The sequence below is a fragment of the Rhizobium sp. NLR10b genome (assembly GCF_019685435.1).
Lineage (GTDB): Bacteria > Pseudomonadota > Alphaproteobacteria > Rhizobiales > Rhizobiaceae > Rhizobium.
Genome location: NZ_JABDWV010000025.1, coordinates 1 through 51,323 on the forward strand (window position 1 = coordinate 1; position 51,323 = coordinate 51,323).

Below are 51,323 nucleotides of genomic sequence, written 5' to 3' on the forward strand. Positions count from 1 at the left end.
CGGTGATGGTCGGCGATGCCGCCAAGTGCAAGTGGATCTCCGACCTGCTGCTCGACAATTGCGGCGTCTATGTCCAGCCGATCAACTATCCCACCGTGCCGAAGAAGACCGAGCGGCTGCGCATCACTCCGACACCGCTGCATTCCGACGCCGATATCGCCCATCTGGTCGACGCCCTGCATTCGCTTTGGTCGCGCTGCGCGCTGGCAAGGCACGTCGCCTGATCTAACGATCGCCTGGGTTCTCACGCGACGAATCAGAACCTCCCATCGGAGGTTCTGACGCCGATTGTTGTTCGTACTCATTAGCTGGATAAGATTATCAGCGCTGCCCTCTAGGGGCGAATGACGCAATGCGGTCCCATGGATTCGCATCGGCCGTTTCCACGCCTTCCTTCCTGCGATCCACGCCTCACTGCTCCGTCTCTCGAAATGCATGAGAAAACCTTTTCTCACTTGACAGAGGGATTGGTAAAAGCTTTTCTCAAACCAATTCAGAAGGAGGAAGGCCTGAACATATCGGGAGGAAAAAGGGGCAGGATCACCATCCATGAGGTGGCGTCGGCTGCCGGCGTGAGCATCTCGACGGCGTCGAAGGCGCTCAACGACACCGGTCGGATGGGAGCGGAAACACGCGAGCGGGTGAAGCGGATCGCCGGCGAAATCGGATATCGGCCGAATGCGCTGGCGAGAGGTCTTCTCAGCAAACGCAGTTTCACCATCGGGCTGCTGACGAACGACACTTACGGCCGTTTCACGCTGCCTGTGATGGCGGGCATTTCTGACGCTCTCGTCGATCATGGCGTTTCAGTTTTCCTGTGCGCCATCGAAGACGATCCGGCGCTCGCCCAGATCCATGTCGACGCGATGCTGGACAAGCAGGTCGACGGAATCATTGCAACCGGCAAGCGGCTGGACAGGCGTCTGCCTGTCGACCTGTCGAATTTGCATGTGCCTGTCGTCTACGCCTTCACGGAGGGGACGCAGAACAGCGTTACGTTTCGTTCGGATGATGAACAGGGTGCGAGGCTGGCGGTGGAATGGCTCGCGACGATCGGGCGGCGGCGGATTGCCCATATCACCGGGCCGGAAGAGTTCTTTTCGGTGCGGGAGCGGGCCGGCGCCTATCATCAGGTAGCGGGCCACCGCGAGCCGGTGCTCTATGGCGTTTGGTCGGAAAGCTGGGGCCATGAGGCGGTCGAACAGCTCTGGAAGAGGCCGGGAGAAAAACCGGATGCGCTCTTCTGCGGCAACGACCAGATCGCCCGGGGTGCGGTGGATGCGCTGCGCGAGCGCGGCGTCAAGGTGCCGCAGGACGTCTCGGTGATCGGCTTCGACAATTGGGAGATTGTCGCGGCCCAGACGCGGCCGCCGCTGACGACGGTGGATATGGAGTTGAAGGAGTTGGGGCGGCAGGCCGGATTGACGGTGCTGGCGCTTGCGGAAGGACGGCCTGTCGAGCCGGGAGTGAGGAAGTTGCCCTGCCGGCTCGTCGTCCGGCGGTCATGCGGAGGTAGGACCCCCGAGGAATGATAATCAGGGAAATGAACAAGGCGCGAGGAGATGCGCCATATTGGGAGGAGTGTCATGATCAAGCGTCTATTGGCGGCGACCGGCATCGCTACCTTGTGCCTGGTGTCGGCTGCATCGGCTGCCGAGAACGTCGAAATGTGGGTCCGATCGGGGATTGGCGATGCCTTTAAGAAGGTCGTCGAAGCCTATAATTCCAGCCATGAGAACAAGGTCGTGATGACCGAAGTGCCGTTCTCCGAGCTGGTGCAGAAATATGCGACGGCAATCGCCGGCGGACAGGCGCCAGATGCCCTGTCGATGGACCTCATCTACAATCCTGCCTTTGCCGCGGCCGGACAGCTGGAAGACCTGACGGATTGGGCGAAGTCGCTTCCCTATTTCAACTCGCTTTCGCCGTCGCATGTCCGCCTCGGCACCTATCAGGACAAGATTTACGGGCTGCCGCTTTCCGTCGAAACATCGGTCTTCGCCTGGAACAAGGATCTCTACAAGAAGGCCGGTCTCGACCCGGAAAAGGCGCCTGATAACTGGGACGAAATCACCGCCAATGGGGAGAAGATCCGGGCTCTCGGTGACGATACCTACGGCTTCTATTTCTCCGGCGGCGGCTGTGGCGGCTGCATGATCTTCACCTTCACCCCGCTCACCTGGGGTGCCGGCGCCGATATCCTGTCGGCCGACGGCAAGAAAGCGACGCTCGATACGCCTCAGATGCGCAAGGCCGTCGATATTTACCGCAACATGGTCAAGAAGGACCTGGTGCCGGCGGGTGCGGCCAGCGACAACGGTACGAACTTCCTGACCTTCACCAATGGCAAGATCGGCCAGCAAAGCCTCGGTGCCTTCGCTATCGGCACACTGGTGACCCAGCATCCCGAGATCAATTTCGGCGTGACCCTCATTCCCGGCGTCGACGGCAAGCCGTCGTCCTTTGCCGGCGGCGACAACTTCGTCATTACCAAGGGCACGAAGAAGATCGACGCGGTGAAGGAGTTCCTTGAATATATCTATTCGATGGACGGCCAGAAGATCATGGCGAAATATGGCAGCCTACCGACACGCGGCGACATCGCCGACAAGGTGCTTGAGGGCCTCGACCCGCGAATGCAAGTCGGCCTCAAGGCGATCAGTGTCGCCAAGACCCCTTATACGCTGCAGTTCAACGACCTCATCAACAGCGCCAATGGTCCGTGGGCAAGCTTCACCAACGCGGCGATCTTCGGCGACGACGTCGACGGTGCGTTCTCCAGCGCCCAGTCGGAAATGCAGTCGATCATCGATAGCGGCCAATAACTCTCCCAAGGCCGCGGCCGGGGAGCGGTGGCAGCTTCCCGGCCAATTTCCATAGACAGATGCGGAGCGATTGATGACCGGTTCCGGTTCAGAGACCCTATTGCCTCGGCGCAAGCGTCGGCGCAGATCCAACTGGCGCGGCCTTGCCTACATCGCGCCGGCGATGGCGCTGGTCATCGTCTTCTTCGTCATGCCGGTTCTCTTCACGGGGTGGATGAGCCTTCATAACTGGCCGCTGATGGGAGCGTCGCGCTGGATCGGCTTCAACAATTATTTCCGCATGTTCAACGATACTCGTTTCATGGCGGCACTGAATTTCACCGCCTATTACACCGTGATCGTCACCATCGCGATCTTCGCCATCGCCTTTCCGCTGGCCATCTTCGTCGAGAGGGATAGGCAGTTCGTCAGCGCCTACCGCACGATCATCTTCCTGCCTGTTGTGGTCGGCCTTGCCACAGCCTCGCTGCTCTGGGTCTGGCTTGCCAATGTCGATAGCGGTTTCATCGGCCCGGCCTTGAAGGCACTCGGTCTTCTGGAAAAGAGCCCCAATCTGCTTGCGACCTTCGACACAGCCTTCCTGACTGTTGTGGTGATGGTCGTCTGGAAGATCGCCGGCTTCACCATGATCATTCTGCTGACCGGGCTGCAGGCCATTCCGTCCGAGCTGACGGAGGCAGCCCGCATCGACGGCGCCGGCCGCTGGCAACGTTTCCGGCATCTGACGCTGCCGCTGATGCGTAAGACGATCGCGCTGGCGTTGATCGTCTCGGTCACCGGCTCGATCCTCGCCTTCGACCAGTTCTACATCATGACGGCCGGTGGACCGCAGAACAAGATGATCTCGGTGGTCTATTACATCTTCAACCAGTCCTTCGTTTCGTTCAATCTCGGTTACGGCGCAGCGCTTTCGATCGCGCTTCTCGCCATCCTGGTCGCCATCAGCATCGTGCAGCTCTGGCTGCTTCGCGTCGGGGAGGAGCGTCCATGACGACGTCAAGGCAACGCCGCGCCCGCAAGGCCATCCGTACGAAATCGGCCTATCATCTCACCGGCATCGCCATCTCGATCTTTTTCCTGGCGCCCTTCGCGATCACGCTGCTCGCCTCCTTCCGGCCGGGTACCGAAGCCAGCCTGCCGCCCTTGCCGCCGTGGCCGACATCCGGCGTCAGCTTCGATGCCTATGCGCTGCTCGATACGTTCGGGGCCGGCATCTGGCAGCACATGATCAATTCGCTGTTCGTTTCGGTGGCGACCGTCGTGCTGACCGTCGTCGTCAGCCTGCTCGCCGGCTACGGTTTCTCGCGTTACCGGTTTCCGATGAAGAATGCACTCTTTGTGCTGATCATCGCCACGCTGATGATCCCGTTCCAGTCGATCCTGACGCCGCTCTTCATCATCCTGGCAAAACTCGGCCTCAACAATTCGCTGCTCGGGCTGACGCTCGTCTATGTGACGCTGCAGCTGCCCTTCTCCGTCTTCATGATGCGCAACGCCTTTGACGCCGTGCCGAAGGAGATCGAAGAGGCCGCCCGCATCGACGGCGCCCGCGACCTCAGGCTGCTGGCGCGCGTTCTGTTGCCGCTGGTACTTCCAGGCGTCGCGACGGTGGCGATCTTTGCCTTCCTCAATGCGTGGAACGAGTTTCTCGCCGCGCTCGTGCTGCTTTCCAGCAATGAGAAATACACCCTGCCGGTGCTGATGACGGCGGTCCGCGCCGGGCGGCTCGGCGCCATCAACTGGGGAGCGGTGCAGGCCGGTGTCGTCGTCATGACGATCCCCTGCCTGATCGTCTTCCTGCTCCTGCAACGCTACTACATGCGCGGGCTGATGGCCGGCGCGGTGAAATGACCTCGAACAGGATGATTTAAGGCCGGGTCGGTCCTTAAATTCGAATCCTGTTCTAAATTAGAGAGTTAGAGCATGATGTCGTCCGGAAAAACCGCTCACACTTTTCGGCATCATGCTCTAGGGAAAGTGGAGCCCATGACCAAGTCAAGCAACGACCGCCAGTTTCGCCCCGTCGCCGTTCCCGATGTCGAGCTCGGCGGCTTCTGGGGCAAGTGGCAGGATGCCGTCTGCAATTCGACCGCCGAGACCCTGCTCGACCGCTGCGTCGAAGCCGGGATGTTGAAGGCGATCGACGTCAGCCAGCCGAGCCCGGGCGTCGTCATTCCCATCCAGCCCTGGGGCGGGACGACGCAGATGTTCTGGGATTCCGACCTCGGCAAGTCGATCGAGACGATCGCCTATTCGCTTTATCGCCGGCCGAACCCGAAGCTCGAGGCGCGGGCCGACGAGATCATCGACATGTATGAAAGGATGCAGGACAAGGACGGCTATCTGAACGCCTGGTTCCAGCGCGTCGAGCCATCCCGCCGCTGGACCAACCTGCGGGACCATCACGAGCTCTATTGCGCCGGCCATCTCATGGAAGCCGCGGTCGCCTATTATCAGGCGACCGGCAAGCGCAAGCTGCTCGATATCATGTGCCGCTACGCCGATTACATGATCAAGGTTTTCGGTCATGGCGAGGGGCAGATACCAGGCTATTGCGGCCATGAGGAAGTCGAGCTGGCATTGGTCAAACTTGCCCGCGTGACCGGCGAGAAGAAATATCTCGACCTCTCGAAATTCTTCATCGACGAACGCGGCACCGAGCCGCACTTCTTCACGGCCGAGGCTGCTCGCGATGGCCGCAGCGCTGCCGACTTCCATCAGAAGACCTATGAATATGGCCAGGCGCACCTGCCGGTACGCCAACAGACGAAGGTCGTCGGCCATGCTGTGCGCGCCATGTATCTCTATTCCGGCATGGCCGATATCGCCACCGAATACAAGGACGACAGCCTGACGACGGCGCTGGAAACGCTCTGGGACGATCTGACCACCAAGCAGATGTACATCACCGGGGGCATCGGCCCGGCCGCGTCCAATGAAGGCTTCACCGATTATTACGACCTGCCCAATGATACAGCTTATGCGGAAACCTGCGCCTCTGTCGGTCTGGTCTTCTGGGCAAGCCGCATGCTCGGGCGCGGGCCGGACCGGCGCTATGCCGACGTCATGGAGCAGGCGCTCTATAACGGCGCGCTGCCGGGTCTTTCCACAGACGGCAAGACCTTCTTCTATGACAACCCGCTGGAAAGTGCCGGCAAGCACCACCGCTGGAAATGGCACCATTGCCCCTGCTGCCCGCCGAACATCGCCCGTCTGGTGACGTCGATCGGCTCATACATGTATGCAGTTGCCGATGATGAGATCGCCGTGCATCTCTACGGCGAAAGCACCGCCCGGCTGAAGCTTGCCAACGGCGCCGAGGTGGAGTTGGAACAGGCTACCAACTATCCGTGGGACGGCGCCGTCGCCTTCACTGCCAGGCTGAGAAAGCCGGCCCGGTTTGCGCTGTCGCTGCGCATTCCGGACTGGGCGGAGGGCGCAACCCTCAGCGTCAACGCGGCGATGCTCGACCTCGGTGCCCATGTCCGCGATGGATATGCGCGGATCGACCGCGAATGGGCGGACGGTGATAAGGTGGCCCTCTACCTGCCGCTGGCGCTTCGCCCGCAATATGCCAATCCGAAAGTGCGCCAGGATGCCGGCCGCGTCGCCTTGATGCGCGGTCCGCTCGTCTATTGCGTGGAAACAACGGACAATGGCAAAGATCTCAACGCCATCGTTCTGCCCCGCGAACTCCCGGCTGCCGAAACCGTCGTGCTGAAGGACCTCAATGATGCCGTCGCCCTCGATCTCAAGGTCGAGCGTGAGGAAACATCGAATTGGGGCAATTCGCTCTACCGCAAGGCGCCGGCCGAAAGGCGGGTCGCCACCGCACGCTTCGTGCCCTATCATCTCTGGGACAACCGCGCGCCTGGAGAGATGCTTGTCTGGGTCCAGGCGGACAAGTAGGTCGTTTGGGGATGACGAACGGTATGGGCAACAAGAGCGTCGTCCTTCAGGACGTGCGAAAGAGCTATGGCAATCTGCAGGTGGTGCACGGCATAGACCTGACGATCGAGGAGGGCGAATTCGTCGTTTTCGTCGGTCCGTCCGGCTGCGGAAAATCGACGTTGCTTCGCATGATCGCTGGCTTGGAGGATGTGACCGATGGGGAGATCGAGATCAAGGGACGGCTCGTCACCGATCTCGATCCATCCGAGCGCGGCATCGCCATGGTGTTTCAATCCTACGCGCTCTATCCGCATATGAGCGTGCGCGAGAACCTCGCCTTCGGACTGAAGATGGCGCGCACCAGTCCCGCCGAGATCGAGATGCGCGTCAAGGCAGCCTCGGCGATCCTGAAGATCGACCATCTGCTCGACCGGCGCCCCGGCCAGCTTTCCGGCGGCCAGCGCCAGCGTGTGGCGATCGGCCGGGCGATCGTGCGCGAGCCGGATGTTTTCCTGTTCGACGAACCACTCTCCAATCTCGATGCGGAACTGCGTGTTTCCATGCGCATCGAGATCGCCCGCCTTCATCGCGAGCTCGGCAACACGATGATCTATGTCACGCATGACCAGACCGAGGCGATGACGCTCGCCGACAAGATCGTCGTGCTGCGCGACGGCCGCGTCGAGCAGGCCGGAACACCGCGGGAAATCTACGAAAATCCTTCGAATACATTCGTGGCGGGCTTCATCGGCTCGCCGAGGATGAATCTCCTGAATGCCCGATGGAGCGAAGACGGTCTGGTCGACGTTGCCGGCGGGCGCGTCGAAAGTGGCCTGCTGCCGAAAGAAAGGCCGGCCGGTGCAGCCGTGACGCTCGGTCTGCGGCCGGAGCATCTGAAGGTGGCGCCTGAGCTCACTGGCAGCCTGACGGCAAGGGTCGATTTTTCGGAATATCTCGGCGGAACGCAGTATCTCTACTGCCAGCTCAGCGATGGCCAGTCGCTCACCGTCGAGCACCGGTCGCCGACCAGCATTGCGGCCGGCGAAGAGGTCAGCCTGCAGTTCGAGCCGTCGAATTGCCGATTGTTCGATGAGGGCGGTAATCGGCTGCGATAGCTGTAGCCGCCCGGCCCCTCACCCGACGAGATCGAGTTTCATCAGCGCCGCCGCTCGCTGCCGGGCTTGCCGGTCGGCGTTGAAAACGTCGTCCATGCCGGCAGCCGGCGGCAGGCCGGCCAGGTCGTCCATGACCCTTTCGGTGACTTCGGCCATGGCGAGGAAGGAGAGGCGCCCATCGATGAAGGCCTCCAGCGCCACTTCCTTGGCGCCGTTCAGCACCGCGCCCTGAACGCCGCCGCGCGTCATCGCAAGACGCGCCAGCCGCAAGGCGGGGAACCGCACCTCATCCGGCGCCTCGAAATCAAGTCTCGCGAGCCTGGCGAAATCCAGCCGCTCGACCGGCAGGTTCGGCCGGCGCGGAAAAGACAGCGCATAGCCGATGGCGGTGCGCATGTCAGGTGCGCCGAGCTGGGCCAGCACCGAGCCGTCGGTATAACCGACCATGGAATGAATGATCGACTGCGGATGGAAGATCACCTCGATCTGCTCGGGCCTCAGCCCGAACAGATGGCGGGCCTCGATCATCTCCAGCGCCTTGTTGAACATCGAGGCGCTGTCGATCGAGATCTTCAAGCCCATCGACCAGTTCGGATGGGCGCGGGCGGTTTCCACCGTCACATCGGCCATCTCCTTCAAGGAGGCGGTACGGAAGGGGCCGCCCGAGGCGGTCAGGATGACACGCTCGACGGCATGGCGCTGGTTTTCTTCCAGCACCTGGAAAATCGCATTGTGCTCGCTGTCGACGGGAAGCAGCCTGCCGCCGCCGGCGCGGATCGCCCCGATGAAGAGATCGCCGGCCGAGACCAGACATTCCTTGTTGGCAAGGGCGATATCGGCGCCACGGCGTGCGGCTGCAAGCGTCGGCGCCAGACCTGCGGTGCCGACGATTGCGGCCATCACCCAGTCGGCTTCGCGGTCGGCTGCTTCCATGAGGCCGGATTTGCCCGACGCCACCGCGATGCCGCTGCCGGAAAGTTCGCTCTTCAGCGCTTCATAATGCCGGTCGTTTGCGGTCACCGCCAACCGCGCGCCGAAGGATCTGGCCTGCCGGGCGAGCAGCTGGACATTGCCGTTGCCTGTCAGAACGGAAATTTCGAAGTTCTCCCGCCCGCCCAGATGTTCGACAACATTGAGGGTATTACGGCCGATCGACCCGGTCGAGCCGAAGATGCTGAGGCGCCGCGGCGCGGTTTTGCCGGTCATCATTTGGAATTTCGCGAAAAATGTCTCTCGTGGGCTCAGGCTCTACTAGGGTTTGGAGGGTGCGGCAAGTGTGCGGTGCAGCAGATATCAGCCCTGTACGGGTTTACAGAGCGGCAGCGGGATGGGATCCTTATGACATTCCTGAAGGGATGTGATTCCCCTGCGGCCTCTCGTCGGCGCATGGGTAATCGGGGCGCTGCGGCGGCTATTGAAAAACGGGCACTTGGCTGCCCTCGGCTTTTTCGGCCAACATTAAATCGAGGATGACATCGGGATGAACGGCTTGGCCGTGCTGCCCGTTCGCGTTCGCTGCGAGCACTTTGGTGCGGTATCGTGCCATTCGATGAGCCGGCACGTGTCAGGGCAAACGATCGGATCACATGACGATATTCAGAATAGCCATCATTCTTCTTGCCACCGTGCCTTCGCTGAGCGTGGCTGCAAAGGCGGACGACCTGCTGATCTGGTCGCCTGCCAAAGTGTCGGATCGATCGTACAAGGCGACAATGGGTTTTCGTCTGCCGGCGGAATGGGAAACGAGCGCTGGTGCCGACGTCGCATTGGCAGCGACAAAAGCCGGTGCGCCGCTGCCCGATTCCGAACAGGCCATGCTCTGGGGCAGGATCACCAAGACGAGCGTCACGCCGGCAGGCCAATCGCAGCAGGGGGCCAGGGTCAGCGTCGATACGCTGCGCGGCAGCGGCGCGCTGACACTCAGCCGCTCGCGCAGCTGGATTCTCTCGGATTCGCTCGACATGCAATCGAGCCGCTCCGTCAGCGTCCGTTACGATCCGGTCGACGCCAGGGAGACTTCGGTGACGGCGTCACAGGCGCTGAAGCTGATCCATCCCTGGACTGGAACCTCGCTTTCGGCCGGCGCGGGCGTCAGCAATGCGAGCGGCGACTTCTCGAGCACGGTGGCGGTCAACCAGGCGATCCTGCCGAACCTCAACCTCGATGCCTCGGTCAGCAATCCGTTTTCTCCCGATGAGGCCGGCAGCGTCAATCTCCGTTATCGCGTCAGCTGGTAACGCAGGAAACCAAACGAGGCCGATGGCGTTTCTTCTTCAGGTCTTTCGGAGGAACGGAATATGGTTTTCAAAGAGCCGACATTTCACGGGCTTGCGCCCGAAGTGGAAGCGGAGATCGCCAATCGCGCATCTCTCGAGGCCGCCGTCGCCAATGCTTTGGCAATTGCCGGCGGCATCGATGCGTCGGATGTGGAAGTGACGATGGAGGAAGATCAGGTCGTGTTGACAGGCACCGTCGGTACTGTCGGGGAGATCGAGCGGGCAACCGCCGTCGCCAGGGCAGTCGAAGGCGTGACTGCGGTGCAGAACCGAATCCTGCTCGGCGGGTCTGCTGTGGGAGAGCCGCACTGACATTGTCGAAACTTGCCCGCGCTTGCGAGCGCCGGCCTTGCCGACGCTATCACGGCGTTACGCCGGCTTGGCCGGTTAACCGGCGAATCGCTCGACGAGGAGCCGGCCGAGCGATCGGTCTTCGCTGTTGTCACCGGTCCCTGCGGGTGATAGGCGATGGCGAGCAGCAGAGCGCTGACGGCGACATAGGCGATTGCCAAAAGAGTCATCTTGATACGCATGATGAGTTCTCCCGTTTTCGCGATAAACGCGGCCGATGTTGCGAAGTTCCTCTTGGCGAAATCAAAGGAAAAGCCCGACCCCAATGCCCGGGCTTTTCATGCATAGACACTGCCTTATCGGCAGATCTGGGTCTCCTTGATGATCGTATGGCCGTGACGGCGGATTCTTTCCGTCTTGGTGAAGCAATCCTCGGAGACGCGGCGCATCATGTGATGGCGGTAGTAGGGGCGGTAGCGATAATAGGGCCCTTCCGAATCGCTATAATAAGGACGCGGGTTATCCGTGGTGATAGTGACACTTGCCGCCTGGGACGGCATGGCGGAAAGGACGGACGCTGCAGCGAGCGTGCAAGCAAGAATGAGCTGTTTCATGACGAGCCTCTCTTTCTGAGTTGGTCATAGTTTCAACTCGCCGGAAGCGCCGCCGGTTCAATCACATAGCGTTACCGATTGTGTCGAAGGCAGAAACCTTTGCGGCCGCGGATCGTTAGCGCAGGGAACAGCCGGAGGCCACGATCGTGGGACAGATTGCAAGGATCATCGCCATTGCCGCCGGACTTGCCGGCGGCACGGTCTTTTCGCAGGCGCCGGAATTTGCGCAGCAATATCGCCAGCGGATCGGCGGGGCGATCGATGAACTGCGTATCATCGTCGAGGACTTCAACCGCCAAGCCGCTCAGCACCATCTCGACCGCCGGCAGGCGCTGAACGCCTATGCCCAATCCTCCGACGATTTCCTGCGCGACCGCGGCGTCTCGATGCAGAGCACGATTACCCGTTACGAAGCACTGCAGTCGCAGCAACTGAAACTCGGCACCGCCGCCCCGGTCGCCAAGCCCTTCGTGCTGCTGAGGAATGCGGATGATGTGGTTTTCGCCAATACCTGGCGCGACTTCGTGCCTGGAGTGCCGATGAGCTTTGCCGGCCTCGTCTGGGGCGTAATCGGTTTTGCCGGCGGATGGGTGGTGGCGGCGCTGCCGGGGCTAGGGGCACGGCGGATCATAAGGAGACGAGGAGCCTATCGTCAGGTACCGCGAGCTTAATACGGGGCAAAGCCGTTCGGCGGTGATCTACAAGACGAGATCAGTCATTCCACCCATTCCCGCAGTGGCCATATGGCTCAGCGCTTGAAAAATGGTGATCCCGGCGCGATTCGAACGCGCGACCCCCAGATTAGGAATCTGGTGCTCTATCCTGCTGAGCTACGGGACCACTTGGATGCCATGCATACAAAAGGCTTGGCGCGAAGCCAAGCCTTAATTCTTGTCAAAGGCCGAGGCGTTGTTCGGCGAGACGGACCCAGTAGGAGATGCCGTGGGCTATGGCTTCGTCGTTGAAGTCGTAGGCCGGGTTGTGGAGGCCGGCGCTGTCGCCGTTGCCGATGAAGATGAAGGCGCCAGGGCGGGCGTTCAGCATATAGGAAAAATCCTCGCCGCCCATCATCGGATCGATTTCGGCATTGACGTTCGCCTCACCGGCAATGGCGCTGGCGATGGCGACGGCATGCTCGGTCTCATCGGGATGGTTGATGGTGACGGGGTAGTTGCGATTGAAGCTGATCTCGGCCTCGGCGCCATGGGCTGCGACCAGGCCTTCGATAATCTGCCGGAAGCGCGTTTCGGCAAGTGTGCGCATGTCGGCGTCCAGCGTGCGGACTGTGCCGGCGAAGGTCGCGTCATTGGGGATGACGTTATGGGCAAAACCGGCATTGAACTTGGTCACCGAGACGACGACCGAGCTGATCGGATCGGCGGTGCGCGAGGCGATCATCTGCAGGTTGGCGACGATCTGGGCGGCGATGGCGATCGGGTCGATCGTCCGGTGCGGCTGGGCGGCGTGGCCGCCGCGGCCCTTGATGGTGACGGTGAATTCGTCGGTCGCCGCCATGATGGCGCCCTTGCGGATCGCAAACTGTCCCACAGGCAGGCCCGGCAGGTTGTGCATGCCGTAGACCTCTTCGATTTCGAAGCGCTCCATCATGCCATCCTTGACCATCAGATTGCCGCCGCCGCCGCCTTCTTCGGCGGGCTGGAAGATGACGGCGACATTGCCGTTGAAATTGCGGGTTTCGGCGAGATATTTCGCGGCGCCGAGCAACATGGCGGTATGGCCGTCATGGCCGCAGGCATGCATCTTGCCGGGTGTCTTCGAGGCCCAGGGCTTGCCGGTAACTTCGGTCAGCGGCAGGGCATCCATGTCGGCGCGCAGGCCGATCGTGCGGCGGCCTGCGCCGTTGCCTTTGATCAGGCCGACGACCCCGGTGCGGCCGATGCCGGTGACGATCTCGTCGACCCCGAATTCCTTGAGTTTTTCAGCGACGAAAGCGGCCGTGTTTTCCACTGCGAAAAGAAGCTCGGGCCGGGCGTGGATATGGCGGCGCCATTCGGCGACTTCGTCCTGCAATTCCGCGGCTCTGTTCAAAATCGGCATATTGGCGTTCCTGTTATCAAATCCCGACAATCACTCGTCGCTTCAAAAGGGCGTGAGGCCCATGCAAATACTTCGTCAATGACCTTTGCCATGTCATAGCCATATAGGCTAGATAGATGAAGGTTGCGAGATTTTCCGGACATCTGAAGGACGAACCGTGTCGACGAGCCACTTCCGTTTGTTTGCCGCCATGCGGCCGTTTCGTTTCATGATTGCCGCGACTGCCGCTTTTGTCGCCTCGGTTTCGCTCGTTCAGGCCAATCCGCATATTCTCGTCGACGTGCAGACAGGCCGCGTACTCGAACACGAAGAAGCCTTCCGCAAGTGGTATCCGGCCTCGCTCACCAAGCTGATGACCGTCTATACCGTCTTCGATGCGATCCGCGCCGGTCAAATCAGCCTCGATACGCCCATCGTCATGAGCAAACGCGCCGCCGCCCAACCGGCCGCCAAGATGTATTTCAAGCCGGGCCAGAAGCTGACGCTCGACAGTGCCTTGAAGATCCTGATGGTGAAGTCAGCCAACGACATTGCGGTTGCGGTCGCAGAAGCCATTGGCGGTACGCAGGAAGGTTTCGTGACCCGGATGAACGGCGAGGCACTGAAGCTCGGCATGACGGATTCGCACTTCGTCAATCCGAACGGTCTGCCCGGCAAAGGCCAGTACACCACGGCGCGCGACCTTGCGGTGCTGACGGTGGCGCTGCGCCGCGAGTTTCCGCAATATGCCAGCTATTTCGCGCTTGAAGGATTCACCACCGGCCAGCAGAACGTCCCGAACCTCAACATGCTGATCGGCCGTTTCGCTGGCGCCGACGGCATGAAGACCGGTTTCATCTGCGCCTCGGGCTTCAACCAGATTGGTTCGGCGACGCGCAACGGCCGCACGCTAGTTTCCGTCGTGCTCGGCACGGACAGTCTCGCGGCGCGTGCCGATGCGACGGCGAACCTGTTGCAGAAGGGCTTTACGACGCAGTTTCCCGGCAGCGACACGCTCGGTTCGTTGAAGCCCTACGGGCCGGGACAAGACCAAGTGACCGACATCACCGCCGATATCTGCAGCGCCAAGGGCGCCAAGATACGCAGCGAAACGCGCGACGAGGTCGGCCGCATGAAGGTGCACTCGCCCTATATTCTGGAAATGGACCACGACCCGCAATTCGTCTTCGCCGGGCTCATTCCGGGGCAGGACCCGCAGCCGCCGCAGCAGCCGGAAAAGGTGGCGACCGGCGATACGGCTGGCGGCATCGCCAACGTGCCGGTGCCGTTGCCGCGCCCGACCGCGTTCTAAGACAAGATGGCTCCAAGGTAAGGCAGATATGAGCGCGTTCAACGACAGGATTCCGGTCACCATTTTGACCGGCTTTCTCGGCGCCGGCAAATCGACGCTGCTGAACCGTATCCTCAAAGACCCCGACATGAAGGACGCGGCTGTCATCATCAATGAGTTCGGTGATGTCGGCATCGACCATCTGCTGGTCGAAAGTTCCGGCGATTCGATCATCGAATTGTCCGATGGCTGTCTCTGCTGCACCGTGCGCGGTGAGCTTGTCGATACACTGGCGAACCTGATGGACGCCGTGCAGACGGGCCGCGTCAAGCCGGTGAAGCGCGTCGTCATCGAAACGACCGGCCTTGCCGATCCGGCGCCCGTCATGCAGGCGATCATGGGCAATCCGGTCATTGCCACAAATTTCGAACTCGACGGCGTCGTGACGGTCGTCGATGCGGTCAACGGACTGCAGACGCTCGACAATCACGAGGAAGCACGCAAGCAGGCGGCCGTCGCAGACCGGCTGATCGTCTCGAAGACATCGATGGCCGGCGCAACGGCGGAGCTGGAACAGCGCTTGCGGACGCTCAATCCGCGCGCGGCGATGATGGATGCCGACGGCGCCGAGGCCGGCAGCGCCGCCGTGTTGGTGAACGGGCTCTATGATCCGGCGACGAAGATCGCCGATGTCGGCCGCTGGCTGCGGGATGAGGATGCGCATGAGGCGCATCACCACGCTCACGGCCACGGTCAGGCTCACGATGGCGATCACCGTCACCACCACCATGGCCGCCGCCATGATCACGGCCATGCGGGTCAGGATCCGCACGACGTCAATCGTCACGATGCTTCTATCCGGTCTTTCTCCATCGTCGAAGAGAGGCCGATCGATCCAATAGCGCTCGAAATGTTCGTCGATCTCTTGCGCTCGGCTCATGGCGAAAAGCTGCTGCGGATGAAGGCGATCGTCTCCGTCTCCGACCGGCCGGAACGGCCGTTGGTGCTGCACGGCGTCCAGAGTATCTTCCACCCGCCGGTGCGGCTGCCGGCGTGGCCGGATCCGCAAGACCGGCGCACCCGTATGGTGCTGATCACCAAGGACCTGTCTGAGGCCTTCGTGAAGGATCTCTTTGACGCCTTCCTCGGTAAGCCGCGGATCGACACACCGGATCGTCAGGCGCTGTCCGACAATCCACTCGCCATTCCGGGTTTGCGAATCTAATAGCGCGCCGCGTCGTTCCTATCGCGTCCGATTCTCAGGCCGATGCGCTGGCGACATGTTTTACCGCTTGCGGATCAGGAAGCGATGACCGCTCTCAGTCTTTTCCGTCTCGATCAGGTCGTGGCCGTCCTCATTGCAGAAATGCGGCATGTCGATCACCGCCAGCGGATCGCTGGTGTCGACGAGGATGAGCGTGCCGCTTGCCAGGGCGGCAAGCTTCTTGCGTGTCTTCATCACGGGCAATGGGCATTTCAGGCCGCGAAGATCATAGAGAACGGGGTTCAAGCCGTTCAGTTCCGCGCCCAGAATTTCCAGAACGGCTTCTTTGCCGCGGCTTCTGCCGTCTCCTGCGGTTCGGGCGCGGGCGCGGCATAAGCGAGCGGATTTTGCATCGGCACCGGCACGACCGCAGGTGTCGCGGCGGCGACGCTCGTTGCCTGCGGCTGGGCCGGCGTTGCGGGTGTGGCGCCGGCCGCGGAGTTGGCGGTGAGGCTCTGCGTCGTGCGCTTGGCCATCAGCTCTTCGAGTTCGGCGACCTTGACCATGCGGCCGGCTTCGAGCGAGGTGCCAGTCGGGGCATAAGCCAGTTCTCGGCCCTTGCGCGTCTTGGCGACCACGGCTTTGCGCTCGGCTTCGGACGGGTCGTACCAGGCCATGCCGTCATATTTGCTCATCGCCTTGGCATATTCGGCGTCATAGGTCTTGCCGTAGGAGGCAAGGGCTGCTGTCAGTGCCGGCGGCGTCGACATGGCAGGGCATTTGCCGGCGGCATTGAAGGCCCCGCCATCGGTTGCCTGCTGGTTGAAGACGTATTTCTTCTCGCAGACATTGACCTCGGGCGGGCGCTTCGTCACTTCGAAATTGTCGTAGCCGACCTTCAGCATCTTCCAGAAGTCATTGTTCGGGTCGAGACGATGCTTGACCATGTTTTCCGCCGTCATGCGGAACGGAAACGCCTGCAGCTGCACCGTCGACTGGCCGCCCTTGAAAGCGTCGCGGGCAAAGGCGTAGATCTCCAGCACCTGCTGGTCGGTCATCGAATAGCAGCCCGAGGACGAGCAGGCGCCATGGATCATCAGATCGGAGCCGGTGCGGCCGTTCACCGCGTCGTAGCGGTTCGGGAAGCCGGTGTTGATCGCCAGATAATATTTGGAATTCGGGTTCAGGTTGGCGCGTGTCAGCTCGTAGAAGCCTTCCGGCGCCTGCCGGTCGCCGGTCTTGACCTTCGGACCGAGGCGGCCGGACCAGGCGCAGATCTTGTAATCGGCGATCTTGTCGAAACGGTTGTCGGTCTTCGCTTTCCAGATCTCCATTGCACCTTCTTCCTTGAAGATGCGGATCATGATGGGCGAATTGCGGTCCATGCCCTTGGCGGCCATGGCGTTGAGGATATGGGGAGGAAGCGGCTGCTCGACCTTGTTCTTGACCTTGGAGAGATCGACCTGCGCGGTTTCCAACGCGTCATTGCAGCCGGTGAGAGCCAGCGCCATGAGGGAAACATAGGCAAAATGACGTATGCGCATCCAAACTAGCCCATAAAGATAGTGCGACCCGGTCCGCCTATGGAGTTCGGGCATTGGAAGGAATCATAGGCGGCTTATACTTTATAAAACCTTACCAGCCTATGACGTGCCTCGAACATCCCCGCAAGCGCGAATGCTACAGATAATATCAATGTGGCCAAGATTTGGCCCCAATCGCTGAAAAGCGCAACTTGTCTTAGAGGTTGCGCCCCATATTGAGGAATTTCTGACGCCGCTCATTGCGCAGCTGTTCGCCGGAACGCGATGCCATTTCGCCGAGCGCATTGGCAATCACGTCGCCGGTTGCGGCGATGACGCTGTCGGGGTCGCGATGGGCGCCGCCGAGCGGCTCGGAAATGATGCCGTCGATGACGCCGAGCGATTTCAGGTCTTCGGCGGTGATCTTCATGTTGGTGGCCGCTTCTCGGGCGCGGGTCGAATCGCGCCAGAGGATGGAGGCCGCCCCTTCCGGCGAAATGACGCTGTAGATCGAATGCTCGAGCATATAGACCCTGTTGCCGGTGGCAATCGCGATCGCGCCGCCCGAGCCGCCCTCGCCGATGACGACGGAAACGAGGGGAACCTTGACGCCGAGACACATTTCCGTCGAACGGGCGATCGCCTCGGCCTGGCCGCGCTCCTCGGCGCCGACACCGGGATAGGCGCCGGCCGTATCCACCAGCGAAATCACAGGCAGGCCGAAACGGTCGGCCATTTCAAGAATGCGGATCGCCTTGCGGTAGCCTTCAGGGCGTGGGCTGCCGAAATTGTGCTTCAGGCGCGTCTTGGTGTCGTTGCCCTTTTCCTGGCCGATGACGGCGACGGGCTGGCCGCGAAAGCGGGCGAGGCCCGCCTGGATGGCGGCGTCCTCGGAAAACTTGCGGTCGCCGGCAAGCGGGGTGAATTCCTGAAACAGCGTCTTGGCGTAATCGATGAAATGCGGGCGCTGCGGGTGGCGGGCGACCTGCGTCTTCTGCCAGGCATTGAGCTTGGAATAGATTTCGACGATCGCCTCGCGGACGCGAACCTCCAGCCTTCCGATTTCATCGGTGGTGTCGATGCTCTCGTCTTCCGTTGCGAGCTTCTTCAGCTCGATGATCTTGCCTTCGAGGTCGGAGATCGGCTTTTCGAAGTCGAGATAATTGTGCATGAGGTGCGTTTCCGTTCCTTGTGCCGCGGGGCGTTTTCCTGGCTCCGCCCCTTGTCGCCGGTCCTATTCGTGCTTTTTCGCCTGTTTGGCAAGGGGGTGATGCGTCTGGACGAGCTGCTGCAGCCGCTCTTCGAGGACATGTGTGTAGATCTGTGTGGTCGAAATGTCCGAATGGCCGAGGAGTTCCTGCACGACACGCAGATCGGCTCCGTTGGCAAGCAGGTGGCTGGCAAAGGCGTGGCGCATGACGTGCGGCGAGATCAGCGACGGCGTCAGGCCGGCGCGGATCGCCAGGTTCTTGAGGTCGCGTGCGAAGACCTGGCGCGGCAGATATCCCTCCTTGGAGGCGGCTGGAAACAGCCAGGCGCTTTCCAGCGGCTCCTTCGCCGCGGCGGTTTCGGCCGCCAGCAGGCGCCCATACGACTTCAGGGCTGCGATCGCCGAATGCGACAGCGGCACCAGCCGCTCCTTGTTGCCCTTGCCGCGGATCATCAGGAAGCGGCCCTCCTGGTCGAGCACGCGGGCGGGAAGCGAGACGAGTTCGCTGACGCGCATGCCGGTGGCATAGAGCAGCTCCAGCAGCGCCAGCATTCGCAGGCGCTGCAACTGGCCGGGGGCCGGATCGTCGGCCTCGGCCTGCGCTTGGGACAGCAGGCGGCCGACCTCCTCGACCCCCATCGTCTTCGGCAGCGGACGCCCCTTCTTCGGCGCGTCGAGAACACCGGTGGGGTCGTCGGTCCGCAGGCCCTCGGCATAGAGGAACTTGTAGAATTGCCGCATGGCGGCAAGCCGGCGTGCCTGCGAGGAGGGCTTGAAGCCCTGGCGCGCCAGCGAGGCGAGATAGGCGGCCAGGTCGGTCGAGGCGGCTTCGGTCAACCTTATGCTGCGGCCATTCAGGAAAGCGCTGACATCGTCGAGGTCGCGCTGGTAGGATTGCAGGGTGTTGGCGGCAGCGCCGCGTTCGGCGCTCATCATTTCCAGGAAGGATTCCACGTGGACGCGGCTTAGATCCATCATCTCACTCACTTCCCTGTCGTGTTGATCGTGCCCGTCGCCGGCGGGTTGACCCGCTCGGAGGGAATACGGATCGTCACGTCGCGCTGCTGCGGCTCGACGAAGGTCACGAGCGCCCACATCGCTCCGTAAACCGCCCCGGCGAGGATCGCGCAGAAGAACAGGAAACGGAACAGGGTCGGCATCCGGCAACTCCTTCATGCTCTGCTTCTGTTATAAGAAGCGTATTCGCAAGTGCAAGAAGCGCTATTCAAGCCATGATTCCCTTGTCCGCGACTTGACGCTCCACCTGCATTTGTCGATACGGTTTGCAAACAAAGTGTGAATGGACCGATGAGTGAACCGCTGCTGACCGTTGCTGACAGCCTGAAAGACAGAGCTCGCGCTGCGCTCGGTTCACGCAATCTGGTCCTCGTCGGGCTGATGGGCGCCGGCAAATCCTCCGTCGGGCGCATCGTCGCCAGCCAACTCGGCATTCCCTTCATCGACAGCGATCATGAAATCGAGCGGGTGTCGCGCATGACGATCGCCGAACTTTTCGCAGCCTATGGCGAAGAAGAGTTCCGGGCGTTGGAAACGCGGGTGATGAAACGGCTCCTCAAGGGTGGACCACGTGTCGTCTCCACCGGCGGCGGCGCCTTCATCAACGACCGCACGCGCAGGCATATCAAGAAGTGCGGCCTTTCGATCTGGCTGAAGGCGGACCTCGACGTGCTTTGGGAGCGGGTCAACAAGCGTGACACGCGGCCACTGCTCAAGACCGAAAATCCGAAGCAGACCCTCGAAAACCTGATGAACGCGCGTTATCCGATCTATGCGCAGGCAGATCTCACCGTACTCTCGCGTGATGTGCGCAAGGAAATCATGGCAGACGAGGTGCTGAAGGCCGTGGTCGAACAGAAAGAAAGTGCAGCATCATGAATGCGATAAGCTCCACCTCATCAGACCAGACGGTGCATGTGCCGCTCGGCGAGCGCGCATATGACATCCTGATCGGGCCGGGGCTGATTGGGCGGGCCGGCGCCGAGATCGCCTCGCGTCTCAAGGCCCGCAAGGCGGCGATCATCACCGACGGGAATGTCGCACCGCTCTATCTCGAGACCCTCGCCGCGAGCCTGAATGCGGCAGGTATTGTCTCGGCCGAGGTCGTGGTGCCGGCCGGCGAAAAGACGAAGAGCTTCGAACACCTCATCGATGTCTGCGACAAGGTGCTCGAAGCCCGCGTCGAGCGCAACGACTGCGTGATCGCGCTCGGCGGCGGTGTGATCGGTGATCTCTCTGGCTTTGCGGCCGGCATCGTCCGCCGCGGCGTGCGCTTCGTGCAGGTGCCGACTTCGCTGCTGGCGCAGGTCGATTCCTCCGTCGGCGGCAAGACCGGCATCAATTCCCCTCGCCATGGCAAGAATCTGATCGGCGTCTTCCATCAGCCGGACCTGGTTCTGGCCGATACGGAGGTGCTGAATACACTGAGCGAGCGAGAATTCCGCGCAGGTTACGCCGAGATCGCAAAGTATGGGCTGATCGACAAACCGGATTTTTTCGCCTGGCTGGAAGCGAACTGGAAGTCGGTGTTTACAGGCGGCTCCGCCCGCATTGAGGCAATCGCTGCCAGCTGCCAGGCGAAAGCCGATGTCGTCGTTGCCGACGAGCGGGAGACCGGCCAGCGGGCGCTGCTCAATCTCGGCCATACGTTCGGCCATGCGCTGGAAGCGGCGACCGCCTATGACAGCCGCCGCCTCGTGCACGGTGAAGGCGTGTCGATCGGCATGGTGCTGGCGCATGAGTTTTCCGCACGAATGAATCTTGCGAGTCCCGACGATGCACGGCGCGTCGAGCGGCATCTGAAGGAGGTCGGCTTGCCGACTACCATGGCCGAAATTCCTGGCGAGCTGCCGCCGGCGGAATCGCTGATGGAGGCGATCGCACAGGACAAGAAGGTCAAGAGCGGCAAGCTCACCTTCATCCTGACGCGCGGTATCGGCCAGTCCTTCGTCGCCGACGATGTTCCGGCATCCGAAGTGCTCAGTTTTCTCAGGGAAAAACATCCTTGACGACGATCGAAGGCGTTCTGACATTTGTCGTGGCCTATTGGCCGGAGATCCTTTCGATCATGGCGCTCGTACTGATGTCCGCCTTCTGTTCCGGCACGGAGACTGCGCTCACCGCCGTTTCGCGCAGCCGTATCCACACGCTTGAGGTCAACGGCGACGAACGCGCCGGCCTCGTCCGTCAGCTGATCGAACGGCGCGACCGGCTGATCGGTACGCTGCTGATCGGCAACAATCTTGCCAACATCCTCTCCTCCTCGATCGCCACCAGCCTCTTCCTCGGGCTGTTCGGCAGTTCGGGCGTGGCGCTGGCGACGCTCGCCATGACCATCATCCTCGTCATCTTCGCCGAAGTGCTGCCGAAGAGCTGGGCGATCTCGGCGCCGGAACGCTTCGCGCTTGCCGTCGCATTTCCCACGAGACTCTTCGTCGCCATCGTCGGCCCGGTGTCCTCCTTCGTCAACGCGCTTGTGCGGCGGATCCTGGCGCTGTTCGGCATCAATCTTTCGCGGGAAGTTTCGATGCTGACGGCGCATGAGGAGCTGCGCGGCGCCGTCGATCTCCTGCACCGCGAGGGATCGGTAGTGAAGGCCGACCGCGACCGCCTCGGCGGCGTGCTTGACCTCAGCCAGCTGGAACTCTCCGACATCATGGTCCATCGCACCAAGATGCGGGCGATCAATGCCGACGATCCGCCGGAAGCGGTGGTGCGCGCCATTCTCGAAAGCCCCTATACGCGCATGCCGCTGTGGCGCGGCACGATCGACAACATCGTCGGCGTCGTCCACGCCAAGGATCTCTTGCGGGCGCTTGCCGAACCGCACATGGAGCCGCAGAATCTCGATATCGTGAAGATCGCGCAGAAGCCCTGGTTCGTGCCGGACAGCACCAATCTCGAGGACCAGCTCAACGCCTTCCTGCGGCGCAAGCAGCATTTCGCCGTCGTCGTCGACGAATATGGCGAGGTTCAGGGCATCGTCACGCTGGAGGATATTCTCGAGGAAATCGTCGGCGACATTTCCGACGAGCACGATATCGAGATGCAGGGCGTGCGCCAGGAGGCGGACGGCTCGGTCGTCGTCGATGGCAGTGTGCCGATCCGCGATCTCAACCGCGCGCTCGACTGGAACCTGCCCGACGAGGAGGCGACGACCATCGCCGGCCTCGTCATCCATGAATCGATGACCATCCCGGAAGAGCGTCAGGCCTTCACCTTCTACGGCAAACGTTTCGTCGTCATGAAGCGGGAGAAAAACCGCATCACCAAGCTGCGCATCCGCCCCGCGCAGGAAGCCGATACGAAACCGGTGTGATCCGGTTGGATTGCCTGCGCCTTATACCCATATAGGCTGCTGGGCCGCTACCAGCGGGTGGGTTCACCCGGTGCCGCCGGTTCGACGGCCAGCGCGTGCAGGCCGGCATCGAGCTCCGGTTTCAACAGGTCGGTGATCGCCCGGTGGCGCGCCAGGCGGGAGAGGCCGGCAAATTTTGCCGAAACGATCCTCACCCGCATGTGGGTTTCGCCGGTGCCTGTGATGTCAGGCTGGTGGCCGGCATGCAGATGGCTTTCGTCGATGACGCTCAAGCGTTCGGGTGCGAAGGCTTCGACAAGTTTTTCTTCGATGCGGGATCGCAGGGTCATCATCCGGTCTTGCTGCTTCGCGAAAAGGGTTCCCACCAAGCCAGCAACATTCCCATTTGTCAATTCTTGTTGTCGCCTCGCGACAGCCTCATAATTAGCGCCGCCATGAGACTTGATTCCAAATATTTCGATCGCATCCGCACACGCCGCAAACGCGAGCAGGAGGCAGAGCAGGCGCCGCCTACCTGCCAGTGGGACGGCTGCGACAAAAAAGGCTCGCATCGCGCTCCGGTAGGGCGCAATGCGGAAGGCCAGTTCTTTTTGTTCTGCTTCGAGCACGTCAAGGAATACAACAAGGGCTACAATTATTTCTCCGGCCTTTCGGACGGCGAGATCGCGCGCTACCAGAAAGAGGCGATCACCGGCCATCGGCCGACATGGACCGTCGGCGTCAACAAGGCGGCGAAGGACAGTCCGCTGCATTCCGAGGTACGCTCCGGCGCCTATACACGCGTTCGCGATCCCTTCGGCTTCGTCAAGGAAGGCGGCAAGGGCAACGGCCCGCGCTTTCCCCAGGCACGCAAGCTGAAATCGCTCGAAAGCAAAGCCTTCGACACGATGGGTCTGCATGCCAACGCGACGTCGGCAGAGATCAAGAGCCGCTACAAGGAGCTGGTCAAGAAGCACCATCCGGATGCCAATGGCGGTGACCGCGGCTCGGAAGAGCGCTTCCGCGCTGTCATCCAGGCCTATCAATTGTTGAAGCAGAACGGTTTTTGTTAATTCCCGTCCTTGCTCTTGGGCTTCAATCGGGTATGGTCCAAATCGGCTGAGGCCGCAGGCAAACGCGGCTCCTATCTGCGTGTTTTCCCGACATCGCCTCGGCCGACCTTCCGGACGCGGCGTTTCTTGTCCGGGACTCTTTCAAGAATGCTCGCACGCGGTCATCATCCCGCCGAGGTTTCGTTTCAGTCCCGGAGAAGTATCGCCGACGTTCCGACCTGGACGGGCGCGGAATAAAATCGCGGCGTCACGGTTGCGACATGGCCTGAGACAGTTTGGCCGGGTGGCTTCACCCGCCTTGGAGACATGATGAGCAAGATCGACCTCGATATTTCAGAACTGCCCGACACCACCGTTTCGGTCCGCGAGACCTTCGGCATCGATTCCGACATCCGCGTTCCCGCCTACAGCAAGGGTGACGCCTATGTGCCGGATCTCGATCCCGACTACCTGTTCGACCGCGAGACGACGCTCGCCATTCTCGCAGGCTTCGCGCATAACCGTCGCGTGATGATCTCCGGCTACCACGGCACGGGCAAATCCTCGCATATCGAACAGGTGGCGGCGCGCATCAACTGGCCTTGCGTGCGCATCAACCTCGACAGCCATGTCAGCCGTATCGATCTGGTCGGCAAGGACGCGATCGTCGTCAAGGACGGGCTGCAGGTCACGGAGTTCAAGGACGGCATCCTGCCCTGGGCCTATCAGCACAATGTCGCGCTCGTCTTCGACGAATATGATGCCGGCCGTCCCGACGTGATGTTCGTCATCCAGCGCGTGCTGGAATCGTCCGGCCGCCTGACGCTGCTCGACCAGAGTCGCGTCATCCGGCCGCACCCCGCTTTCCGCCTGTTTGCCACTGCCAATACGATCGGCCTCGGTGACACCACAGGCCTCTATCACGGCACGCAGCAGATCAACCAGGCGCAGATGGACCGCTGGTCGATCGTGACGACGTTGAACTACCTGCCGCATGATCACGAAGTGAACATCGTCGCCGCCAAGGTGAAGAGCTTCGGCAAGGACAGGGAAGGGCGCGATATCGTCTCGAAGATGGTTCGCGTTGCCGATCTCACGCGCGCCGCCTTCATGAACGGCGATCTTTCGACCGTCATGAGCCCGCGCACGGTCATCACCTGGGCCGAGAATGCCGAAATCTTTGGCGACCTCGCCTTTGCCTTCCGCGTCACCTTCCTTAACAAGTGCGACGAGCTGGAGCGCCCGCTGGTCGCCGAGCACTATCAGCGCGCCTTCGGCGTGGAGCTGAAGGAAAGCGCCGCCAACATCGTCCTCGGAGCCTGAGGCCCGACCGACCATGGCAGCTCGCGGTGACAATTCGAAAGCAAAGCCCGGTGCGCCCGTCGACGTCGAGCCGTTGCGCCGGGCGATATCCGGTTGCGTCCGCTCGATCGCCGGCGACGGCGATGTGGAGGTGACCTTCGCCAACGAACGGCCTGGTATGACCGGCGAGCGCATCCGGCTGCCGGAGCTTTCCAAGCGGCCGACGGCGCATGAGCTGGCGGTCACCCGCGGGCTCGGCGATTCCATGGCGTTGCGCCTCGCCTGCCATGACGAGAAGATGCATACGACCATGGCGCCGCAGGGCTCGGACGCCCGGGCGATCTTCGATGCGGTCGAGCAGGCGCGTGTCGAATCGATCGGCACGCTGCGCATGGAGGGCGTGGCGGCGAACCTGCGCTCCATGACGGAAGAGAAATATGCCAAGGCGAATTTCACCGGTATCGAGCGCCAGGAAGACGCGCCGATCGGCGAAGCCGTCGCCATGATGGTGCGCGAGAAGCTGACCGGCCAACGTCCGCCTGAAACCGCCGGCAAGGTGCTCGATCTCTGGCGCGGTTTCATCGAAGACAAGGCGGGGGCTGAACTCGCTAACCTGTCGGGCGCGATCAACGACCAGCAAGCCTTCGCCAAGGTCGTCCGCAACATGCTGTCGGCGATGGAGATGGCCGAGGAGTATGGCGACGACGACAGCGAAGCCGACAATGACGATCAGTCGGAGCAGGAAGAACAGCCGAGCGGCGACGAGCAGGATCAGGACGAAGTCGACGAGGATGCCGGCACCGATGCCGCCCCCGTCGAGGACAGCGAAGTCTCCGACGAGCAGATGGAGGACGGCGAGACTGAAGGCGCCGAAATCTCCGACGACGACATGATGGAAGAGGGCGAGGACGATTCCGAAACGCCGGGCGAGACCCGCCGTCCGAACACGCCTTTTGCCGATTTCAACGAAAAGGTCGATTATCACGTCTATACCGAAGAGTTCGACGAGATCATCACCGCCGAGGAACTCTGCGACGCCGCCGAGCTGGAGCGCCTGCGCGCCTTCCTCGACAAGCAGCTGGCGCATCTGCAGGGCGCGGTCGGGCGTCTTGCCAACCGGCTGCAGCGCCGCTTGATGGCGCAGCAGAACCGCTCCTGGGATTTCGATCTGGAGGAGGGTTATCTGGATACGGCCCGGTTGCAGCGCATCATCATCGATCCGATGCAGCCGCTCTCCTTCAAGATGGAGCGCGACACGCAGTTCCGCGACACTGTCGTCACGCTGCTCATCGACAATTCCGGTTCCATGCGCGGTCGGCCGATCACCGTGGCTGCCACCTGCGCCGACATTCTCGCCCGGACGCTGGAACGCTGCGGCGTCAAGGTCGAGATTCTCGGCTTTACGACAAAGGCCTGGAAGGGCGGGCAGGCGCGTGAAACCTGGCTCGCCGGCGGCAAACCGCAGACGCCCGGTCGTCTCAACGACCTGCGTCACATCATCTACAAGTCGGCCGACGCACCCTGGCGGCGCGCACGCGCCAATCTCGGGCTGATGATGCGCGAAGGGCTGCTCAAGGAAAACATTGACGGCGAGGCGCTGATCTGGGCGCATAACCGCCTGCTCGCCCGCCGCGAGCAGCGCCGCATTCTGATGATGATCTCGGACGGGGCGCCGGTCGACGATTCGACGCTGTCGGTCAATCCGGGCAATTATCTCGAACGGCATCTGCGCGCCGTCATCGAGCAGATCGAGACGCGCTCGCCTGTCGAAATGCTGGCGATCGGCATCGGTCATGACGTGACACGCTACTATCGCCGAGCCGTGACGATCGTCGATGCGGACGAGCTTGCCGGGGCGATGACCGAACAGCTTGCCTCACTCTTCGAAGATCAATCCGCCCAGCCGCGCGGCGGCCGGTTGCGCCGTGCCGGCTGACGCTCCTGCAAGGAAACACGTGGAATGATGGTCAAGCGCCTCTGCCGCGCGGCATCGGTCTCGCTGTGCCTCGCAGGGGGCGCTCCCGCGGCGATGGCCGGCGACGAAATCCCCGTCATTAGCCGGCAAATTACCGATTTCAGGATCGGATCGTCGCAGACGAAGTTCGGATCGCTGGAATTTCTCGGCGGGCTGGAGATGGTTTCCAGCCGCGCGCTGTTCGGGTCGCTTTCCTCAATCCGTTTCCGGCCGGACCAGAAACACTTCGTCGTCGTGCTCGATACCGGCCAGTGGCTGACCGGCAGCATCGAGCGCGATGCCGGGGGCAGGCTTTCGGGCCTTTCTCAGGTCGAGATTACCCCGATGAAGAACCGCGCCGGCCGCAGCCTCGAGGGCAAGGGCTATATGGATGCCGAGGGCCTGGCGCTCGACGGCGACCGCATTTTGGTCTCTTTCGAGCAAGATCATCGCGTCGACGCCTATCCCGATCCCGGCTTTGCGGAATCGCGCGCGATCGCGACCCTGCCGATCCTCATCCCGCGCACGATGCTGAGCGATAATCGCGGTATCGAAACCATTGCCGTGGCGCCCGCCTCCAGTCCGTTGAAGGGCGGCATGGTCATTGTCTCCGAGCGCGGTCTCGATAGCGAGGGCAACCGGATGGCGGCCATTCTCAGCGGCCCGCTGAAAGGGGTGTTCTCGATCAAACGCGACGGCAGCTTCGACGTTACCGACGGCGCCTTCCTGCCGGACGGCGACCTGCTGCTCCTGGAGCGGCGGTTCAATATGGCCGAAGGCATCGGCATGCGGCTTCGACGCATCAAAGGCGTCGATATCCGGCCGGGGGCCGTCGTCGATGGCGAATTGCTGATCGAAGGCAATTTCAACTCGCAGATTGACAATATGGAAGGACTTGACGTGTTCCAGGCCGCCGACGGCACGGTCCATATCATTATGGTGTCGGACGACAACCACTCGATCCTGCAGCGCAATCTGATGCTGGAATTCCGGCTCTCCGATCGCCACATGCTCAGCGCGGCGTCAGATTGACGTCACATGCATCGGCTATCCCATGGTCGCATCGAGAGCAGTTTTCGGAGGGACAGTCATGGTGCATGTTCATATCATGGGTGCCTCCGGTTCCGGCACGACATCGCTCGGCCATACGCTTGCCGAACGGCTTGATATCGCCCATCTCGATACTGATGATTTCTTTTGGCTGCCGACCGATCCGCCATTCACGACGCAGCGCGGCGCCGAAGAACGCATAAGACTGCTTCTTGCCGAGGCGGCACGGCATGACGGCTGGATCCTCTCCGGATCGGCGCTGAAATGGGCGAGGCAGATCGAGCCGTTCTATGATCTGATCGTGTTCCTCAGGATTGAGCCGGAGCTGCGGATGGCGCGCATCCGTGCGCGGGAGATTGCCCGCTACGGAGACAGGATCGGGCCCGGCGGCGATATGGAAATCAAGAGCGGGGAATTCATGGAATGGGCGGCAAGTTACGACACGGCTGGCCCGGAACGTCGCAGCCTCGCGGCGCATGAGCAATGGTTGGAAACGCAGACGGCCCCGGTCCTGCGGCTCGATTCGTCACGAGAGATCGATGATCTGGTTGCAGAGGTTCTGCTGCATCCCGCCATCGCCGCCGGCGCGGTCCGGCAGCGTCGTTGAAACCATCGTTTAGCCGACGCGCACAGGCTGCATCGGCCGCAACACGTTCATGAGCGCGCCATAGGGCAGCAGCATGACGAGGCCCACGATCATCTTGACGGCGAAATCGCCGAGCGCCCAGGAAATCCAGCGCGGGGCCTCAGTGGAAAATACACCGAGGATCGGGGCCAGCTCGAGCGCGAACGGCTCGTTCGGACCGAGGAAGACGAAAAACGCGGCGAAGGACAGCGAGAAGAACATCACCGTATCAAGCGCCGAGCCGATCAGCGAGCCGACGAGCGGCGCGCGCCACCAGGCCTGGCGGCGAAGGCGGTTGAAGACGGCGATATCGAGCAGCTGGCCGGCGAGATAGGCCGAGCCGGAAGCGATGGCGATACGCGGCACTGACGTAAAGAAGGAGAGCGTCACGCCGACGACGAAGCCGGCAAAGACGACCTTGCGGGCTGCCTGCGGGCCGAACTGGCGGTTGGTCAGGTCGGTGATCAGGAAGGCGACCGGATAGGAGAAGGCGCCCCAGGTCAGGATGTCGGCCAGGTTGATGCCGGCGACTTCGGCGTTCAGCGGAAACTGAACGAGGAAGTTGGAAGCGACGACGACAAGCGTCATCAGGGCGACATAGGCAATCGTATAGCGCGTCTTCAGCATTTTTTTATCCTGGGTGATGCCACCAGTTGGAGTGCTCAGGCAAAGCAAAAGGCCTGACCGGGTTTATCCGTCCAAGCCTTTCGAAGCCGTATGAAAGAAGGGCAGAAGCTTAGGCAGCAACAGCCGCTTCGGCGGTCTTCTTGACGATCTGACGGCGCAGCAGGCGCGCGCGCATCGACAGTTCGTTTTCGCTTGCCTTGATCAGGAAGGCATCGAGGCCGCCACGATGCTCGACGGAGCGAAGGGCAGCAGCCGAAACGCGAAGACGATAACGCTGGTTGAGAGCGTCGGAAATCAGCGTTACCTGGCACAGGTTCGGCAGGAACCGGCGCTTGGTCTTGTTGTTGGCATGGCTGACATTGTTACCAGTCAGGACGGCCTTGCCGGTCAATTCGCACACGCGGGACATTGAACACCTATTCTTGTTTTCTCGGGCCATCGAATTGCCATCCCCGGCAAAACCGGGCTCGCAATCCAACAGGCATGATTGGAAAGTTGCGGTTCTATAGTCAGAGAGGCTGCGCGCGTCAAGCCAAACCTTGGCCTTTCCCGCAATTCCGTCAAAAAGCTGCTGTTTTCTTCCCTTCAAGGCAGGAGTATAGAACTCCCGACAGGGCTGCCGGCGCGGCAAGACAAGGCTTCACTCATGGCTCATTCGGGCAGACGCATTTTCATTTCGGCTATCGCCGCACTGCTTGCCATACCGGCATCGGCGGCCGAGGTCCAGCATCAGACGGTCTATCGGGTGACGCTTGCCGGCCTGCCGATCGCGCGCGCGGCGTTCCTGACGCAGATCGAGGACGATCACTCTTACAAGATCGCCGGCGATATCAAATCCGCCGGCCTTGCCGATCTCGTCAAGACCATCTCGGCTAAGACCAGCGTCACCGGCGTTGTCCGTAATGATCGGCTGCAGGCGCTGAAATATTCGCTCTATTACAAGAGCGGCAAGAAGGCCCGCGTCTACGAGGTCAGCTACCGCAACGGCGACATCATATCGGCGACGACGACGCCGCCGCCGAAAAGGCCGAAGAACTGGATCGACGTCACGCCGGGCGACATGCGTTCGGTGCTCGATCCGATCTCCGGCCTTGTTTTCACCGGGGACACCAAGGTCTGCGCGCAGACGCTGCCGATCTTCGACGGCGAGACGCGCATGGACCTGGTGCTTTCGCCGAAAGGCGACGAGGATTTCAAGACCGATGGCTTCAAGGGCAAGGCGGTCGTCTGCGGCGTGCGTTTCGTGCCGCGCTCAGGCTACAAGAAGGGCCGCAAGGACATCGACTATCTCAGCAAGAGCGACCGCATGGAAATCTGGTTTGCCAAGTCGGACGCGGCAAATGTATATGCTCCTGTTTATGTGCGCATTCCGACCGAATATGGAATGGTGACGATCACTGCCGTCAAATACGGCAGCGTCGGCTGACGGAGCTTTCGCCTCCGTGAAGGAGGACAGGTGAAATTTCGCGCGACGCTGATCGGTTTTACGGCCATTCTGATGTGGTCGTTCCTGGCGCTGTTGACGGCCGGCTCCGGCAAGATGCCGCCCTTCCAGCTGTCGGCCGTCTGCTTTGCGATCGGCAGCATTCCCGGCCTCGTCATGCTTGTCCTCAACCTGGCGCGGCTGGCGTTGCTGAAGCAGCCGCCAAAGGTCTGGATAACAGGTATTGCAGGCTTGTTCGGCTATCATTTCCTCTATTTTACGGCGCTCAGGAACGCGCCGGCGGTGGAGGCGGGACTGATCGCCTATCTCTGGCCGTTGTTGATCGTGGTCGGCTCGGCGCTGCTGCCGGGCGAACGGTTGCGCTGGTATCACGTGGCGGGCGCGCTCGCCGGGCTTTGCGGCACCTTCCTGATCGTCGGCCGCAACGGCATCGATTTCGACGGCGCCTACGCGGTCGGTTATGGGGCGGCCTTCCTCTGCGCCTTCACATGGTCGGGCTATTCGCTGCTGACCAGGCGTTTTGAAGCCGTTTCCACCGATGTCGTTACCGGCTTTTGCCTTGTCACTTCCGTCCTGTCGCTCTTCTGCCATCTCGGCCTGGAGGCGACCGTCTGGCCGGCGACGATGTTCGAATGGGTTGCCGTCATCGGGCTCGGGCTCCTGCCCGTGGGGGCTGCCTTCTACGCCTGGGATTATGGCGTCAAGAACGGTGATATCCAGATTCTCGGTGCGGCAAGTTATGCCGCGCCGCTGCTGTCGACGCTCATCCTGACGCTGTTCGGATTTGCCGAGCCGAGCTGGCGCATTGCTCTCGCCTGCCTGCTCGTCACCGGTGGAGCGGTGCTCGCTGCCCAGGAAATGTTCCGCCGCAAGATTCCGGCGCAGCCTGCGGCAGCCGAGTAGCCCTCAGTCGCCAGGTTTCCAATCCGCCGGCGCCATCTCGAAGCTCGAAAATTCGAAGCCGGGCGAAACAGTGCAGCCGACCAGGGTGAAATCGCCGAGCGATTCGGCCGATTGCCACCAATTGGCGGGAATGATTGCCTGCGGCCGCTCGCCGGCAGGAAGGTTTGTTCCGAGCGTCAGCGTCTCGCTTGCGAACCCGTCTTTCGAGCGGTGCAGCGCCAGCGGCGCACCCGCGTAATAATGCCAGACCTCGACCGCGTCATGGACGCGATGCCAGTGCGAACGCTGTCCCTTTGTCAGCAGATAATAGATCGCCGTCGAATGGCCGCGCTCTCCACCCGCCGTGTCGCGGAATGTCTGCACGTACCAGCCGCCTTCGGGATGCGGCTGCATGCCGAGCTCGCGAATGATCCCCTCAGGCGACATCAGAAATTGTCCTTGCGCTTGCGGATCTCGGCAAAGACCTCCTCATTCGTCTTGCCTTCCATGATCAGATTGCGGCGGATCGCCGGATCGGCGGCGCGCAGAAACGGATTGGTTTCCTTCTCCAGCCCGAGCGTCGTCGGGACGGTGAATTTGCCCTCGGCGCGCAAGGCTTCGATCTCGGCGGCGCGGCTCTTCAGGCGCTCATTGTCGGAATCGACCGTCAGCGCGAAGCGGGCGTTGGACAATGTATATTCGTGGCCGAAATAGACGGCGGTCTCGTCCGGCAGCACGGCGAGCTTCTGCAGGGAATGCCACATGTCGGCGGCGGGGCGTTCGAAAAGGCGGCCGCAGCCGAGGGCAAACAGCGTGTCGGCGGCAAAGAGCAGCTTGTCGTCGACGAAGTGATAGCAGATGTGACCGGCAGTGTGACCGGGGGTCTCGATGACCTTGACCGTGTGATCGCCGAAAAGGAAGCTGTCGCCATCGGCCATCGTCCGGTCGAGACCGGGAATGGCGATAGCCTCGTTGATCGGGCCGATGATCTCGCAGCCGAATTGCTCCTTCAGCGCCAGGTTGGCGGCGACGTGATCGGTGTGGTGATGGGTGGTGAAGATGTGGGTGATCTTCCAGCCGCGCCGTGTCGCCGCTTCCAGGATCGGCGCCTCCTCCGGCGCGTCGATCGCCGCGGTATATCCCGTCTCCGGATCGTGTACGAGCACGCCGAAATTGTCGGTGCGGCAGAGAAAAACGTCTAATTCCAAAGGTTTCATCTTCAAACAATCCCTTGTCCCACGACTCTCGCGGGAATGTAGAGAGTCCGGCCTTGAAGTCCAACCGCCCGCTGATAACATTTATCGCAATGCACGCCGATATCGTCGACCTACGCCAGTTCTATCACTCCGACCTCGGGCGTCTTGCCGAGCAGTCGATCGCCATGGCGCTCTCGTCGCTGTGGGTGCGCCTGCCGCAGGAGCGTCTCGTCGGTCTCGGTTATGCCGTGCCTTTCCTCGATCGCTTCCAGGCCGATACCGAACGCACCTTCGCCTTCATGCCGGCCGGACAGGGCGCGGTGAACTGGCCGATGGGCTCGCTGTCGTCGACGACGCTGATTTTCGATGAGGAACTGCCGCTGCCGGATTCCTCGATCGACCGAGTGCTGATGGTGCATTCGCTCGAGTTCGCGGAAAGTCCGCGCGAGACGCTGAAGGAGCTCTGGCGGGTGCTGGCGCCGGGCGGACGGCTTGTCATCGTGGTGCCGAACCGGCGCGGGGTCTGGGCCCGCATGGAACACACGCCCTTCGGTTCGGGCCGGCCCTATTCCCGCGGTCAGCTGACGCATCTGCTGCGCGAGACGAATTTCACGCCAGGTGCGACCGCCGAAGCGTTGTTCTTTCCGCCCTCGAAACTCAGGACCATCCTGCGCCTACGCCGCGCCTTCGAGCGGATCGGCCGAACCTTATGGCCGGCTTTTTCGGGTGTCATCATCGTCGAGGCGCAGAAGCGGCTCTATCAGGGGTTGCCGGTGGCCGCCCGCGCTTCCCGCCGCGTCTTCGTGCCTGTTCTCGCGCCGCACGGCGTGCCGACCGCACGCAACGGATGAAGTTAATCCGTCATTCTCCTTACACTTGTGTCACGCCCATACCTCTCGACAACAATCACATTCCGCTTTAATGCCACTTGGTCATTTTCCGGAAATCCAAGGTCGACCCATGAGCGTTGAGATCAGCAAGCCCGTTCCGCGTCCCGGTATTCTCGATATCGCATCCTATGTGCCGGGCAAGGAACATGCGCCGGGTGTCGCCCGCGTTTACAAGCTCTCCTCCAACGAAACGCCGCTCGGCGCCAGCCCGAAGGCGATCGAGGCCGTCAAAGCAGCTGCCGACAATCTGGGACGTTATCCCGACGGGCAGGCGATCGAACTGCGCGAAGCGATCGCCGCTGTGCATGGCCTCAATCCGGCAAACATCCTTTGCGGCAATGGTTCCGACGAGCTGCTCGGCCTGCTGTGCCATGTCTATCTGGGCGCCGGCGATGAAGGCATCATCACCGAGCATGGCTTCCTCGTCTACAAGATCCAGATCATGGGCACGGGCGCCACGCCCGTCGTCGTCAAGGAGAAGGACTATACGGTCGACGTCGACGCGATCCTGGCGGCGGTGACGGAAAGGACGAAGATCGTCTTCATCGCCAATCCAGGCAACCCCACCGGTACATACGTTCCCGTCAGCGAAATCCGCCGTCTGCAGGCCGGGCTGCCGAAACACGTCGTCCTTGTGCTCGATGCGGCCTATGCCGAATATGTGCGCCGCAACGATTATGAAGCCGGCATAGAGGTCGTGTCTTCCAGCTCCAACGTGGTGATGACCCGCACCTTTTCGAAAGCCTATGGTCTTGCGGCTCTGCGCGTCGGCTGGATGTATGCGCCCGCCGAGATCGTCGATGCCGTGAACCGTGTCCGCGCTCCGTTCAACCTGAATGCGGCCGCGATCGCCGCCGGCGCCGCGGCCATCCGCGACCAGGCCTTCGTCCAGCAGGCCGTCTCTTTCAACCAGATGTGGGTGGAGACGCTCACCGAGGCCCTCGAAGCGATCGGGCTGAAAGTGACGCCCTCCGTCGCCAATTTCGTCCTCATTCATTTTCCTGACGTCGACGGCAGGCGCGCGGCCGATGCCGACGAGCTCCTGACGAGCCGCGGCTACATCCTGCGCGCCGTGCGCAGTTACGGCTTTTCCAATGCGCTGCGGATGAGCATCGGTCCTGAAGAGGCCAATCGCGGCGTCATGGCCACGCTGCGTGAGTTCATGGGACGGCAGGCATGAGCGTGCTGTTCGATCGCATCGCGCTGATCGGCATCGGGCTGATTGGCTCCTCGCTTGCCCACGACATCCGGCGGCTCGGGCTTACCAAAGAGATCGTCGTCGCAACGCGCAGTGCCGAGACGTTGAAGCGCGCCGAAGAGCTCGGCCTCGGCGACCGCTATACGACCTCTTCGGCCGATGCTGTTCGAGATGCCGACCTCATCATCGTTTCGGTGCCGGTCGGCGCTTCGGAAGGCGTGGCGAAGGAAATCGCCGGCAATCTCAAGCCCGGCGCTATCGTCACCGATGTCGGATCCACCAAAGCGTCTGTGATCGCGCAAATGCAGCCGCATATGCCTGACGACGTGCATTTCATCCCCGGCCATCCGCTGGCCGGCACGGAAAAATCCGGCCCGGATGCCGGTTTCCCCGGCCTCTTCGAAGGCCGTTGGTGCATCTTCACGCCGGTTCCGGGTACTGACGAGACGGCGCTGAAGCGGCTGCGCGGCTTCTGGGAAGCGGTCGGATCGAAGGTCGACGAGATGGATGCGGAGCATCACGACAAGGTGCTCGCCATCGTTTCGCATCTGCCGCATATCATCGCCTACAACATCGTCGGCACCGCCGACGATCTGGAGACGGTGACGGAGTCCGAGGTCATCAAATATTCGGCATCCGGCTTTCGCGATTTCACCCGTCTCGCCGCTTCCGACCCGACGATGTGGCGCGACGTCTGCCTGCACAATCGTGATGCCATCCTCGAAATGCTGGCGCGCTTCTCGGAGGATCTCGCCTATCTGCAGCGCGCGATCCGCTGGGGCGAGGGCGACAAGATCTTCGAACTCTTCACCCGCACGCGCGCCATCCGTCGCTCGATCATCCAGGCTGGCCAGGATGTCGACGCGCCCGATTTCGGCCGCCCCCACGCGCTTGATAAGAAGTAGCGGCTAACGATGGCGGAGGTGGCGAGCGCGAGCCAGGCGGAGGTCGACTGGTTGACGCGCGAGGATGCCACTGCAGGCAAGGCATGGGTCTCGCGATGCGTGGCGTTCGGTGAATATCTCGTCGCCAGGCAGGCCGGGGAGATCGTCGGCTTCCTGCGTTTCTCCCGCTTCTGGGGCAGGATTCCCTATATGGAAATGATCCGCGTCCTGCCCGAATACCGCCGGTCGGGCATCGGCACCGCGTTGTTTCTTGCTTGGGAAGGAGCGATGCGCGGTGAGGGCGCTCGCCTGCTGATGACGTCGAGCGAATGCGACGAGAGCCGGCCGCAGGACTGGCATCGCCGCAATGGATTTGCCGAAATCGGCGCGATCGAGCTGCCTGGCCTGCAATCGGTGCCTGAGGTGTTTTTCATGAAGCGGATCGATTAGGACCTTCCAGCACTCTGACCCGGAAGTCTTAGATCGGCGGGATCTGGCCGAGCGGAATGAAGCCGCTGACGGTGGCATTGCCGCGGTCGACGACGAGATCGACCGAGACCTTGTCTCTGCCGCCGGCCAGCGCCTTCAGCATCTTCGTCGCCGTGTTGACGGTCGAGGCAATATCCGGGAAGGCCTGTTTCAGGCTGTCGCCCCAGGGGCCGAGCCGTTCGATTTCCAGCTTGAATTTTCCGGAGAGAAAGCCCTGCTCGTCGAAGGAAAAGGGGCCGGTGAGCGTCATCACCTTACCGTCGCCGATATCGGCAACGATGCGACGCAGTTCGCCGGCTGAACCATTGAGGCCGTTCGGGTCGCTGCCGTCGATCAGGCCGGCTTTTCCGGCAATCGTGAGATCGATACTGGCGGAGAGTTTCGGGAAGAGCTGCGGCCAATCCTTGATCGCCGTGTTCGCATCCTGCACCGAGATTGCACCGTCGAGATCGGCGCCGTTTTGGCGCAGGTGAATTTCGGTGCGAGCTGCATCGAAGCTGATGGTCTGACCGGTATAGGAGGAAACCGCCGTCGCCTTAAGACCCTCGATGACGGTGGAGCTGTGATCAACGCCCTGCAGCTTGGTCGTCAGGCTCGCCTGCAGATTCGCCCATTGGGCAGAGACCGAAAGGCCGTTTGTGGTGCGGATTTCGGCCGGCGAATCGAGCTCCCAGACGATATGGCTCGGCGCATAGACCTGTGCGGCGGAGCGCAATGCGCCAAAGGTGGCGGAGACGCCGTTGACATTGTCGTCGACATCGACCTTGGAGCAGAACAGACCGATGCGGAAAGGATAGCCGCGGAATTCGATATCGGAGCATTCGCCGGTGACGCCTGCCTGATCGCGCGGCGCGATTGCTTTCAGCACCGTCGCTTTCAAAGCCGATGCGGCATAAAACCAGCCGCCGGTATAAAGCGCGATCACCAGGAGGATGCCTCCGCCCAGCAACGAGAATTTCTTGCTGTTGCCGGTTTGGCTGCTGCCGGATCGGCTTGACGCTGCCATGATGTTCTCCAATGGTGAATCGCAAAGTGATTCCGGTCTGGCGTGCGATATGGACGAATTTTGGGTGTTTGGCTACGGCTCGCTGATGTGGAATCCGGGCTTCGAGTTCCTGGAGCGGGCAGAAGCTCTGGTGCATGGTTACAGGCGTTCGCTATGCGTCCGATCCTTCGTTCATCGCGGCACGCGCGACAATCCGGGCCTGGTGCTCGGTCTCGACAGGGGCGGAGCTTGCCGCGGCATGGCGTTCCGTGTTTCGGCGCACAAATGGGGCGAGGTAATCGATTATCTCCGCGCCCGCGAACTCGTCACCAATGTCTATCTGGAGCGCCGGGTTCGGCTGCAGTTTGCCGGCGGCCGCCGAACGGAAGCGGTGACCTACATCGCTGATCGCGACCACGAGCAATATGCCGGCACGCTCGACGCGGTTGCGGCCGCGCGGGTGGTGAACGAAGCCAGGGGGCAGTCAGGCCCTAACGATGCCTATGTCTTCAACACACTTGCGCACCTGAAACAGATGGGCATTCGCGACCCGTGGCTGGAGCAGGTCGGCAACGAGGTGGAGCGGCTGCGGGCCGGCTGATCAGACCGTCGCCGCCTTCACTTTGCGCAGCTCGGCCAGCCGAGCGATCGCTGTCGGCGGCAACGGCAGATGCGGATTGCGTTCGATGGTATCGATGAGGAGCTCGTCGCTCGCCCGCTCCGTGACCTCGATCAGCTGAGCGAAGAAAGCATCCGGATCCATTCCCGGCATGATCGGCGGCAGGATCCTGACCTTGAAATGGCCGGGATAACGACGGACGCTCCGCCGCGGCCAGAAGAGGCCGGGATGCATCGCAACCGGCACGACGGGAATGCCAAGATCGCGGTACATGCGGGCGATGCCGTATTTATAGACCGGCTCCGCACCCGGCGGGCGGCGGGTGCCCTCAGGATAGATGATCAGCTGGCGGCCGGTCGAAAGCTCTTCCCTAGTGCGTTTCAGCACCTCTACCATCACTTTGCCGCGGGCGCCGCGATCGACCGGGATCATGCGCTGCTTCTTCGCATACCAGCCAAAGAGCGGAATCCACATCAGCTCGCGCTTCAGGATGTAGACCGGATCCTTGAGGTTGGGCAGCAGCGCATAGGTGTCCCAGAAGGACTGGTGCTTCGGCGCCAGGATAAAACTGCCCTCAGGCAGGTTCTGCAACCCCTCGATCTCGAAGGTCGTCCCGACGATCATGCGCATCAGCCAATGGTTGGAGCGCGCCCAATTCTTTGGAATCGCGTAGGCCGTCAGGCGCGGCACCACGAAATAATAGGGCGAGAGCACGATCATCCGGATGATGAGATTGGCATAGAAGATCGTGTTGAAGAGGACGGAACGCAGGGCGATCATGAAATTATCCCGAGGCATGCTCATGCGACCGGCCTACACGATATTGCCCGTCATAAAAAGCGTTTGATGCCGCCGTGATGCAAAAGCTCAGTCTGAGGGGGATACGGCTGCCGAGCGCAGTCCGGTATGGCGGCCGAAGCCGGTGATGTTGCGGGCGCCTGTTAACAGCACCTTTGCATATTCGGCGAGCATGACGCGCATTGCGTTCGGGTCGGTAAACCAGTTGCGGGTCTTCAAATCCGAATTGACCACCGGATAGGGGATGAATTCGATGTCCGGATCGACATAGGAGAGTTCTGCGAGGCTGCGCGGCATATGATAATTGTTGGTGACGACGAGAATGCTTCTGTATCCCCTGGCGTGGATCCAGTTGGAGGTTTCCTCGGCGTTGCCGATCGTGTCTATCGCATCATGGCCGATATCAACGCAGCAGGAGAAAAGATCGGCCGAGCCTTGCGTCATCTTGCGAATCTGCGCTGGCGTGGTCGTCGGGTGGACGCCCGAGATCAGCAGTCGTTTGCCTGCCCCCTTCTGCAGCAATTCCACGGCCTGGTCGATGCGCTGGTAGCCGCCTGTCAGCACGACGATCGCATCCGCCTTCGGCTCGACCGGGGGCCTGAGCGTTGTCACGGAATCGGCAAACCGCAGAAAGCCGCCGAACACCAGAGCGATCGCCAGAACGCAGCCAAAGCCACCCCAGCGCAGCAGGCGGCGGATTGGACCACGCCGCGGCGGCAGGCCCGCCGGACGATCAAGCTCCGGGTCCTGCCGAATCGGATTGCGTGTCGTATCGCCCATGGTCATGAATCGTGATTATACGCTGATTGCGGCGCGGAACAGACGCTTTCACGATAAAACGGCATGGCACGATCAACTTGCGATGCCGTCGGTGCGTGTCGGATCCGAACGCAATGTATCGATTTCATAGATCGTCCGCATGACGGTCAGCCGCGCCGTGACGGTCGTCAGGAGCGCGATGACGATCATCGTCGCGAAGATGCCGGCATAACCGAGTACGCCGACGGAGAAGGTGCCGAACAGCGCCGTTGCCTGATCTGTTTCCGGTGTTGCCAGCGTGCGGCTCTGCCAGAAGCCGGCGGTGGCAAAGAAAAGAGCCGCAAGCGCGCTGCCGATCGCCGAGCCCTTGAAGCTGATCTTCAGAAAATGCTTCTGAAATTCGGTAGCGACGAAGGAGCTCTCGGCACCGACGAAATGCAGCACTTCGACGATGTGGCGGTTGCCCGACAGTGCACCGCGCGTGGCGAAGACGACGGTCAGCACCATTGCCGAGAAAACCAGGAGCAGGACGCCGGTGCCGATCAGCACCGTCGTGTGCGCCATGGAGACCAGGCGGTCGACCCAGGTGCGGTGATCGTCGAGGCTCGCCTGCGGGATGCTGTCCTTCAGGAGGCTCCGCATCGCGTCGAAATCCGGCGGATTGCTTTCGTCGATCGTGATGACGACGAGACGGGGAACAGGCAGATCCTTGAGATCGAGGCCGGGGCCGAGCCAAGGTTCGAGCAACCGGGCGGTGGCTGCCTCGTCGACGATCTGGCCGCTCTTGGTGCCGACGAATGTCAGCGCCAGGTCGCGTGCCTGCGTCAGCGCCTTTTCCATGTCGAGATTGTCGTCCGGCTTGATCTGGATGGTGATCTCGCGGGAGATCTGGCTCTCCCAGCTTGCTGCCGTCGAACGCACCATGCTGACGCCGCCGAGCGTCAGGCAGGCGAGAAAGGCCATGATCGATATGACCACCATCAAGGCGTTGCCCTGGATATTGGAAGGCGGAAGGATCGGCGCGGTCGGGCGCACGCGCATTTCCGGGCGCTTCTGCTGGGCGGCAGGCTGGGCTGGCGCCTTCTCTCGGTTCCTGGACGGGGGCTCAGTCATAGATATCGAGATGCCCCTCCGAGAGGATCATACGGCGGGCTTCCACCTGTTCCATCAGCGTCAGGTCATGGGTGGCGATGACGACAGCCGTACCAAGCCGATTGAGTTCGAGGAAAAGATTGAGCAGGCGCCTCGCCATCGGCGGGTCGACATTGCCCGTCGGCTCGTCGGCCAGCAGGACTTCCGGCCTGTCCATCAGCGCCCGGGCGATAGCGGCGCGCTGCTTCTCTCCGCCGGAGAGGACCGGCGGCAGCACGTTGATGCGTTCGCCGAGGCCGACCCATTTCAAGAGTTCCAGAACGTCGGTCTTGTAGGAGCTTTCCTCCTTGCCGCGCACCCGCAAGGGCAAAGCGACATTCTCATAGGTCGTGAGATGGTCGAGCAGGCGAAAATCCTGGAAGACGATGCCGACGCGCCGGCGTAGCAGCGGCAACTCCGGCCGGGGGATTTCGGAAATGTCGCGCCCGAACATGCGGATCAGGCCACGTGTCGGCTGCAGCGACATGAAGAGCAGCCGCAGCAGCGAGGTCTTGCCGGCACCGGATGGGCCGGTCAGGAACTGAAAGGATTTTTTCGGAATGTCGAAGGTCAGGTCCCGGAGGATTTCCGGGCCCATGCCATAGCGCAAACCGACATTCTCGAAGTGGATCAACGGGCAACTCAGTCTGTTCTTGGTTTCACCGCGTGACTTGTTAACCAACACCGTTAACAGCCGGTAAATTTTGCCGGAAAGACGCCCGTTTGGCGGCAATCTTTGCGAAGCATTAACCATTAAAATTTACGACTGAGGAGGATTCGTTTCAATGCCAAGATTTCTTGCGGCAGCGAAACCATGTGGACATCTGCGGGGCAGCCACCATGGAAGCATCCTCCTTCAGCCGCCGGACACCGGGTCAGGCCTATGATTTCCTGCCGCCCGAACCCGCACGCCGCCAGTATCGTTCAACACGTTCTGCCGATGTTTCCGACGCCGAATTCGTGACGGTCGGCAAAACCCGGCCGAAGGACTTCGGCCCCAGGATCCATAACGACAACAGCAGGCGCATGGCGGCAGCGCGCGTTACACCGCCGCCGCTCCTGCTGGCGATGGCTGCTTCCGCTCTGCGAAGGGCGGAATCCTGGCTGCAGCGGGCGTCGCTGCGCAGCTTCGCGGGACTGGTGCTGGCGCTCGCCGTGCTCGCTTTCGGGCTCGCAGGCGGCTTTTCCGGCCTTTCCGCCGCGGGGGCCTCCTCCGGAGCGCCGCTGCATTTCACCCATGTCACCGTGACACCGCGTGATGCGAACGGCATGCGCGTGCTCGTCATCAACGGCATCATCGAAAACGAAAGCGGCACCACGCAGACGGTGCATCCCATTCGCGCCGATCTGGTGGCGGACGAACGGCTGACGGCAAGTGTCGTCATCGACCCGCCCGCCGACGTCATCTACGGCGGCCAAAGCCGTGGCTTTTCGGCCCGAGTCCAGCACGCCGGCGGAAAATTGCCGGAGGTCCGGCTTTCCTTCCTGCCGTAGAAATAACGCGATTCGTGATGGCTTTCCGCCGCAAGATGCGCCGATCCCGTTGATTTCCTGACCGGCGAGGCTGTTTCAGGCGCGCATATGTGCTAACGGCTTACCCTTCTTTTCATGGAGCAAGCCCTTATGCCTGTTGTGCGCGGAAAAAACATCGAGCCGCTCTTCACCGCCGAGCAGATCGCGGAGCGCAATCATGCCATGGCGCGGGAGATCGCCAACGGGCCGACCAAGGACCTGCTCGTCATTGCCGTGCTCAAGGGCTCCTTCATCTTCGCCGCCGACCTGATCCGCGCCCTGCACGACACCGGGCTTGCCCCCGAGGTCGAGTTCATCACGCTGTCGAGCTACGGCACCGGCACGGTTTCGCAGGGCGTGCGCATCGTCAAGGATATCGACAGCGACGTGCATGGCCGAGACGTCCTCCTGATCGACGATATTCTCGAGTCCGGCCGGACGCTGCTCTTTGCCAAGGAACTGCTCTTCGAACGTGGCGCGCGCAACGTGACGATCGCCGTGCTGCTCGACAAGCGGGTCAAGCGCAAGGAAAAGCTGGAGGCCGATTATGTCGGCTTCGAATGTCCCGATTACTTCGTCGTCGGCTACGGTATGGACGTTGCCTACGCGTTTCGCGAACTGCCCTTCGTCGGTGTGGTGACCGGCGACGCCTGAGGAATGCAGGCGTCGCTCCCTTGCCGCGTGAAGACGGGTTGTTAACCATCTCGTCCATCGCTTCACCATCTTTACCGATCGAAAAGGAAAGTCTGGTGATTTCCGTCGCGGGGCTGAAGACGGAGCAATGCACATATGGCAAGAATTCTGATTACGGAAGACGAGGACTCCCTGCGGTCTTTCGTAGCCCGGGCCTTGCGGCTCGACGGTCACGAGACCGATGAGGCGGCCGACGGCGCCGAGGGGCTGGAGAAGCTGAAGGACGGGGTCTACGATCTGCTGCTGTCGGACATCCGCATGCCCGTGATGGACGGAATCGAACTCGCCCATCAGGCGAAAGACGCCTTCCCCGCTTTGAAGATCCTGCTGATGACCGGCTATGCCGAGCAGCGCGAGCGCGCCGACGACCTCGCAGAAAAAATCATCGACGTCGTCGCCAAGCCATTTGCGCTTCCCGATATTCGCAAGGCTGTCGCCCGGGCACTCGTCGCTTAACCTGATATTGATGACGCAAGAGCGGTTCAGCTTTTTCTGAAGCGCAGAACCGCTCTATTCTTTTGGACTTAAGCAATTCCCGGCAAAAGCGCTTCGCGCTTTGCCTGGGAAAACCGCTTTGTACTTTTCCTGGAATTGCTCTCGCCTACTGGATATCCAGGAGCCGTTCGAGATATCGCCGTTCCATCTCTTGTGGCGGATTGTTGCCGAGCTTCTCGCGAATCGCATCGAGGATTTCCCGCGCGCGCTGGACGTCGATCTCATCCGGCACCTTCACACCGTCGTCGCCGAGATAGCCGTTGCTCATGCGCGGTCGTCCCAGTGGATCGCGGCCGTTCTGATCGCCTTGGCCGACTTGGCCATTCGGGCCCTGTCCCTGCTGGCCCCGTTGCGCCTGCATCATCTGGTTCATCATGTCGCGGGCCCCCTGGCGAAGGGCTTCAAGCGCGCGGCCCTGGTTCTCGACGGCCGTGTCGCCGCGGCCCTGGCCGAGTTCGCGGCCGGCGCCCTCCATCTCGCGTTGAGCCTGGCCGAAGCCGGGACCGGGCTTCATGCCCATTTCGCCGAGTTTTTTCTGCAATTCGCCGAGCTGCTTGCCGAGGCCATCCTGCCGGGCGCGCAACTGTTTCAGCGCTTCCCTGAGCTGCTCGGCCGTCATCTGGTCGGAAGGTCGCTGGCCCTGACCTTGCTGGCGCTGGTCTTGCTGCCCTTGCTGCTGATCCTGCGGCTCGCCATTCTCTCCCGGCATCATCTCGTCGAGCAGCGGATCGTTTTCGCCCATATCGGATTCGCCACGCTGCATGCGGTCCTTGAGCTGCTGATCGAGGCGGAAGGTTTCTTCCATCAGCTTCTGCTGATCGCGCAGGATCTCGCCGAGCTTATCGATCTGCTTGCGGGCTTCGCTGTTTTCCTGACCCTGCTGGCCCCGCTGCGGCCGGCCGGCCTGCAGGTTGTTCATCATGCGCTGCAATTCCGACAGCATCTGCTGCGCCGCGTCGCGATTGCCGGAGCGGGCGAGATTTTCGATCTGGTCCATCATCCGTTCCAGATCCTGCTGGCGCAGGATGTTCTGCGCATTCTGGTTCGGCTGCATCGTCGGGGCGTTCTGCATGCGCTGGGCAAGCTCGCTCAGGTAATCCTGCATCGCCTTGCGCAGCTCGTCCATCAGCTTCCTGATCTCTTCGTCGGGGGCGTTGCGGTTCAACGCATCGGCAAGCTTCTGCTGGGCGTCGCGCAGCTTGCGTTCGGCAAGCGAAAGATCGCCGTCCTCCATGCCGAGCGCAATCTCCCAGAGATATTGGGCCGTATCCTTCAGCGCCTCCTCGCCTTTTGCCAGCTTCATGCGGGCCAAGGCCGATTGCAGCAGCAGGTAGTTGGTAAGCTTGGGGATGGTCTCCTCGGGACGGATGGTCAGCGCCTCGTTCAGCGCGATCGCCTGCGGCATCTTACGGGTATCGAGCGCGAAAACCTGCCGTTCCTCGGCGACGGCTGCGGCAAGCGGCTCGCTGAAAGGCCGCGAGGGCAGCGTCATCTCATAGGGCGGGCTGCGGCCGGTCTGGCCGGCGGCATCCTTGGCGACGAGGGTAATGCGCACCGGCTTGCCGGCAAGCGGATGTTCGGTCAGATTCCGGCTGGTCACGCCCTTGGCGTCGCGGGCGTTGCGGCGGGGAATATCCAGCCGGTACTCCGGCAGCGGATAGAGCGGCGTCGCCGTCGGATCGGCCTCGACGGGAATAATCTCCGCATGGGCCTCCTGGACGCCGTAGTCATCCTTGACGGTGAAGCCGATTTCCAGCGCGCCATTGACGCTGACCTTCGGCATGCCATCAAAGGCGATTTCGGGTGCCTTGTCAGGCAGCACGTCGAAGCTCCAGCGGCGACCATTGACCTCGAGCGCGCCGTTTTCCTCAAGCTTCATCACATGCGTCTGCGCGACGAGGGCATTGTTGGCAGGCGCGCCGGCCGTCGGCTGCTCGCCGGCAGGTTCAGGCACCTGCGGCGGCTTTGCGTCGGCCTGCAGGGCGATATCCCGCGCCTCGCCGTTCGCCTTGCGGAACACGACCTTTTCAGCCGTCTTTCCGCCGCTGACACGCACGGTGAGACCGGAAAACTGCGGAATGCCGATCGGTCCCTGTTCGCTGCCGTCCGCGGTCAAGTAAATCGGCGCGCGACCGGTATAGGAGGGCGGCGTCACCCAGGCGTCGATGCGCACCGCCGGATCGACCGCCACCTGCTCAGGCGCTGACTGCAATGCGTCGCCGATCGAGCCGCCGTTGAGCGACAGTGAATAGCCAAAAGCGGTGAAGAGCAGCAGAGCAGGGATGGCGCGCAGGGCGAAGCGGTCATGTGCGGCGATATCAGGCCGCGGCATGCCGGCGTCGAGTGCTGCGATATTTTCGGCCATGCGCACCTGGTGCTCACGCCAAAGTGCCCGCGAAAATGGCGTGTCGTAGGCCGGTTCGTCTTCCTGGACGGCAACTGGCTGGTGCGGCAGGCCGTTGCGCTCTTCCAGCATGCGATCGGCTTCAGCGGTTTTCGGCCAGCGCAGATGGCGGAAGGGGACAAGCGAGACGAGGAACGCCGCGGCAAAGGCGATCAGCAGCAGGATGCGCAGCCAGTCCGGTACGTTGCGGAAGATGCCGAACCAAGAGGCTGAGAGATAGAGGGCGACGATGCAGAGGACCGGCATCAGCAGCGGCAGCAACTGCTCGAAGAAGAGCACGGTGCGCGCCAGCAGGCGTTTCGTCGTTACCAGCCGGGCAAGCGAGGGCCGGAGCACAAATGCACCCTTGTTCCGCCTCGAGGGGCTTGTCATCGGGCCGGTCTCCGCGCTCTGGCGTTCTGGTACAGAGGGCGCTTCCGGCGATTGCGGGGCAATACGCTCATGAATGAAAGGATAACACTCTTTGTGGCGAAGGCGAGGGCGAACGGGCAGGAATACCGCCTTTTCACGTTTATTCGCCGAAAAGTGATGGCGCTGCTAAAGCGCGTCGCGATCATTCAGATTCGCTTCTTGCGCTTTAGCTCTTTGTTTTACGCATGTCGCTATCGCAAAACCGCTTCACACTTCTGCGCGACATGCTCTAGTCGAGCCAGGCCGGAACGGAATCCAGGCTGATCAGCTCAGCATAGGTCCTGCGCGGGCGAATCACATGAAAATCGCTGCCCTTGACCAGAACCTCGGGCACCAGCAGACGGCTATTATAGGTGCCGGCCTGCACCGCGCCATAGGCGCCGGCAGTGCTGACGGCCATCAGGTCGCCGGGCTTCGGCATCGCCATTTCGCGGTCGAGCGCCAGATAATCGCCCGTCTCGCAAACGGGGCCGACCACGTCGGCGCGGATGCGCGGCGCGTTCGCTGCCGAAATCGTCACTGGACGGATCTCGTGATAGGCCTCGTAGAGTGTCGGGCGGATGAGATCGTTCATCGCACCGTCGACGATGACGAAGGTCTTCTCGCCGCCGTCTTTCACGTACAGAACTTCGGTCACGAGGATGCCGGCATTCCCGACGATCAGCCGACCGGGTTCGGTGACGATCTTGCAGTTCAGGCCGCGCAGCTGGTTCTTAACGATCGCCGCATAGGCATCGGGCAGCGGCGGCGGATTGTTGTCATCCTTGTAGGGAACGCCAAGGCCGCCGCCGATGTCGACGTGATGGATGGAGTGGCCGTCGGCACGCAGCGTCGCGACGAGATCGCGCAGCAGCTTGAAGGCGTCGTCGAAGGGCTGCAGCTCGGTGATCTGGCTGCCGATATGCATGTCGATGCCGGTGACTTCGATGCCGGGCAGCTTGGCGGCATGGGCATAGATGGCGCGGGCGCGATCCCAGGAGATACCGAACTTGTTTTCCTTCTTGCCGGTCGAGATCTTCGCATGGGTCTTGGCATCGACATCAGGATTGATGCGGAAGGAGACCGGCGCCTTCTTGCCGACGTTGACAGCGCGCTGGTTGAGAATCTCGAGCTCAGGTTCGGATTCGACGTTGAAGCAGTAGATGCCGGCCTCGAGGGCGAAATCCATCTCCTGCGGCGTCTTGCCGACGCCCGAAAACATGATGCGGCTGGCCGGAATGCCGGCAGCAAGCGCACGGCGCAGTTCGCCTTCCGAGACGACGTCGATGCCGGCACCGAGGCGTCCCAGGGTCTTCAGCACGGCTTGGTTCGAGTTCGCCTTCATCGCGTAGCAAACCATGGAGTCGACATCGGCGAAGGCTTCCGAGAAAACGCGATAGTGGCGCTCCAGCGTTGCTGTGGAATAAACGTAGAACGGCGTGCCGACCGCCCTGGCGATCTCGGGAACGGGGACGTTCTCGGCGTAAAGGATGCCGTCGCGGTAATCGAAATGGTTCACGGGGTGCGCGCCTTAAAGGAGGGGGTCAAGAAGGAAGGGCTTATCAACGGTGCCGGGCTGTTTCGTCGGCTTGGAAACGTCGCCTTCCTTCGTCGCCGCAGCACTCGGCGGATCGAGATCACCCTTGCGTCCGCATCCGGCAACGGCAAGGCCGATGACGGCGAGCACCGCCGTCAGGCGGATGAGGTGCGGCAAGCTCTTCTGCATGGATATCCTCTTGTGCGGCGTATGGCTGATATCGTTCATTTCGAACGACGGGATCTTCATAGCGAAGTTTGTCCGCCTTGTGCACCCTGATTGTTGGACGGCATTCCCGCGCTTGCAGCAAGGGGGAGGCGGCTTTCAGCCTCCCCCTATCTCTCAATTGCGGGCGCGCCAGAAGGCAATCTGCTTGCGTACCTCGGAGGGCGCCGTGCCACCGAAGCTCTTGCGGCTGGCGACCGAGGCTTCCACCGTCAACACGTCGTAGACCTTGTCGGTGATCGCGGAATGGATCGCCTGCAGATCGGAGAGCGGCAGCTCGGCAAGATCGCAGCCCTCGCTTTCGGCGAGCGCCACGGCGCGACCGGTGACGTGATGGGCGTCACGGAAGGGCAGGCCCGCTTCGCGCACCAGCCAGTCGGCAAGATCGGTCGCCGTCGAAAAGCCGGAGCCGGCCGCCGCCTTCATGCGCGCTGTATTGACGGCCATGTCGCGCACCATGCCGGTCATGGCGGCGATTGCCAACTCCAGGCTCTCGGCCGCGTCGAAGACCTGCTCCTTGTCTTCCTGCATGTCCTTGGAATAGGCGAGCGGCAGGCCCTTCATGATCGTCAGCAGCGCGATCAGCGAGCCATTGATGCGGCCGGTCTTGGCGCGCACCAGTTCGGCCGCATCGGGGTTCTTCTTCTGCGGCATGATCGAGGAGCCGGTCGAGAAAGCGTCGGACAGGCGCACAAAGCCGAATTGCGGGGTCGACCAGATGACGATCTCTTCGGCGAGGCGCGACAGATGCATGCCCGTAATCGCGGCGATCGACAGGAATTCGATGGCGAAGTCGCGGTCGGAGACGGTGTCGATGGAGTTGCGGGTCGGCTCGCGGAAACCAAGCGCCTTGGCCGTCATGTGGCGATCGATCGGATAGCCGGTGCCGGCAAGGGCGGCCGCACCAATCGGGCTTTCGTCCAGGTGCTCGATGGCGTGGCGCACGCGCGAGCGGTCACGGCCGAACATTTCGACATAGGCCATGCAGTGATGGCCGAAGGTGACGGGCTGGGCGGTCTGCAGATGGGTAAAGCCCGGCATGACGCTTTCGGCATGTTCCTCGGCGCGGTCGAGGAAGGCGGCGATCAGGCCGGTGAGCATCTTCTCGGTCTTCTCGAGTTCTTCCTTCACCCAGAGGCGGAAGTCGAGCGCCACCTGGTCGTTGCGCGAGCGGGCGGTGTGCAGCCGGCCGGCCGCCGGTCCGATCAGCGTCGCCAGGCGCGCCTCGATATTCATGTGGATGTCTTCGAGCCGGCGCGAGAATTCGAAATTGCCGCTTTCGATTTCTGACAGGATCGTGTTTAGCCCGTGAACGATCTTGTCCCTATCGTCTGATGAAATGATCCCCTGATGGGCGAGCATCGTCGCATGGGCGACGGAACCGCGGATATCCTGCGCGAATAGCTTCTTGTCGAAACCGATCGAGGCATTTATCTCCTCCATGATCGCGTCCGGGCCGGAGGCGAAGCGCCCACCCCACATCTGGTTGGAGGATTTGGTGTCCGTATTGTTCTCGGCCATAAGATGCCCGTCCTGGAGAATGAAATGACGACGAAAAAACCATTCGGCCTGCCGTCCGGAAAACTGATCGCAATCGCCGCCGTCGCAGGTGTCGTTGCAGGTGCGGCAGCGGTATACGTGAAGGAGACGGGCATTGGCAATGGCATCGCCAGCAGCGCTTCAGCCGAATGCGCGCTGGCAAAGGAGCGCGCCGCCAATCTGGCGCCGCTCATGAAGGGGCAGGTCGCCGCCATGGTTGCCGCCAACGAGCCGCGCAAGCTGACCGCGGTTTCCTTCAACGAACCGGACGGTAAACCGCTGACGCTCGATCATTTCGCCGGCAGGACCGTTCTTCTCAATCTCTGGGCCACGTGGTGTGTGCCCTGTCGCGAGGAGATGCCGGCGCTGAACGCTCTGGAAAAGGAGATGGGCAGCGACAAGTTCCAGGTCGTGCCCGTCAATATCGACACTGGCAATGATGAAAAGCCGAAGAGTTTCCTTGCCGAGACCGGTGTCGATGCGCTGCAGCTTTACCGAGACAATACGATCGGCGTCTTCAACAGCTTGAAGAAGGAAGGTCTCGCTTTCGGCCTGCCGGTGACGCTGCTGCTCGACGACAAAGGCTGCCTGATCTCCGCCATGAACGGGCCTGCCGCCTGGGATAGTGAAGATGCAAAGGCGCTGATCAAGGCTGTGATCGGGTCGTGAGGATATTGCTCAGGAGTCTCCATCTCCTCTTATGAGGAAGACGCCCGCGAGTCCGATCAGGACGCAGCATTGCAGCAGGAACATGGGTGTTTCGGTCGACATGGCATTCCTCCCGTTCTCGGCAAGGAAAGCATTTCGCGGGCGTGCGGTCCACTCGCCCTTTCTGATGATGTCTGCTTATCGCGTCGGGACGGGCACTTCGCCACGATAATCATAGAAGCCGCGGCCGGATTTGCGTCCGAGCCAGCCGGCTTCGACATATTTCACCAGCAGCGGGCAGGGGCGATACTTCGAGTCCGCCAGGCCGTCATGCAGCACCTGCATGATCGACAGGCAGGTGTCGAGGCCGATGAAATCGGCAAGCTGCAGCGGCCCCATCGGATGGTTGGCGCCGAGCTTCATCGCCGTATCGATGGCGTCGACGGTGCCGACACCTTCGTAGAGCGTATAGATCGCCTCGTTGATCATCGGCAGCAGGATGCGGTTGACGATGAAGGCCGGGAAGTCCTCGGCGACGGTGACGGTCTTCTCCAGCGAGCCGACGAACTCCTTGGCGGCGGTGAAGGTCTTCTCATCGGTCGCAATGCCGCGCACCAGCTCGACCAGCTTCATGACAGGCACCGGGTTCATGAAATGTATGCCCATGAAGCGCTCGGCGCGGTCGGTGGCGGCAGCAAGCCGGGTGATGGAAAGCGAAGAGGTGTTGGTGGCCAGCAGCGCTTCCGGCTTCATCACCGGACAAACCTGGCTATAGATCTTGCGCTTGACGCTTTCGTCCTCGGTGGCCGCCTCGATGACGAGATCGGACGGGGCGAGATCGTTGACATCGGCGGAGCCTGATATGCGCGACAAGGTCGCCTTGCGTTCCTCGTCGGTCATCTTGCCGTTCGTCACCAGGCGGGCGAGATTGCCGTTGATGGTGGCGAGGCCGGATTCGATGCGGTCCTGTGAGAGATCGTAGATGTGGACCCGGTAACCTGCGGCGGCCGAAACATGCGCGATGCCGCAGCCCATCTGGCCGGCACCAATGATACCAATATTCTTCAACACCGCACTCATCTCCAAACCCCCGCTCGGCATTCGCCCCCGCGCTGCCGCATTATTAGCAATACTGCCGGACGAAGGATCGTCCGGCAGTATGTAGTAGACCGATAAAAGACAATTTTCCAGTCATTCGCAAGTGCGAAAGAAAGGCATTTGCCTCGCTCAGAGCGCCTTTTGCAATTCCGGCAGTGCTTCGAAGAGATCGGCGACGAGGCCATAGTCGGCGACCTGGAAGATCGGCGCCTCCTCGTCCTTGTTGATGGCGACGATCACCTTACTATCCTTCATGCCGGCGAGATGCTGGATGGCGCCGGAGATGCCGCAGGCGATATAGAGAT

The 51,323-nt window shown here is 61.8% G+C and carries 55 protein-coding genes and 1 tRNA gene; 31 read left to right on the plus strand and 25 right to left on the minus strand.

Annotated features, from left to right (window positions below; translation table 11 throughout):
• The 7 genes from HJB91_RS28445 to HJB91_RS28475 all read left to right on the plus strand — a co-directional run.
• Positions 1-224 (plus strand): aminotransferase class I/II-fold pyridoxal phosphate-dependent enzyme (locus HJB91_RS28445; protein ID WP_221147753.1); only part of this gene is annotated, 224 nt, incomplete at its 5' end.
• A 330-nt stretch (positions 225-554) separates the two neighbouring features.
• On the plus strand, positions 555-1,532 hold the full coding sequence (locus HJB91_RS28450; protein WP_221156647.1) for a LacI family DNA-binding transcriptional regulator: 978 nt from the start codon (positions 555-557) through the stop codon (positions 1,530-1,532).
• 54 nt (positions 1,533-1,586) lie between these two features.
• Positions 1,587-2,825, plus strand: a complete 1,239-nt coding sequence (locus HJB91_RS28455) for a sugar ABC transporter substrate-binding protein (protein ID WP_210632922.1) — start codon at positions 1,587-1,589, stop codon at positions 2,823-2,825.
• Positions 2,826-2,898: 73 nt separating this feature from the next.
• Positions 2,899-3,816 (plus strand): carbohydrate ABC transporter permease, encoded by a 918-nt coding sequence (locus HJB91_RS28460; protein WP_210632921.1) that lies wholly within the window; start codon positions 2,899-2,901, stop codon positions 3,814-3,816.
• Positions 3,813-4,676 carry a carbohydrate ABC transporter permease gene (locus HJB91_RS28465; RefSeq protein ID WP_210632920.1) on the plus strand — a complete coding sequence of 288 codons (864 nt, stop codon included), beginning with the start codon at positions 3,813-3,815 and terminating at the stop codon, positions 4,674-4,676. Before HJB91_RS28460 ends, HJB91_RS28465 begins: the two co-directional genes overlap by 4 nt.
• A 135-nt stretch (positions 4,677-4,811) precedes the next feature.
• Positions 4,812-6,734, plus strand: a complete 1,923-nt coding sequence (locus HJB91_RS28470; RefSeq protein WP_210632919.1) for a glycoside hydrolase family 127 protein — start codon at positions 4,812-4,814, stop codon at positions 6,732-6,734.
• 11 nt (positions 6,735-6,745) lie between these two features.
• On the plus strand, positions 6,746-7,831 hold the full coding sequence (locus HJB91_RS28475) for an ABC transporter ATP-binding protein (protein WP_221156623.1): 1,086 nt from the start codon (positions 6,746-6,748) through the stop codon (positions 7,829-7,831).
• Positions 7,832-7,849: 18 nt separating this feature from the next.
• Here the strand turns inward: HJB91_RS28475 and dxr are convergent, their stop codons facing one another.
• Complete coding sequence (gene dxr / locus HJB91_RS28480; RefSeq protein ID WP_221147757.1) at positions 7,850-9,040, minus strand: 1-deoxy-D-xylulose-5-phosphate reductoisomerase; 1,191 nt, start codon at positions 9,038-9,040, stop codon at positions 7,850-7,852.
• Between the two features lie 377 nt (positions 9,041-9,417).
• On the opposite strand from dxr, the gene HJB91_RS28485 reads away from it, so the two are divergent.
• Positions 9,418-10,068 carry a hypothetical protein gene (locus tag HJB91_RS28485; RefSeq protein WP_210632916.1) on the plus strand — a complete coding sequence of 217 codons (651 nt, stop codon included), beginning with the start codon at positions 9,418-9,420 and terminating at the stop codon, positions 10,066-10,068.
• A gap of 60 nt (positions 10,069-10,128) precedes the next feature.
• A complete protein-coding gene (locus tag HJB91_RS28490) occupies positions 10,129-10,419 on the plus strand; it encodes a BON domain-containing protein (RefSeq protein WP_221147758.1) in 291 nt (96 codons plus the stop codon).
• 335 nt (positions 10,420-10,754) lie between these two features.
• Here the strand turns inward: HJB91_RS28490 and HJB91_RS28495 are convergent, their stop codons facing one another.
• Positions 10,755-11,012 carry a hypothetical protein gene (locus HJB91_RS28495; RefSeq protein ID WP_221156625.1) on the minus strand — a complete coding sequence of 86 codons (258 nt, stop codon included), beginning with the start codon at positions 11,010-11,012 and terminating at the stop codon, positions 10,755-10,757.
• Between the two features lie 146 nt (positions 11,013-11,158).
• Here HJB91_RS28495 and HJB91_RS28500 point away from each other — a divergent pair, with 146 nt between their 5' ends.
• Complete coding sequence (locus HJB91_RS28500; protein WP_221147759.1) at positions 11,159-11,683, plus strand: DUF2937 family protein; 525 nt, start codon at positions 11,159-11,161, stop codon at positions 11,681-11,683.
• Positions 11,684-11,775: 92 nt separating this feature from the next.
• On the opposite strand, the gene HJB91_RS28505 is transcribed toward HJB91_RS28500, so the two are convergent.
• Positions 11,776-11,852 (minus strand) — tRNA-Arg (locus HJB91_RS28505).
• Positions 11,853-11,906: 54 nt separating this feature from the next.
• The gene (locus HJB91_RS28510; RefSeq protein ID WP_221156627.1) at positions 11,907-13,070 is read right to left on the minus strand and encodes a M20 aminoacylase family protein; all 1,164 of its coding nucleotides are present in this window, start codon (positions 13,068-13,070) and stop codon (positions 11,907-11,909) included.
• Positions 13,071-13,227: 157 nt separating this feature from the next.
• Here HJB91_RS28510 and HJB91_RS28515 point away from each other — a divergent pair, with 157 nt between their 5' ends.
• Both HJB91_RS28515 and HJB91_RS28520 read left to right on the plus strand, forming a co-directional pair.
• Positions 13,228-14,361, plus strand: coding sequence for a D-alanyl-D-alanine carboxypeptidase family protein (locus tag HJB91_RS28515; RefSeq protein ID WP_210632910.1), 1,134 nt, complete (start codon positions 13,228-13,230; stop codon positions 14,359-14,361).
• Positions 14,362-14,389: 28 nt separating this feature from the next.
• Positions 14,390-15,565 carry a GTP-binding protein gene (locus HJB91_RS28520; RefSeq protein ID WP_221156629.1) on the plus strand — a complete coding sequence of 392 codons (1,176 nt, stop codon included), beginning with the start codon at positions 14,390-14,392 and terminating at the stop codon, positions 15,563-15,565.
• Positions 15,566-15,625: 60 nt separating this feature from the next.
• Here the strand turns inward: HJB91_RS28520 and HJB91_RS28525 are convergent, their stop codons facing one another.
• The 5 genes from HJB91_RS28525 to HJB91_RS28545 all read right to left on the minus strand — a co-directional run bounded on the left by HJB91_RS28525 (position 15,626) and on the right by HJB91_RS28545 (position 19,437).
• Positions 15,626-15,850, minus strand: a complete 225-nt coding sequence (locus HJB91_RS28525; RefSeq protein ID WP_210632908.1) for a sulfurtransferase TusA family protein — start codon at positions 15,848-15,850, stop codon at positions 15,626-15,628.
• Between the two features lie 5 nt (positions 15,851-15,855).
• Complete coding sequence (locus HJB91_RS28530; protein WP_210632907.1) at positions 15,856-17,088, minus strand: murein L,D-transpeptidase family protein; 1,233 nt, start codon at positions 17,086-17,088, stop codon at positions 15,856-15,858.
• Positions 17,089-17,284: 196 nt separating this feature from the next.
• On the minus strand, positions 17,285-18,238 hold the full coding sequence (locus HJB91_RS28535; protein WP_210632906.1) for an acetyl-CoA carboxylase carboxyltransferase subunit alpha: 954 nt from the start codon (positions 18,236-18,238) through the stop codon (positions 17,285-17,287).
• A gap of 63 nt (positions 18,239-18,301) precedes the next feature.
• On the minus strand, positions 18,302-19,255 hold the full coding sequence (gene xerD, locus HJB91_RS28540; RefSeq protein ID WP_210632905.1) for a site-specific tyrosine recombinase XerD: 954 nt from the start codon (positions 19,253-19,255) through the stop codon (positions 18,302-18,304).
• 5 nt (positions 19,256-19,260) lie between these two features.
• Complete coding sequence (locus tag HJB91_RS28545) at positions 19,261-19,437, minus strand: hypothetical protein (protein ID WP_221156631.1); 177 nt, start codon at positions 19,435-19,437, stop codon at positions 19,261-19,263.
• A gap of 148 nt (positions 19,438-19,585) precedes the next feature.
• Between HJB91_RS28545 and HJB91_RS28550 the strand changes: the two genes are divergently transcribed.
• From HJB91_RS28550 to HJB91_RS28560, 3 genes are read left to right on the plus strand one after another with little or no spacing between them, the layout of a single operon-like run.
• Positions 19,586-20,173: a shikimate kinase gene (locus tag HJB91_RS28550; protein WP_221156632.1), complete on the plus strand. Its 588-nt coding sequence runs from the start codon at positions 19,586-19,588 to the stop codon at positions 20,171-20,173.
• The gene (gene aroB / locus HJB91_RS28555; protein ID WP_221156634.1) at positions 20,170-21,303 is read left to right on the plus strand and encodes a 3-dehydroquinate synthase; all 1,134 of its coding nucleotides are present in this window, start codon (positions 20,170-20,172) and stop codon (positions 21,301-21,303) included. Before HJB91_RS28550 ends, aroB begins: the two co-directional genes overlap by 4 nt.
• Positions 21,300-22,613, plus strand: a complete 1,314-nt coding sequence (locus HJB91_RS28560) for an HlyC/CorC family transporter (RefSeq protein ID WP_259669976.1) — start codon at positions 21,300-21,302, stop codon at positions 22,611-22,613. The genes aroB and HJB91_RS28560 overlap by 4 nt, the downstream gene beginning before the upstream one ends.
• Before the next feature lie 47 nt (positions 22,614-22,660).
• Here the strand turns inward: HJB91_RS28560 and HJB91_RS28565 are convergent, their stop codons facing one another.
• Positions 22,661-22,945 (minus strand): BolA family transcriptional regulator, encoded by a 285-nt coding sequence (locus HJB91_RS28565; RefSeq protein ID WP_210632900.1) that lies wholly within the window; start codon positions 22,943-22,945, stop codon positions 22,661-22,663.
• Between the two features lie 102 nt (positions 22,946-23,047).
• Between HJB91_RS28565 and HJB91_RS28570 the strand changes: the two genes are divergently transcribed.
• The 5 genes from HJB91_RS28570 to HJB91_RS28590 all read left to right on the plus strand — a co-directional run bounded on the left by HJB91_RS28570 (position 23,048) and on the right by HJB91_RS28590 (position 28,557).
• Positions 23,048-23,665, plus strand: coding sequence for a J domain-containing protein (locus HJB91_RS28570; RefSeq protein WP_210632899.1), 618 nt, complete (start codon positions 23,048-23,050; stop codon positions 23,663-23,665).
• A 309-nt stretch (positions 23,666-23,974) separates the two neighbouring features.
• Entirely contained in the window at positions 23,975-24,967 is a 993-nt protein-coding gene (cobS, locus tag HJB91_RS28575; protein ID WP_210632898.1) for a cobaltochelatase subunit CobS, read from the plus strand.
• Positions 24,968-24,980: 13 nt separating this feature from the next.
• A complete protein-coding gene (gene cobT / locus HJB91_RS28580) occupies positions 24,981-26,882 on the plus strand; it encodes a cobaltochelatase subunit CobT (RefSeq protein WP_221103897.1) in 1,902 nt (633 codons plus the stop codon).
• Positions 26,883-26,906: 24 nt separating this feature from the next.
• A complete protein-coding gene (locus tag HJB91_RS28585) occupies positions 26,907-27,932 on the plus strand; it encodes an esterase-like activity of phytase family protein (RefSeq protein WP_221156636.1) in 1,026 nt (341 codons plus the stop codon).
• 58 nt (positions 27,933-27,990) lie between these two features.
• Positions 27,991-28,557 (plus strand): AAA family ATPase, encoded by a 567-nt coding sequence (locus tag HJB91_RS28590; protein ID WP_221156638.1) that lies wholly within the window; start codon positions 27,991-27,993, stop codon positions 28,555-28,557.
• Between the two features lie 9 nt (positions 28,558-28,566).
• On the opposite strand, the gene HJB91_RS28595 is transcribed toward HJB91_RS28590, so the two are convergent.
• Positions 28,567-29,202 carry a VUT family protein gene (locus tag HJB91_RS28595; RefSeq protein ID WP_221147761.1) on the minus strand — a complete coding sequence of 212 codons (636 nt, stop codon included), beginning with the start codon at positions 29,200-29,202 and terminating at the stop codon, positions 28,567-28,569.
• A 109-nt stretch (positions 29,203-29,311) separates the two neighbouring features.
• Positions 29,312-29,611 (minus strand): 50S ribosomal protein L28, encoded by a 300-nt coding sequence (gene rpmB / locus HJB91_RS28600; protein ID WP_003567078.1) that lies wholly within the window; start codon positions 29,609-29,611, stop codon positions 29,312-29,314.
• Positions 29,612-29,848: 237 nt separating this feature from the next.
• On the opposite strand from rpmB, the gene HJB91_RS28605 reads away from it, so the two are divergent.
• Positions 29,849-30,628, plus strand: coding sequence for a DUF3108 domain-containing protein (locus tag HJB91_RS28605; RefSeq protein WP_210632893.1), 780 nt, complete (start codon positions 29,849-29,851; stop codon positions 30,626-30,628).
• A gap of 30 nt (positions 30,629-30,658) precedes the next feature.
• On the plus strand, positions 30,659-31,549 hold the full coding sequence (locus HJB91_RS28610) for a DMT family transporter (RefSeq protein WP_221156641.1): 891 nt from the start codon (positions 30,659-30,661) through the stop codon (positions 31,547-31,549).
• Between the two features lie 3 nt (positions 31,550-31,552).
• Here the strand turns inward: HJB91_RS28610 and HJB91_RS28615 are convergent, their stop codons facing one another.
• Positions 31,553-31,975 carry a cupin domain-containing protein gene (locus tag HJB91_RS28615; protein WP_221123584.1) on the minus strand — a complete coding sequence of 141 codons (423 nt, stop codon included), beginning with the start codon at positions 31,973-31,975 and terminating at the stop codon, positions 31,553-31,555.
• Positions 31,975-32,745 carry a hydroxyacylglutathione hydrolase gene (gene gloB / locus HJB91_RS28620; RefSeq protein ID WP_221123585.1) on the minus strand — a complete coding sequence of 257 codons (771 nt, stop codon included), beginning with the start codon at positions 32,743-32,745 and terminating at the stop codon, positions 31,975-31,977. The genes HJB91_RS28615 and gloB overlap by 1 nt, the downstream gene beginning before the upstream one ends.
• Positions 32,746-32,798: 53 nt before the next feature.
• Here gloB and HJB91_RS28625 point away from each other — a divergent pair, with 53 nt between their 5' ends.
• The 4 genes from HJB91_RS28625 to HJB91_RS28640 all read left to right on the plus strand — a co-directional run bounded on the left by HJB91_RS28625 (position 32,799) and on the right by HJB91_RS28640 (position 36,146).
• Complete coding sequence (locus HJB91_RS28625) at positions 32,799-33,575, plus strand: class I SAM-dependent methyltransferase (protein WP_210632889.1); 777 nt, start codon at positions 32,799-32,801, stop codon at positions 33,573-33,575.
• Positions 33,576-33,684: 109 nt separating this feature from the next.
• Positions 33,685-34,794 (plus strand): histidinol-phosphate transaminase, encoded by a 1,110-nt coding sequence (gene hisC, locus HJB91_RS28630; protein ID WP_221156643.1) that lies wholly within the window; start codon positions 33,685-33,687, stop codon positions 34,792-34,794.
• Complete coding sequence (locus HJB91_RS28635) at positions 34,791-35,717, plus strand: prephenate/arogenate dehydrogenase family protein (RefSeq protein ID WP_221123587.1); 927 nt, start codon at positions 34,791-34,793, stop codon at positions 35,715-35,717. The genes hisC and HJB91_RS28635 overlap by 4 nt, the downstream gene beginning before the upstream one ends.
• A gap of 9 nt (positions 35,718-35,726) precedes the next feature.
• On the plus strand, positions 35,727-36,146 hold the full coding sequence (locus HJB91_RS28640) for a GNAT family N-acetyltransferase (protein ID WP_221123588.1): 420 nt from the start codon (positions 35,727-35,729) through the stop codon (positions 36,144-36,146).
• Between the two features lie 28 nt (positions 36,147-36,174).
• Here the strand turns inward: HJB91_RS28640 and HJB91_RS28645 are convergent, their stop codons facing one another.
• The gene (locus HJB91_RS28645; RefSeq protein ID WP_210632885.1) at positions 36,175-37,191 is read right to left on the minus strand and encodes a DUF2125 domain-containing protein; all 1,017 of its coding nucleotides are present in this window, start codon (positions 37,189-37,191) and stop codon (positions 36,175-36,177) included.
• A gap of 49 nt (positions 37,192-37,240) precedes the next feature.
• On the opposite strand from HJB91_RS28645, the gene HJB91_RS28650 reads away from it, so the two are divergent.
• Positions 37,241-37,771, plus strand: coding sequence for a gamma-glutamylcyclotransferase (locus HJB91_RS28650; RefSeq protein WP_210632884.1), 531 nt, complete (start codon positions 37,241-37,243; stop codon positions 37,769-37,771).
• Here the strand turns inward: HJB91_RS28650 and HJB91_RS28655 are convergent, their stop codons facing one another.
• From HJB91_RS28655 to ftsE, 4 genes are all read right to left on the minus strand, one after another.
• A complete protein-coding gene (locus HJB91_RS28655) occupies positions 37,772-38,569 on the minus strand; it encodes a 1-acyl-sn-glycerol-3-phosphate acyltransferase (protein ID WP_210632883.1) in 798 nt (265 codons plus the stop codon). It abuts the gene before it with no gap.
• A gap of 87 nt (positions 38,570-38,656) precedes the next feature.
• Positions 38,657-39,373, minus strand: a complete 717-nt coding sequence (locus tag HJB91_RS28660) for a YdcF family protein (protein ID WP_210632882.1) — start codon at positions 39,371-39,373, stop codon at positions 38,657-38,659.
• Between the two features lie 66 nt (positions 39,374-39,439).
• Positions 39,440-40,459: an ABC transporter permease gene (locus tag HJB91_RS28665; protein WP_210632881.1), complete on the minus strand. Its 1,020-nt coding sequence runs from the start codon at positions 40,457-40,459 to the stop codon at positions 39,440-39,442.
• Entirely contained in the window at positions 40,452-41,111 is a 660-nt protein-coding gene (gene ftsE, locus HJB91_RS28670; protein ID WP_064805284.1) for a cell division ATP-binding protein FtsE, read from the minus strand. The genes HJB91_RS28665 and ftsE overlap by 8 nt, the downstream gene beginning before the upstream one ends.
• 206 nt (positions 41,112-41,317) lie before the next feature.
• Between ftsE and HJB91_RS28675 the strand changes: the two genes are divergently transcribed.
• From HJB91_RS28675 to HJB91_RS28685, 3 genes are all read left to right on the plus strand, one after another.
• Positions 41,318-41,971, plus strand: a complete 654-nt coding sequence (locus HJB91_RS28675) for a hypothetical protein (RefSeq protein ID WP_221147764.1) — start codon at positions 41,318-41,320, stop codon at positions 41,969-41,971.
• A gap of 129 nt (positions 41,972-42,100) precedes the next feature.
• A complete protein-coding gene (gene hpt, locus HJB91_RS28680) occupies positions 42,101-42,643 on the plus strand; it encodes a hypoxanthine phosphoribosyltransferase (protein ID WP_064805282.1) in 543 nt (180 codons plus the stop codon).
• Between the two features lie 135 nt (positions 42,644-42,778).
• Positions 42,779-43,138: a response regulator gene (locus HJB91_RS28685; RefSeq protein ID WP_010028815.1), complete on the plus strand. Its 360-nt coding sequence runs from the start codon at positions 42,779-42,781 to the stop codon at positions 43,136-43,138.
• A 145-nt stretch (positions 43,139-43,283) separates the two neighbouring features.
• On the opposite strand, the gene HJB91_RS28690 is transcribed toward HJB91_RS28685, so the two are convergent.
• The 4 genes from HJB91_RS28690 to argH form a co-directional block, all read right to left on the minus strand.
• Positions 43,284-45,953 (minus strand): TIGR02302 family protein, encoded by a 2,670-nt coding sequence (locus HJB91_RS28690; RefSeq protein ID WP_221156645.1) that lies wholly within the window; start codon positions 45,951-45,953, stop codon positions 43,284-43,286.
• A gap of 268 nt (positions 45,954-46,221) precedes the next feature.
• Complete coding sequence (lysA, locus tag HJB91_RS28695; protein WP_210632878.1) at positions 46,222-47,490, minus strand: diaminopimelate decarboxylase; 1,269 nt, start codon at positions 47,488-47,490, stop codon at positions 46,222-46,224.
• A gap of 12 nt (positions 47,491-47,502) precedes the next feature.
• Complete coding sequence (lptM, locus tag HJB91_RS28700) at positions 47,503-47,697, minus strand: LPS translocon maturation chaperone LptM (protein ID WP_003582619.1); 195 nt, start codon at positions 47,695-47,697, stop codon at positions 47,503-47,505.
• A gap of 153 nt (positions 47,698-47,850) precedes the next feature.
• A complete protein-coding gene (gene argH, locus HJB91_RS28705) occupies positions 47,851-49,254 on the minus strand; it encodes an argininosuccinate lyase (protein ID WP_221147766.1) in 1,404 nt (467 codons plus the stop codon).
• Between the two features lie 24 nt (positions 49,255-49,278).
• Here argH and tlpA point away from each other — a divergent pair, with 24 nt between their 5' ends.
• Positions 49,279-49,941: a thiol:disulfide interchange protein TlpA gene (gene tlpA, locus HJB91_RS28710; RefSeq protein ID WP_210632876.1), complete on the plus strand. Its 663-nt coding sequence runs from the start codon at positions 49,279-49,281 to the stop codon at positions 49,939-49,941.
• Between the two features lie 177 nt (positions 49,942-50,118).
• On the opposite strand, the gene HJB91_RS28715 is transcribed toward tlpA, so the two are convergent.
• Both HJB91_RS28715 and HJB91_RS28720 read right to left on the minus strand, forming a co-directional pair.
• On the minus strand, positions 50,119-51,000 hold the full coding sequence (locus HJB91_RS28715; RefSeq protein ID WP_011426994.1) for a 3-hydroxybutyryl-CoA dehydrogenase: 882 nt from the start codon (positions 50,998-51,000) through the stop codon (positions 50,119-50,121).
• 147 nt (positions 51,001-51,147) lie between these two features.
• On the minus strand, positions 51,148-51,323 hold a 176-nt coding region (locus HJB91_RS28720; RefSeq protein ID WP_221156649.1), incomplete at its 5' end, for an electron transfer flavoprotein subunit alpha/FixB family protein.

Bases quoted from the DNA above. Each gene is read 5' to 3' on its own strand.
- HJB91_RS28595 (WP_221147761.1), bottom strand. From the start codon at position 29,202: ATGCTGAAGACGCGCTATACGATTGCCTATGTCGCCCTGATGACGCTT.
- HJB91_RS28565 (WP_210632900.1), bottom strand. From the start codon at position 22,945: ATGATGACCCTGCGATCCCGCATCGAAGAAAAACTTGTCGAAGCCTTC.
- HJB91_RS28605 (WP_210632893.1), top strand. From the start codon at position 29,849: ATGGCTCATTCGGGCAGACGCATTTTCATTTCGGCTATCGCCGCACTG.
- HJB91_RS28715 (WP_011426994.1), bottom strand. From the start codon at position 51,000: ATGAGTGCGGTGTTGAAGAATATTGGTATCATTGGTGCCGGCCAGATG.
- HJB91_RS28460 (WP_210632921.1), top strand. From the start codon at position 2,899: ATGACCGGTTCCGGTTCAGAGACCCTATTGCCTCGGCGCAAGCGTCGG.
- HJB91_RS28520 (WP_221156629.1), top strand. From the start codon at position 14,390: ATGAGCGCGTTCAACGACAGGATTCCGGTCACCATTTTGACCGGCTTT.
- HJB91_RS28590 (WP_221156638.1), top strand. From the start codon at position 27,991: ATGGTGCATGTTCATATCATGGGTGCCTCCGGTTCCGGCACGACATCG.
- aroB (WP_221156634.1), top strand. From the start codon at position 20,170: ATGAATGCGATAAGCTCCACCTCATCAGACCAGACGGTGCATGTGCCG.
- gloB (WP_221123585.1), bottom strand. From the start codon at position 32,745: ATGAAACCTTTGGAATTAGACGTTTTTCTCTGCCGCACCGACAATTTC.
- HJB91_RS28615 (WP_221123584.1), bottom strand. From the start codon at position 31,975: ATGTCGCCTGAGGGGATCATTCGCGAGCTCGGCATGCAGCCGCATCCC.
- HJB91_RS28635 (WP_221123587.1), top strand. From the start codon at position 34,791: ATGAGCGTGCTGTTCGATCGCATCGCGCTGATCGGCATCGGGCTGATT.
- HJB91_RS28475 (WP_221156623.1), top strand. From the start codon at position 6,746: ATGACGAACGGTATGGGCAACAAGAGCGTCGTCCTTCAGGACGTGCGA.
- HJB91_RS28690 (WP_221156645.1), bottom strand. From the start codon at position 45,953: ATGACAAGCCCCTCGAGGCGGAACAAGGGTGCATTTGTGCTCCGGCCC.
- HJB91_RS28530 (WP_210632907.1), bottom strand. From the start codon at position 17,088: ATGCGCATACGTCATTTTGCCTATGTTTCCCTCATGGCGCTGGCTCTC.
- HJB91_RS28490 (WP_221147758.1), top strand. From the start codon at position 10,129: ATGGTTTTCAAAGAGCCGACATTTCACGGGCTTGCGCCCGAAGTGGAA.
- HJB91_RS28685 (WP_010028815.1), top strand. From the start codon at position 42,779: ATGGCAAGAATTCTGATTACGGAAGACGAGGACTCCCTGCGGTCTTTC.
- lptM (WP_003582619.1), bottom strand. From the start codon at position 47,697: ATGCAGAAGAGCTTGCCGCACCTCATCCGCCTGACGGCGGTGCTCGCC.
- HJB91_RS28535 (WP_210632906.1), bottom strand. From the start codon at position 18,238: ATGCACAATTATCTCGACTTCGAAAAGCCGATCTCCGACCTCGAAGGC.
- argH (WP_221147766.1), bottom strand. From the start codon at position 49,254: ATGGCCGAGAACAATACGGACACCAAATCCTCCAACCAGATGTGGGGT.
- HJB91_RS28640 (WP_221123588.1), top strand. From the start codon at position 35,727: ATGGCGGAGGTGGCGAGCGCGAGCCAGGCGGAGGTCGACTGGTTGACG.
- hisC (WP_221156643.1), top strand. From the start codon at position 33,685: ATGAGCGTTGAGATCAGCAAGCCCGTTCCGCGTCCCGGTATTCTCGAT.
- HJB91_RS28645 (WP_210632885.1), bottom strand. From the start codon at position 37,191: ATGGCAGCGTCAAGCCGATCCGGCAGCAGCCAAACCGGCAACAGCAAG.
- HJB91_RS28485 (WP_210632916.1), top strand. From the start codon at position 9,418: ATGACGATATTCAGAATAGCCATCATTCTTCTTGCCACCGTGCCTTCG.
- HJB91_RS28495 (WP_221156625.1), bottom strand. From the start codon at position 11,012: ATGAAACAGCTCATTCTTGCTTGCACGCTCGCTGCAGCGTCCGTCCTT.
- hpt (WP_064805282.1), top strand. From the start codon at position 42,101: ATGCCTGTTGTGCGCGGAAAAAACATCGAGCCGCTCTTCACCGCCGAG.
- HJB91_RS28675 (WP_221147764.1), top strand. From the start codon at position 41,318: ATGGAAGCATCCTCCTTCAGCCGCCGGACACCGGGTCAGGCCTATGAT.
- HJB91_RS28465 (WP_210632920.1), top strand. From the start codon at position 3,813: ATGACGACGTCAAGGCAACGCCGCGCCCGCAAGGCCATCCGTACGAAA.
- HJB91_RS28510 (WP_221156627.1), bottom strand. From the start codon at position 13,070: ATGCCGATTTTGAACAGAGCCGCGGAATTGCAGGACGAAGTCGCCGAA.
- HJB91_RS28650 (WP_210632884.1), top strand. From the start codon at position 37,241: ATGGACGAATTTTGGGTGTTTGGCTACGGCTCGCTGATGTGGAATCCG.
- HJB91_RS28550 (WP_221156632.1), top strand. From the start codon at position 19,586: ATGAGTGAACCGCTGCTGACCGTTGCTGACAGCCTGAAAGACAGAGCT.
- rpmB (WP_003567078.1), bottom strand. From the start codon at position 29,611: ATGTCCCGCGTGTGCGAATTGACCGGCAAGGCCGTCCTGACTGGTAAC.
- HJB91_RS28665 (WP_210632881.1), bottom strand. From the start codon at position 40,459: ATGACTGAGCCCCCGTCCAGGAACCGAGAGAAGGCGCCAGCCCAGCCT.
- cobS (WP_210632898.1), top strand. From the start codon at position 23,975: ATGAGCAAGATCGACCTCGATATTTCAGAACTGCCCGACACCACCGTT.
- xerD (WP_210632905.1), bottom strand. From the start codon at position 19,255: ATGATGGATCTAAGCCGCGTCCACGTGGAATCCTTCCTGGAAATGATG.
- HJB91_RS28570 (WP_210632899.1), top strand. From the start codon at position 23,048: ATGAGACTTGATTCCAAATATTTCGATCGCATCCGCACACGCCGCAAA.
- HJB91_RS28545 (WP_221156631.1), bottom strand. From the start codon at position 19,437: ATGCCGACCCTGTTCCGTTTCCTGTTCTTCTGCGCGATCCTCGCCGGG.
- HJB91_RS28455 (WP_210632922.1), top strand. From the start codon at position 1,587: ATGATCAAGCGTCTATTGGCGGCGACCGGCATCGCTACCTTGTGCCTG.
- tlpA (WP_210632876.1), top strand. From the start codon at position 49,279: ATGACGACGAAAAAACCATTCGGCCTGCCGTCCGGAAAACTGATCGCA.
- HJB91_RS28655 (WP_210632883.1), bottom strand. From the start codon at position 38,569: ATGATCGCCCTGCGTTCCGTCCTCTTCAACACGATCTTCTATGCCAAT.
- dxr (WP_221147757.1), bottom strand. From the start codon at position 9,040: ATGATGACCGGCAAAACCGCGCCGCGGCGCCTCAGCATCTTCGGCTCG.
- HJB91_RS28660 (WP_210632882.1), bottom strand. From the start codon at position 39,373: ATGACCATGGGCGATACGACACGCAATCCGATTCGGCAGGACCCGGAG.
- HJB91_RS28585 (WP_221156636.1), top strand. From the start codon at position 26,907: ATGATGGTCAAGCGCCTCTGCCGCGCGGCATCGGTCTCGCTGTGCCTC.
- cobT (WP_221103897.1), top strand. From the start codon at position 24,981: ATGGCAGCTCGCGGTGACAATTCGAAAGCAAAGCCCGGTGCGCCCGTC.
- HJB91_RS28470 (WP_210632919.1), top strand. From the start codon at position 4,812: ATGACCAAGTCAAGCAACGACCGCCAGTTTCGCCCCGTCGCCGTTCCC.